This is a genomic window from uncultured Caulobacter sp. (genome assembly GCF_937900395.1).
In the GTDB taxonomy this organism is placed as follows: domain Bacteria; phylum Pseudomonadota; class Alphaproteobacteria; order Caulobacterales; family Caulobacteraceae; genus Caulobacter.
The window spans coordinates 1-47,655 of the sequence record NZ_CALCDX010000195.1 but is presented as its reverse complement, the minus strand read 5'-3'; the positions used below and the strand labels follow the sequence as shown (position 1 = coordinate 47,655).

The 47,655-nt window shown below is 66.2% G+C and carries 44 protein-coding genes and 2 pseudogenes; 22 read left to right on the top strand and 24 right to left on the bottom strand.

What is annotated here, in order from left to right; all coding sequences use genetic code 11:
- The 4 genes and pseudogenes from Q0379_RS17385 to Q0379_RS17370 form a co-directional block, all read left to right on the top strand.
- Nucleotides 1–867, top strand: a pseudogene (locus tag Q0379_RS17385) (phenylalanine--tRNA ligase subunit beta); the annotation flags it as partial.
- Between the two features lie 294 nt (nucleotides 868–1,161).
- Nucleotides 1,162–1,311: a hypothetical protein gene (locus Q0379_RS17380; protein ID WP_299014366.1), complete on the top strand. Its 150-nt coding sequence runs from the start codon at nucleotides 1,162–1,164 to the stop codon at nucleotides 1,309–1,311.
- Between the two features lie 125 nt (nucleotides 1,312–1,436).
- Nucleotides 1,437–1,739, top strand: coding sequence for a hypothetical protein (locus Q0379_RS17375; RefSeq protein WP_099445599.1), 303 nt, complete (start codon nucleotides 1,437–1,439; stop codon nucleotides 1,737–1,739).
- Nucleotides 1,718–1,999: a hypothetical protein gene (locus Q0379_RS17370; RefSeq protein ID WP_299014351.1), complete on the top strand. Its 282-nt coding sequence runs from the start codon at nucleotides 1,718–1,720 to the stop codon at nucleotides 1,997–1,999. The genes Q0379_RS17375 and Q0379_RS17370 overlap by 22 nt, the downstream gene beginning before the upstream one ends.
- On the opposite strand, the gene hmpA is transcribed toward Q0379_RS17370, so the two are convergent.
- Nucleotides 2,000–3,208, bottom strand: a complete 1,209-nt coding sequence (hmpA, locus tag Q0379_RS17365) for an NO-inducible flavohemoprotein (RefSeq protein ID WP_299014348.1) — start codon at nucleotides 3,206–3,208, stop codon at nucleotides 2,000–2,002.
- Nucleotides 3,209–3,345: 137 nt separating this feature from the next.
- Here hmpA and Q0379_RS17360 point away from each other — a divergent pair, with 137 nt between their 5' ends.
- Together Q0379_RS17360 and Q0379_RS17355 are read left to right on the top strand one after the other, a co-directional pair.
- Nucleotides 3,346–3,786 (top strand): Rrf2 family transcriptional regulator, encoded by a 441-nt coding sequence (locus tag Q0379_RS17360; protein ID WP_299014345.1) that lies wholly within the window; start codon nucleotides 3,346–3,348, stop codon nucleotides 3,784–3,786.
- A 61-nt stretch (nucleotides 3,787–3,847) separates the two neighbouring features.
- Nucleotides 3,848–4,375, top strand: a complete 528-nt coding sequence (locus Q0379_RS17355) for a TIGR00645 family protein (protein WP_299014342.1) — start codon at nucleotides 3,848–3,850, stop codon at nucleotides 4,373–4,375.
- Nucleotides 4,376–4,397: 22 nt separating this feature from the next.
- Here the strand turns inward: Q0379_RS17355 and Q0379_RS17350 are convergent, their stop codons facing one another.
- Nucleotides 4,398–5,012 (bottom strand): EipA family protein, encoded by a 615-nt coding sequence (locus tag Q0379_RS17350; RefSeq protein ID WP_299014339.1) that lies wholly within the window; start codon nucleotides 5,010–5,012, stop codon nucleotides 4,398–4,400.
- Nucleotides 5,013–5,164: 152 nt separating this feature from the next.
- Here Q0379_RS17350 and lepA point away from each other — a divergent pair, with 152 nt between their 5' ends.
- Complete coding sequence (lepA, locus tag Q0379_RS17345; RefSeq protein ID WP_299014337.1) at nucleotides 5,165–6,973, top strand: translation elongation factor 4; 1,809 nt, start codon at nucleotides 5,165–5,167, stop codon at nucleotides 6,971–6,973.
- Between the two features lie 106 nt (nucleotides 6,974–7,079).
- Here lepA and Q0379_RS17340 read toward each other — a convergent pair whose 3' ends face one another.
- The 5 genes from Q0379_RS17340 to Q0379_RS17320 are packed head-to-tail and all read right to left on the bottom strand — an operon-like array spanning nucleotide 7,080 to nucleotide 10,753.
- Nucleotides 7,080–7,700 carry a hypothetical protein gene (locus tag Q0379_RS17340; RefSeq protein ID WP_299014334.1) on the bottom strand — a complete coding sequence of 207 codons (621 nt, stop codon included), beginning with the start codon at nucleotides 7,698–7,700 and terminating at the stop codon, nucleotides 7,080–7,082.
- Between the two features lie 14 nt (nucleotides 7,701–7,714).
- The gene (locus tag Q0379_RS17335; protein WP_299014331.1) at nucleotides 7,715–8,290 is read right to left on the bottom strand and encodes a hypothetical protein; all 576 of its coding nucleotides are present in this window, start codon (nucleotides 8,288–8,290) and stop codon (nucleotides 7,715–7,717) included.
- A complete protein-coding gene (locus Q0379_RS17330) occupies nucleotides 8,287–9,219 on the bottom strand; it encodes a CBASS oligonucleotide cyclase (protein WP_299014329.1) in 933 nt (310 codons plus the stop codon). Before Q0379_RS17330 ends, Q0379_RS17335 begins: the two co-directional genes overlap by 4 nt.
- Nucleotides 9,220–9,221: 2 nt before the next feature.
- The gene (locus tag Q0379_RS17325) at nucleotides 9,222–10,154 is read right to left on the bottom strand and encodes a hypothetical protein (protein WP_299014327.1); all 933 of its coding nucleotides are present in this window, start codon (nucleotides 10,152–10,154) and stop codon (nucleotides 9,222–9,224) included.
- A 41-nt stretch (nucleotides 10,155–10,195) separates the two neighbouring features.
- Nucleotides 10,196–10,753 carry a 7-cyano-7-deazaguanine synthase gene (locus Q0379_RS17320; protein ID WP_299014324.1) on the bottom strand — a complete coding sequence of 186 codons (558 nt, stop codon included), beginning with the start codon at nucleotides 10,751–10,753 and terminating at the stop codon, nucleotides 10,196–10,198.
- Between the two features lie 510 nt (nucleotides 10,754–11,263).
- On the opposite strand from Q0379_RS17320, the gene Q0379_RS17315 reads away from it, so the two are divergent.
- Entirely contained in the window at nucleotides 11,264–12,226 is a 963-nt protein-coding gene (locus tag Q0379_RS17315; protein WP_299014321.1) for a hypothetical protein, read from the top strand.
- Here the strand turns inward: Q0379_RS17315 and Q0379_RS17310 are convergent.
- The 3 genes from Q0379_RS17310 to Q0379_RS17300 form a co-directional block, all read right to left on the bottom strand.
- A complete protein-coding gene (locus Q0379_RS17310) occupies nucleotides 12,223–13,116 on the bottom strand; it encodes a hypothetical protein (protein WP_299014318.1) in 894 nt (297 codons plus the stop codon). The genes Q0379_RS17315 and Q0379_RS17310 overlap by 4 nt on opposite strands.
- A gap of 146 nt (nucleotides 13,117–13,262) precedes the next feature.
- The gene (locus Q0379_RS17305) at nucleotides 13,263–14,057 is read right to left on the bottom strand and encodes a hypothetical protein (protein WP_299014315.1); all 795 of its coding nucleotides are present in this window, start codon (nucleotides 14,055–14,057) and stop codon (nucleotides 13,263–13,265) included.
- 48 nt (nucleotides 14,058–14,105) lie between these two features.
- Nucleotides 14,106–14,660, bottom strand: a complete 555-nt coding sequence (locus Q0379_RS17300; protein ID WP_299014312.1) for a hypothetical protein — start codon at nucleotides 14,658–14,660, stop codon at nucleotides 14,106–14,108.
- 63 nt (nucleotides 14,661–14,723) lie between these two features.
- Between Q0379_RS17300 and Q0379_RS17295 the strand changes: the two genes are divergently transcribed.
- Nucleotides 14,724–14,903, top strand: coding sequence for a hypothetical protein (locus Q0379_RS17295; RefSeq protein WP_099537565.1), 180 nt, complete (start codon nucleotides 14,724–14,726; stop codon nucleotides 14,901–14,903).
- The gene (locus Q0379_RS17290) at nucleotides 14,900–15,520 is read left to right on the top strand and encodes a glutathione S-transferase (protein WP_299014308.1); all 621 of its coding nucleotides are present in this window, start codon (nucleotides 14,900–14,902) and stop codon (nucleotides 15,518–15,520) included. The genes Q0379_RS17295 and Q0379_RS17290 overlap by 4 nt, the downstream gene beginning before the upstream one ends.
- Here Q0379_RS17290 and Q0379_RS17285 read toward each other — a convergent pair.
- Nucleotides 15,450–16,502 carry a D-alanyl-D-alanine carboxypeptidase family protein gene (locus Q0379_RS17285; protein ID WP_299014305.1) on the bottom strand — a complete coding sequence of 351 codons (1,053 nt, stop codon included), beginning with the start codon at nucleotides 16,500–16,502 and terminating at the stop codon, nucleotides 15,450–15,452. The two genes, Q0379_RS17290 and Q0379_RS17285, sit on opposite strands and share 71 nt — an antisense overlap.
- Nucleotides 16,503–16,579: 77 nt before the next feature.
- On the opposite strand from Q0379_RS17285, the gene Q0379_RS17280 reads away from it, so the two are divergent.
- The 7 genes from Q0379_RS17280 (at nucleotide 16,580) to Q0379_RS17250 (ending at nucleotide 21,805) form a co-directional block, all read left to right on the top strand.
- Nucleotides 16,580–17,659: a murein L,D-transpeptidase gene (locus Q0379_RS17280; protein WP_299014302.1), complete on the top strand. Its 1,080-nt coding sequence runs from the start codon at nucleotides 16,580–16,582 to the stop codon at nucleotides 17,657–17,659.
- Nucleotides 17,660–17,747: 88 nt separating this feature from the next.
- Complete coding sequence (locus tag Q0379_RS17275; protein WP_299014299.1) at nucleotides 17,748–18,335, top strand: beta/gamma crystallin-related protein; 588 nt, start codon at nucleotides 17,748–17,750, stop codon at nucleotides 18,333–18,335.
- A 91-nt stretch (nucleotides 18,336–18,426) separates the two neighbouring features.
- Nucleotides 18,427–18,564: an entericidin A/B family lipoprotein gene (locus tag Q0379_RS17270; protein ID WP_066680434.1), complete on the top strand. Its 138-nt coding sequence runs from the start codon at nucleotides 18,427–18,429 to the stop codon at nucleotides 18,562–18,564.
- A gap of 286 nt (nucleotides 18,565–18,850) precedes the next feature.
- Entirely contained in the window at nucleotides 18,851–19,243 is a 393-nt protein-coding gene (locus Q0379_RS17265) for a DUF983 domain-containing protein (protein ID WP_299014290.1), read from the top strand.
- Nucleotides 19,244–19,339: 96 nt separating this feature from the next.
- A complete protein-coding gene (locus tag Q0379_RS17260) occupies nucleotides 19,340–19,495 on the top strand; it encodes a DUF3309 family protein (protein WP_099536351.1) in 156 nt (51 codons plus the stop codon).
- A 61-nt stretch (nucleotides 19,496–19,556) separates the two neighbouring features.
- Nucleotides 19,557–20,996 (top strand): MFS transporter, encoded by a 1,440-nt coding sequence (locus Q0379_RS17255; RefSeq protein WP_299014285.1) that lies wholly within the window; start codon nucleotides 19,557–19,559, stop codon nucleotides 20,994–20,996.
- A 56-nt stretch (nucleotides 20,997–21,052) separates the two neighbouring features.
- Nucleotides 21,053–21,805 carry a DUF599 family protein gene (locus Q0379_RS17250; RefSeq protein ID WP_299014282.1) on the top strand — a complete coding sequence of 251 codons (753 nt, stop codon included), beginning with the start codon at nucleotides 21,053–21,055 and terminating at the stop codon, nucleotides 21,803–21,805.
- 636 nt (nucleotides 21,806–22,441) lie between these two features.
- On the opposite strand, the gene Q0379_RS17245 is transcribed toward Q0379_RS17250, so the two are convergent.
- Nucleotides 22,442–23,977 (bottom strand): class I SAM-dependent methyltransferase, encoded by a 1,536-nt coding sequence (locus tag Q0379_RS17245; protein ID WP_299014278.1) that lies wholly within the window; start codon nucleotides 23,975–23,977, stop codon nucleotides 22,442–22,444.
- A gap of 164 nt (nucleotides 23,978–24,141) precedes the next feature.
- Here Q0379_RS17245 and Q0379_RS17240 point away from each other — a divergent pair, with 164 nt between their 5' ends.
- Nucleotides 24,142–25,431 (top strand): glycosyltransferase, encoded by a 1,290-nt coding sequence (locus tag Q0379_RS17240; RefSeq protein WP_299014275.1) that lies wholly within the window; start codon nucleotides 24,142–24,144, stop codon nucleotides 25,429–25,431.
- A 16-nt stretch (nucleotides 25,432–25,447) separates the two neighbouring features.
- Here the strand turns inward: Q0379_RS17240 and Q0379_RS17235 are convergent, their stop codons facing one another.
- From Q0379_RS17235 to Q0379_RS17200, 8 genes are all read right to left on the bottom strand, one after another.
- Nucleotides 25,448–27,055, bottom strand: a complete 1,608-nt coding sequence (locus Q0379_RS17235) for a TolC family outer membrane protein (RefSeq protein ID WP_299014376.1) — start codon at nucleotides 27,053–27,055, stop codon at nucleotides 25,448–25,450.
- Nucleotides 27,056–27,112: 57 nt separating this feature from the next.
- Nucleotides 27,113–28,150, bottom strand: coding sequence for a glycosyltransferase family 4 protein (locus Q0379_RS17230; protein ID WP_299014272.1), 1,038 nt, complete (start codon nucleotides 28,148–28,150; stop codon nucleotides 27,113–27,115).
- A gap of 10 nt (nucleotides 28,151–28,160) precedes the next feature.
- A complete protein-coding gene (locus Q0379_RS17225) occupies nucleotides 28,161–29,198 on the bottom strand; it encodes a glycosyltransferase family 4 protein (protein ID WP_299014269.1) in 1,038 nt (345 codons plus the stop codon).
- Between the two features lie 3 nt (nucleotides 29,199–29,201).
- A complete protein-coding gene (locus Q0379_RS17220) occupies nucleotides 29,202–30,329 on the bottom strand; it encodes a DegT/DnrJ/EryC1/StrS family aminotransferase (RefSeq protein ID WP_299014266.1) in 1,128 nt (375 codons plus the stop codon).
- The gene (locus tag Q0379_RS17215) at nucleotides 30,326–30,958 is read right to left on the bottom strand and encodes a NeuD/PglB/VioB family sugar acetyltransferase (protein WP_299014262.1); all 633 of its coding nucleotides are present in this window, start codon (nucleotides 30,956–30,958) and stop codon (nucleotides 30,326–30,328) included. Before Q0379_RS17215 ends, Q0379_RS17220 begins: the two co-directional genes overlap by 4 nt.
- A gap of 225 nt (nucleotides 30,959–31,183) precedes the next feature.
- A complete protein-coding gene (locus tag Q0379_RS17210; RefSeq protein ID WP_299014259.1) occupies nucleotides 31,184–32,491 on the bottom strand; it encodes an HlyD family type I secretion periplasmic adaptor subunit in 1,308 nt (435 codons plus the stop codon).
- Nucleotides 32,492–32,560: 69 nt separating this feature from the next.
- Nucleotides 32,561–34,291: a type I secretion system permease/ATPase gene (locus tag Q0379_RS17205; protein ID WP_299014372.1), complete on the bottom strand. Its 1,731-nt coding sequence runs from the start codon at nucleotides 34,289–34,291 to the stop codon at nucleotides 32,561–32,563.
- A gap of 258 nt (nucleotides 34,292–34,549) precedes the next feature.
- Nucleotides 34,550–37,471: a hypothetical protein gene (locus Q0379_RS17200; RefSeq protein WP_299014256.1), complete on the bottom strand. Its 2,922-nt coding sequence runs from the start codon at nucleotides 37,469–37,471 to the stop codon at nucleotides 34,550–34,552.
- A gap of 256 nt (nucleotides 37,472–37,727) precedes the next feature.
- On the opposite strand from Q0379_RS17200, the gene Q0379_RS17195 reads away from it, so the two are divergent.
- From Q0379_RS17195 to Q0379_RS17180, 4 genes are all read left to right on the top strand, one after another.
- Nucleotides 37,728–38,027, top strand: coding sequence for a helix-turn-helix transcriptional regulator (locus Q0379_RS17195; RefSeq protein ID WP_299014253.1), 300 nt, complete (start codon nucleotides 37,728–37,730; stop codon nucleotides 38,025–38,027).
- Between the two features lie 68 nt (nucleotides 38,028–38,095).
- A complete protein-coding gene (locus Q0379_RS17190; RefSeq protein WP_299014250.1) occupies nucleotides 38,096–39,631 on the top strand; it encodes a hypothetical protein in 1,536 nt (511 codons plus the stop codon).
- A 76-nt stretch (nucleotides 39,632–39,707) separates the two neighbouring features.
- Nucleotides 39,708–40,910: an FkbM family methyltransferase gene (locus tag Q0379_RS17185; protein WP_299014247.1), complete on the top strand. Its 1,203-nt coding sequence runs from the start codon at nucleotides 39,708–39,710 to the stop codon at nucleotides 40,908–40,910.
- A 9-nt stretch (nucleotides 40,911–40,919) separates the two neighbouring features.
- Nucleotides 40,920–42,224, top strand: coding sequence for a glycosyltransferase family 4 protein (locus Q0379_RS17180; RefSeq protein WP_299014244.1), 1,305 nt, complete (start codon nucleotides 40,920–40,922; stop codon nucleotides 42,222–42,224).
- A 2-nt stretch (nucleotides 42,225–42,226) separates the two neighbouring features.
- Here the strand turns inward: Q0379_RS17180 and Q0379_RS17175 are convergent, their stop codons facing one another.
- The 4 genes and pseudogenes from Q0379_RS17175 to Q0379_RS17160 all read right to left on the bottom strand — a co-directional run.
- A complete protein-coding gene (locus Q0379_RS17175; RefSeq protein ID WP_299014241.1) occupies nucleotides 42,227–43,726 on the bottom strand; it encodes a tryptophan halogenase family protein in 1,500 nt (499 codons plus the stop codon).
- Between the two features lie 19 nt (nucleotides 43,727–43,745).
- Nucleotides 43,746–44,852 carry a cupin-like domain-containing protein gene (locus Q0379_RS17170; protein ID WP_299014369.1) on the bottom strand — a complete coding sequence of 369 codons (1,107 nt, stop codon included), beginning with the start codon at nucleotides 44,850–44,852 and terminating at the stop codon, nucleotides 43,746–43,748.
- Complete coding sequence (locus tag Q0379_RS17165) at nucleotides 44,777–45,499, bottom strand: SapC family protein (RefSeq protein WP_066680465.1); 723 nt, start codon at nucleotides 45,497–45,499, stop codon at nucleotides 44,777–44,779. Before Q0379_RS17165 ends, Q0379_RS17170 begins: the two co-directional genes overlap by 76 nt.
- A gap of 99 nt (nucleotides 45,500–45,598) precedes the next feature.
- Nucleotides 45,599–47,551: pseudogene (locus Q0379_RS17160) on the bottom strand (TonB-dependent receptor); the annotation flags it as partial.
- Nucleotides 47,552–47,655 lie beyond the last annotated feature (104 nt).

Sequence of the window (47,655 nt, the reverse complement as noted above, 5' to 3'; positions counted from 1 at the left end):
GAGGCCGTGACCTACAGCTTCACCAGCCGCAAGACCGCCGAGCTGTTCGGCGGCGGCGCAGCCGAACTGGTCCTCGCCAACCCGATCGCCTCGGAGCTGGACTGCATGCGCCCGTCGCTGCTGCCCAACCTGATCGAGGCCGCCGGCCGCAACGCTCGCCAGGGCTTCCCCGACGCGGCCCTGTTCGAGATCGGTCCGACCTTCCACGGCGACAAGCCGGCCGACCAACGCACCGTCGTCTCGGCGATCCTGGTTCCGAAGGCTCCGCGCGGCTGGGACAAGGCCCCGCAAGGCGACGTCTTCACGGTCAAGGCCGACCTGCTGGCCCTGCTGGAGGAGCTGGGCGCGCCCGTCGCTTCGCTGCAGACGGCGCAAGGCTCGGCCTCGTCCTGGTGGCACCCGGGTCGCTCGGCGCGCCTGCAACTGGGCCCCAAGGCGGTGATGGCCGAGTTCGGCGAGATCCACCCGGCGGTCCTCAAGGCCCTGGACGTGGCCGGCCCGGTCTACGGGTTCGAGATCACCCTGGAGGCGATCCCCGAGCCGAAGAAGAAGTCGGTCAAGACCCGCCCGGCCTTCTCGCCCTCGGCCCTGATGCCGCTGACCCGCGACTTCGCCTTCCTGGTCGAGAAGACCAAGGCCGCCGGCGATCTCGTGAAAGCCGTCGCCGGCGCCGATAAGGCGTTGATCACCGCCGCGCGCGTGTTCGACGTCTACGAGGGCCCTGGCGTGCCGGAGGGGTTCAAGTCGGTCGCGATCGAGATCGTGGTCCAGCCCCGCGAAGCCACCCTGACCGACGCCGAGATCGAGGCCCTGTCGGCCAAGGTCGTGGCGGCGGCCGAGAAGGCGGGCGGGAAGCTGCGCAGCTAGTTCCTTCTCCCGTTGCGGGAGAAGGTGGCAGCCGCCAGGCTGACGGATGAGGGGTCGCGCAGGCGGCCCCTTTTTCGTTGGATAGGGTGATCAACCCCTCATCCGGCGCTGCGCGCCACCTTCTCCCGCAAGGGGAGAAGGATTTCGATCTGCCGACTTTCCAGGCGCCAAGCCTCGCCACAGGCAAAACCCGCCCTCGCCCGCGACCGAACGTCCCTGTTCCGGGCAAGCCCTTGCGCGGTGGCGGATGTCACGCTACCTGTAAGAAGCGCTAATTGGACTCATCGCTTCCACATGCAATCGACGCTCGCCTTCGCCGCCTTCGTGACCACCGGCCTCGCCGCCGTGGCTGCGATGTCGTGCGCGGTGTCGATGTGGAACATGATTAACCAGATTAAAACCGTGCGAGTTCGAACGGGGCAAAATCGGCGCAAGCAGCGGTAGGAAACCTACCAAAACCAAAGCCGAAGGATCGCAAGATCTCCAAAAAGCCCCGCTCACCCGAGCGGGGCTTTTTTGTTGCGCGGTTCCTCGGTCCTCCAAGTCTCTCAGATCCAAGGACCAACACGATGAGCTACCTGCCCTCTCCACCCGCTTTCCACAGCGACGCCGACGGCGTCACCGTGCACCAGTTGCTGCTGGCCGCGCAGGATGCGCCCAGCGCGCTCGACGCCGTTCGCCAAGGCCTGGCCGACAGCGGCGCCGAACTGTGCGGCCTGACCCTGAAGCCCGTCGGCCAGATCGTCGAAGCCTCGCTACGCGTGCGCCATCTGGGCGACCAAGCGGCTCGACTGCTGGCCCGCGACCTCGCCGCCTGGCCAGGCGTAAACTCGGCCTCGGTCGAGCACCAGTGGGTGCGCCCGTGCGCGTAGAAGGCCCCAAACTCGAAGAAGACAAACGTCGTCTCTTCCTCGTCACCGCCGAGGACACGCCCGACGCCCTGATGCGCGTTCTGGGCGTGGCCTCGGTCCAGCAGGCGCGGCTGCGCGCCCTGTCCGCCGCTCCCGAGGGCCAGCACATGGCCATTAGGCTCGAGATCGACGACCAGGGCGACGCCCGCGCCGAAGCCCTGGCGTCGCGCCTAGCCGCCTGTCCGGCCGTGCGCGGCGTCGGCTTCGGCTGGCGGCAGTAACTAGGCCGCCAGGAGTTCGTCGGCGGGGCCGAAGAATTCGTACTTGATGCGGTCAGGCGAGACGCCGGCCGCGGCCAGCCCCATCACCAAAGCCCGCATGAACGGCCGAGGGCCGCACAGATAGAAGTCGGCCGTGTCGAAGGGCGTGTTGGCCTTCAACCAGTCGATATCCACCATGCCGTCCACGTCGTGGGTCACGCCCACCGCGTCGCTGGGCAGAGGCTCGCTATAGAACGTCGCCACCCGCGTGTGGCCGTGCGCGGCCGCAAGGCCGCGAACATGGTGCGCCATCGCATGGACGCGGCTGTTGATCGCCCCATGGACGAAATGGGTCTCAAGCTCGGGGTGATCCTTGGCGATCGCCTCCAGCATGGCGACCATCGGCGTCAGGCCAACACCGCCGCTCAGCAGCACCACCGGCCGATCCGGCGCCGGCGCCAGATGGAAATCCCCCGCGGGCGGGGTCGCCTCGACGATGTCGCCCTCGGCCACGACGTCGTGCAGGAACACCGAGCCGTGGCCCTCGTCCTCGCGCTTGACCGAGATGCGAAAGGTCTCGCCGTTCGGCGCGGCCGAGATCGTGTAGTTGCGCTTCAGGCCCTTTTCCGAGGGCGTGTCGAAACGGAAGGTCAGGTACTGGCCCGGCCGATGGGCGAGCACCGGCCCTCCGTCGCGCGGGCGTAGGACAAACGAGGTGATGACCTTGCTCTCGCGGATCTTCTTTTCGACCACGAACGCGCGCCAGCCGACCCAGCCCCCTGTCGCCGCGGCCGCCGCGTCGCGGATCGCCGCTTCCCGCCCCTTCAGGATGTCGGCCAGGAACCAATAGGCCTCGCCCCAGGCCGTCAGGATGTCCTCGTTCGCCGCCTCGCCCAGCACGTCGACCAGCGCGCCCAGCAGAGCGGTCGCCACCGCCGCGTAATGCTCGGGTAGGATGTTGTAGCCCACGTGCTTTTGCGCCATGCGCTCGACCGCGCCGCCTAGAACACCCAGATTGTCGATGTTCTGCGCATAGGCGAGCACGGCGCCCGCCAAAGCCTTTGGCTGCGCGCCCGACGTCTGGTTGGCGTGGTTGAACAGCGAGGCGATGGCCTCGTCCTGGAACAGGCGCGCGTACATCGCCTTGGTGATCGCCTCGCCATGGACGGCGAGGACCGGAGCCGTCGCCTTCACCACCGCGATCGTCTTTTCGCTAAGCTGCGTAGCCATTTCAAAACCCCTCAAAGATGCATTTTCGGCGCATCTATCTCGGAGATCGTCGTTATGCAATATTAAATGCATTTAATTTGCATCTTTTAGCCCACGCCGCTCGACGGACTGTCGCGGCTGCTGATAAGTCGTATGCAATGCGCCTGACTCGGTACACCGACTACGCTCTGCGCGTACTTCTGCACCTCACCGCTTATGATGAGCGGCTGGTGTCGATCGGTGAGATTTCGCGCGCCTATTCGATCTCGCAGAACCATCTGATGAAGGTGGTGCAGGACCTCAGCCGGACGGGTTTCGTCACGGCGGTTCGAGGCCGGAACGGGGGGCTGCGCCTAGGCCGCCCCCCCGAGGAGATTCGCATCGGCGACGTCGTCCGGCACACCGAGGACGGCTTTCAGCTCGTCGACTGCAGCACCTGCAAGGTCGCGCCGGCGTGCACCCTGCCCCGCGGCCTGAACGAGGCCACCCGCGCCTTCCTGGCGGTTCTCGACGGCTACACCCTGGCGGACATGGCCAGCGCCCGCAGCGACCTTCGCATGCTGCTCGGCTCGCCAAACCCTAGTGACCCAGCAATCTGATCGGTCAGGACGTGACGAACGTCATGTCGCCCGACTAGGCTGGAGCTTGACGGAGGCCTTAATGAAGAAACCGGTTCTGGAATTGTGGCTCGAGCGCGGCCTGTTCGCCTCGCGCTGGCTGATGGCGCCGTTCTATGTCGGCCTCGTCGTGGCCCTGGCGGCGCTGATCGTGGTCTTCTTCCAGGAGCTGGCGCACGAGCTGCCGCACCTGCTGGCGATGAAGCCCGAGGACGCCATCCTGATGGCGCTGTCGCTGATCGACCTGTCGCTGGCCGCCAACCTGCTCGTGATCGTCATCCTGTCGGGCTACGAGAACTTCGTCTCCAAGATCGACACCGCCAGCCACGAGGACCGGCCCGACTGGATGGGCACGGTCGACTTCTCGGGCCTCAAGATGAAGCTGATCGCCTCGATCGTGGCGATTTCGGCGATCGCCCTGCTCAAGGCCTTCCTGAAGCTGACCGAGCCGGGCCAGGCGGTGGATCAGGTCCGCCTGTTCTGGCTGGTGGTCGTCCACCTGTCCTTCGTCGCCTCCGGCGTGCTGCTGGCCGTGATGGACTGGCTGAGCGGCAAGGTGGCGAAGCACTAGCCTCTCCACGCGCCGCGCGAGCCTAGAACGGCAACGTGCGGCGCTTGCGGCTGTAGCCCAGATAGCCGACGTTCGCGCCGAGGCGCAGGCCGACGCCCGCGCGGATCGGCGCCAGGGTGATCTCGTCAGCCTTCTGGTAGTTCACGCCCAGGCCGCCGATCAGATAGGCGCTGCCTTCGACGCCGGGGAAGCGGCGGAAGATCGCGTCGGGATATTGCAGATTATAGCAAAGGGTGAAGACGCGGCTGGCGTTGCCGCCCCAGTCCCAGCCGATCGAGGGGCCCTGCCAGAACACTTCCAGCGTCGGACGGCCCTTCATGTAGAGCAGGCCGCGACCATAGCGCAGACCAACGGCGAAGGCGCCCGAGCCCTCTTCGCCCGCGATATAGCCGGTGGGCTGGCCCTTCTCCTTGAACACTCGCTCGATCGCCGCGCCGGCGCTCTCGGCCGTCACGCCCAGGAAGTCGGAGGTGGCGCGGACCATCTCGTCGCGCGAATAGGTCGAGGCGCCGCCCGTCTGATAGGTCGGACCGCTGGATCCCGCCGGCGGGGGATTCTCCTGCAGCGCCAGCGCATCGGTCGCCACGGCGCTCAAGCTCGCGGCGGCGCCGGAGAGGATCAGCTTGCGACGGTCCATGGGTGGGCCTCCAGGTCGGTTACTTTGCAACACTGTTGCAAGCCATTGAGACCGGTTTGCGGCCCCAAACTTAACGCGCGGTTAAGCATGTCCGCCCGCTAGCCCGCACCCGCCCCCTCGCGAACCGGGCCAAATGTGCTAGAGGCTCGCTCATGACTTCGACGCCTCTCGACAAGATCCGTAACTTTTCAATCGTGGCGCACATCGACCACGGCAAATCGACGCTGTCCGATCGGCTGATCCAGACCACCGGCGGCCTCACCGCGCGTGAGATGAGCGCCCAGGTCCTGGACAACATGGACATCGAGAAGGAGCGCGGGATCACCATCAAGGCGCAGACCGTGCGCCTGACCTACAAGGCCAATGACGGCGAGACCTACATCCTCAACCTGATGGACACCCCCGGGCACGTCGACTTCGCCTACGAGGTCAGCCGCAGCCTGGCCGCCTGCGAAGGCTCGATCCTGGTCGTCGACGCCAGCCAGGGCGTGGAAGCCCAGACCCTGGCCAACGTCTACCAGGCCATCGACAACAATCACGAGATCGTCCCGGTCCTCAACAAGGTCGACCTGCCCGCCGCCGACGTCGACCGCGTCAAGGCCCAGATCGAGGACGTCATCGGCCTGGACGCCTCCGACGCCGTCGAGTGCTCGGCCAAGACGGGCCTGGGCATCCCCGATGTGCTGGAAGCCATCGTCACCCGCCTGCCCGCCCCCAAGGGCGACCCCAACGCCCCGCTCAAGGCCCTGCTGGTCGACGCCTGGTACGACGCCTATCTGGGCGTCGTCGTCCTGGTCCGCATCTTCGACGGCACGCTGAAGGCCGGCCAGCAGGTCCGCATGATGCAGACCGGCGCCACCCACCGCATCGACAAGGTCGGCGTCTTCACGCCCAAGGCCACCGACGTCGAATATCTGGGCCCCGGCGAGGTCGGCTTCTTCACCGCCAGCATCAAGGAAGTGGCCGACGCCGCCGTCGGCGACACCATCACCGACGAGAAGAAGCCCACCGCCGAACCGCTGAAGGGCTTCAAGGAAGTGGTCCCGGTCGTGTTCTGCGGCCTCTTCCCGGTCGACGCCGCCGACTTCGAGGACCTGCGCGCCGCCGTCGGCAAGCTGCGCCTCAACGACGCCAGCTTCACCTACGAGATGGAGAGCAGCGCCGCCCTCGGCTTCGGCTTCCGCTGCGGCTTCCTGGGCCTCCTGCACCTGGAGATCATCCAGGAACGCCTGTCCCGCGAATTCGACCTCGACCTGATCGCGACCGCCCCATCGGTGGTCTACAAGATCCGCTTACGCAACGGCGACGAGATCGAGCTGCACAACCCGGCCGACCTGCCGGACGTCATGCAGATCGAGGAGATCCAGGAGCCCTGGATCAAGGCCACCATCTTCACACCCGACGAGTACCTGGGCGGCGTCATCAAGCTGTGCCAGGACCGCCGCGGCATGCAGCGCGAGCTCAGCTATGTCGGCAGCCGCGCCATGGTCGTCTACGACCTGCCGCTGAACGAGGTGGTGTTCGACTTCTACGACCGCCTGAAGTCGATCTCGAAGGGCTACGCCAGCTTCGACTACCAGCTGGAGGACTACCGCGCCGGCGACCTGGTCAAGATGTCGATCCTGGTCAACAGCGAGCCCGTCGACGCCCTGTCGATGCTGGTCCACCGCACCCGCGCCGAAAGCCGCGGCCGGGGCATGTGCGAGAAGATGAAGGAGCTCATCCCCCAGCACATGTTCGTCATCCCGATCCAGGCCGCCATCGGCGGCCGCATCATCGCCCGCGAAACCGTCCGCGCCCTGCGCAAGGACGTGACCGCCAAGTGCTACGGCGGCGACGCCAGCCGCAAACGCAAGCTTCTGGACAAGCAGAAGGAAGGCAAGAAGCGGATGCGCCAGTTCGGCAAGGTCGAGATCCCGCAGGAAGCCTTCATCGCCGCCCTGAAGATGGACGAGGATTGATCGGGGCGGTTAGCGCCGGATTGCTGAGTTTAGAGCGCCCCCGCCGGGAGACTGGCGGGGGCGTTTTGAAGTCGGTTCGAGCCATTCCCCCGAGCCAAAGCGTGGATTACGCGGCTAATGCGCGCTTTGACTCCACTGCATGACGCCAAAGTACAAGATCCACTACTCCAACTGGGTCGCCAGTAGCGAGCGCTATGCGATCACATAGTGCTTGGACCGAACCGCACCCCCAAGTGTTCGCAGTTCTAACTAGGTGGCGGTCAGCCTTGGCGACGCCATATCCAAGATTCTTGGCGAGATGGGACGCGGTGATTGGCCCGATGAAGGGCAGCGCTCTGAGGCGCTCAAGCGGCTGCTCTGCAATGCGGTTCCGCAGCGCGGGCCAATCGGAATCCACTTTCATTGCAATGTCGATGATCGCGTCGATCTTTCCTGCGTGGGCAAACACCGTGAGCGCAGCGGCTCGGCATCCAACAGCGCTCCGGGCGATCTCAGCGGCCTCCCAGTCACAAAAACAGAGCGTGATCGCGGGAAAGAGGCGCCGAGCAACGGCTTCTCGAAAGCCGGAATTGATGATTACCCATGCCGCTTCCGACAGGAATTCTTCGGGAGTGATTTGATCAGGGCAGCGGCTCGCCTGCCACTCGATCTCTTTTTCAAAGCCTGCCGATATTACCGCCAATTTGGCTGATCGGTAGAATTGCACCGGATCGTCGAACCGCTGCATCGTCTTTCTCCCCACTACCAGAGCGGGTTGTCGCGCAGGATAAACTTCAACTTGGTTAACAGAATTAAAGCGCCGGGGTGATCATCGAGATGCTTGCTAACCGCGACCTTCAATTTGTGGTGACGCTTAGTCCATAGGAAGTCAGCGTCGGGCACGGGGAGCGCGGCATTGGCTGTCATAGCTTGCTGCGCCCGCACCCTTGCATATTCGGCCTCTGACACAGACTGCGGCTCTCTTGCGATCAATATGCCTACTTCCCGCTTAAGGTCAGCGTGAAGGCTCATAGAGCGTGCATGAGCGTCGCTGCGCGCCTTCCAGTCAACGCGAAGCTGAACTATCCCAAGAAAGAATTGCACGATGCCAATGAAGCCAATCCAGATAATCGGACTTATCGGTACCGGCGTGAGCTTGCGAGAAATTGCAGGATCAACAAACGCAAGCGAAACGAGATAGACCCCTAATCCCAGCGCAATGAGATCCAGCGCCACCGCGCGGCGAGCGAACATGTCTCGTAATCGCGCATGTTGTGAGCACGTTTGGTCCGTGACCCGAAAGAGCCTGCGAAGCTGGTCGGCTTCCTCTTCGGTCATAGGTCGGCACCCAGAATAGCTTTCCACTGGTCGAGGGATTGGGCCGTGGTGGCATTCCTCATGCGCCGAGCAATACGTTCTAGAACGTGGCCGCGCGCCACCCGATCAGCACTTTGAGCAGGACCAAGATACTCGTCTACATGGACGGATTGGCCGGTGCTATCTCTTATGGGGGCGAGGACAAGCCGCGCGGCTTTTTCGAAATAGGCTGGAAGCATCTCGGCAGCTACGCGCGAGCCTGAGTAGTTTCGGAACGCCGCAATACCCAGACTCTCCATGTGATAGCCGCTCAGCCGAAGGGGTTCTGGTAGCGTAGCGTTCACCGCCTTGGCGAGCTTGATGACGGGAACAAGTTTTCCTCCGCAATCTGCGTTGGCTGTCGAAAGCGCTTTCTGGAAGCCCTCCGGGTTTATGTGCGACCACCCGCTCGTGCGAGAGGACGGAACTCTCAGCCCGGTATCGGTACGAATCGCCGGAAGGAGTTGGACCTCCATTCCATCTGCGTATTCAACCGTGACTGCCATTCGCCCCCTACTTACGCGAACGACATCCTCAAGGCGCCCCGAAAGGATACCCACCATTCTATCAAGCGCATCCGACGGCGACTTACCTGCTAGAGAAGTATCATTAATTATCAGAAGGGAGTCGATGTCGCTCAGACCATCAACATAGGTCTTTTTCGCTACCGAGCCGCCGAAAAGCTGGTCGAAAGACCCTTCGAGGACGTCACTCAAGCGCGCTTTAACTTCATCTAGCCGCTCTCGCACGAGCGCTGTGTCGCGAGCGTTATAGGCTACGAGTTCATCGCCAATAAACGCTGACAGAGCAGACTGAAATCCTTCCGAGACGAGCTTATCTTGCGAAGCTCGCACTTCTCGCGCGATCTCCTCGGGGGATCTGCTAAATCGGCCTCCGCCGCCGCCAGCCATTTTTAGCTCCTAAGCCTGCTGTGGAGGTTCTCATGCGCTTTTTCTATCAGGTCGGCGTGATGCCTGAATGCAGAGAAGTCTCCGGTGTTCGCAAATCTCTGCATCTCAAGCTCCATGTCTCGAAGATATGAATGGTTCTTGAACCAGCAATGCGCATCTATAAGCGGCGTTTTCGTATTTATGGGTAGGTGTAGGTTTCCGTAATTTTGCTTGTATATCGTATATCCATCAACGTAAGCATACCTTAGCCACGTCAATCCATCGAATATATCGGCACCAGAAACAAAATATAGCAATGTAGAAATGGTATCTAGACTTCCAAACACATGTATAGGGGTGCTCATGCCCACAGAATCAAGCGCCTGCCTGATTTTGGCGATATTGACCATTCTATCTAATGTGGAAGTTCCTAGCTCCTTCTCCGTTAATCCGATAACGGAGAAGGGGCGCAGATCATTTATAGAGGCGATGACCGAGGCGATCTGAACAAGAGTCTGATCTTTCGTTTCTGGCTTCAATAGAACTTCATGAATTAGTTCAGGACGCAACGCCACGCCCTCTAGGGCTAGCCTTATCTGCTCTTTGACTGAATGTCGTTCACGCGGATGATCGTAACTAATGACGACTGTTGGGGAGGACGGTAGCGCAGGCCACGCCTTTACTACTTCCTCGTAAAAACCTCGCTCCCACTTTCTGGGAACGTATTCCTTATCACCGACGTCCGATAACTCGTGTTCCTTGCTGGCCTCATAGCCGCCGCTATCCAAAAAGCTTACGGACGGAAAGGTGAATGGCGGCTCTATATATTCGTAATGTACATCGTAGGCGCTAAACAGCGCAGGTCCATCGACGACCCCACTAGTGAACTCCACTATGTTTTTGACGTCTGGAAACCCCTTACTTGAGAACGAAGGAACAAGCATCGGAGTCTGCAAGTCTAGATCCGCAGGGCCAATGCGGCGACGTTGAGCCAGCCTCATAGGAAGTCCCTATCTCGACAAGAAGCGCATTCACCGCAGGGCGGAACGGTTCCAGCCTCGCAGCTATAGGTCATGGCAACGGGGACCTGTGCTGACTTAGCGAAGGAGGCCACATCTGCTTTTGTCCAATCGGAAAAGGGAGAGAATAGCCTCGCCTCGCCGCCTGACTGCTCCTCCATCAACTGCGCGATGGATGTGAGGAAAGCCTTTGAGCAGTCGTAGTAGGAAGTACCGGCGTGAATGCCTGTAACCACGACCTTTCGTCGAGGCCCCACAAAACAACTAGCCGCCAGAATCAAGAAGGCATTGCGTCCCACGAGTTCACCAGTCGCGACAGATGCCGAGTGACGAACTGACAGAACTTCGTATGGAGCGTCATAGTGCCTAGCGATGGCAGCAGAAGCTTTTCGCTCCTGCGCGGCAGCGGGCTGGCCATAGTCAAAAAAAACAGCGCGCGCATCCGCACCGTTGGCCTTCAAAAACGCAAGCGCAGCGGCGCTATCCAAGCCGCCGCTGAGCAGGACTACGTGATCAAGCCCTTCCTCGCGATCCAAGGCGCCCCCGCTCCCCCTATATCATCGACAAGGTATAACAACGTTCGCCGTATGCGCTAGTCTCGCCACGCTTCTACCGTTGCACACAGCAGATATTCCGAAGCGGGCGCCAGCTTCACGACGAGGGTGTCGATGATTTCGAGCTCTCGGACGAGATGCGCGCTGAAATTCGTCGAGATGTCCTCGGCGTCGTTTCGCCGGCCGAGAGGACGCCGTAGTCGCATTCCTGCTGGCTGATTAGCCTTAGGGGCGGTTACCCCGCCACGCGACGCCGCGCTCTACCAACTGCGCACAACTGCCACCGAAGCCGCTCGCGGCAACCTCGACGACGTTGCGGTGATATTCGCCTTAACGTCCAGCTTCTGGATGAATGCCAACGCAGCAACTGGCGCAACTTCGCCCAACTTTCCCCCACCTCTTCCCACACCTAACCCCCTGAAATCCCTCACCCCGACCCCGCTCTACGCCCCGCTGCGTCCTCGGTGTCCGGAGCGGCCGTATTCTAGGGGCATGAGCAAATCACATCCCGACGCCCGCCCCACCTGGTTCCGCCTCTCGGAGGACTCGTGGGCCCAGATCGCCGACGCGTACAAGAACGGCGCGACCGCCGGCGAGTTGTCGGCCAAGTGGAAGGTCTCGGCCCGCACGATCTATCGCTACGCCAGCCTGTACGGCTGGACCAAGAAGGCGCACGGCGACGCGGTGGCGCGCGAGCACGCCGCGGCCGTCGAGGCCGAGGCCGAGGCTTCGCGGCGGGCGGCGCTGGGCGGCGCGGGGGCGCTGCCCGGCGAGCTGTGGCTGACCGGCGACGAGGACGACGACGAAGAAGCCTTCGTCGCCGGGTCGGGCGCCACGCCTCTCCCGCCCCTCTCGACCGATCCCTCCGACCTGAAGGCCGCGACCCTGGCGCGCCTGGCGGCGGCCATCCGTGAGGGGCGGGACCAGGAGGCCCTGCGGCTGACCACCCTGGCCGACAAGCTCGGCAAGCTGAGCGAGTCCGGCGAGACGGGGCGGCAGGCGTTCGGCGAGGACTACGACCCCGAGCGGGCGCGGCTGATGCTGACCGGCTTCGTCGACTGGCGGCCGACGCGGGCCCATGTCGAGCACGAGACCGAATGCATGTTCCGCTCGGTCTTCCTGATCGCCCTGGCCATGCTGGTGAAGCCCGAGGCCGTGCCGGGCCTCTTCAAGCGGCGGGTCTACCGCTTCCGCCGCGACTACCTCGGCGAGGACGATCCCGAGGCCCTGGAAGGGGCGGAGCGGATCACCGACCATATGCTGCGCGAACACGATCAGCTGTTCATGGACTTCACCGAGGACGAGCCGCGTCCGGCCCGCAAGCTGCCGTGCCGGACCTGGCCGCCGCCGCGTCCGCCCTATCCCTCGCGCAAGGACCTGGCCAAGGAGGCCACGCCCCTGCCGCCGGCCGAGCCCCGGCCCGGGGCGGTGCGGTATGGGCGGCGGGGGCGCTAGGGGCGGCCGCCCTCGGCCAGGTACTGCGCCTCCCACCAGCCCAGCAGGCGCTGTTCGCGCATGACGGCGAAGAAGCGCATCAGGATCTGGGCGTGGCGTTCGGAGAAGGCGCGCCAGCGGGGCTCCTCCATCAGCTGGGGCGGGATCAGGTAGCCGCGGCCGACCTTCTGGCACAGGCCGTTGTCGGTGATGCGCAGGGCGTTGCGGCGAACGCTCTCGAACGGCAGGCCCAGGGACCGGGCGATGGCCGAGGCCGAGACGGACTTGCCGTCGCCGGCGGCCAGGCTGCCGTCGAGGATGGCGAACAGCATGACGACGCTGAACGGGTCGCCGACCATCGGCATCAGGGCCTCGATCAGGCGCAGGAAGTGATCGACCCAAAGCCGCATCATCTGGCGCACCGGCGGCGGCTGGTCCGGCGTCGCGGCGGGGACGGCCGACAGGCATTCGGCGCGGCGCAGGTTGGCATAGAGCTGGGTGAAGGTGTTCCAGGTCTCCATCGCCATCTCCACCGCGTGCGGCGAGTAGGTGAAGGCCTGGGGCAGGATGACGCCGTCGTCGCTCATCGCCAGGATGCCGGCCTCGGCCAGGGCGACCACGCGGCGGCGCGCGGTCTCCTGCGGCACGCCCAGCGAGGTGGCGATGGCGCGGACGCGGGCGGGCCGCCGCATGTCGTCGGGCGGCGAAGCCTCGAGGCCCGCATAGGTCTTCTGGAACTCCGGGTCGCGGGCCAGGGGCGCGAGATTGGCCTGGGCGATGGCCAGCATCAGCAGGGTGTCGAGCGCCGAGCGGTGCCCCTGCTTGCGAAAGCCGTTCGGGATCAACTGAGCCGAGAACGCCAGGCACAGGCCTTCGCAAGTCCTGTCCAACGTCGCGGTCGATGCAGTCATGATATCGAAACCCTGGGAAGGGCTCCGGGACCTGCCCCTATGCTTGGTCCTTTCGCCCGCCCTTAATCTGCGCCCTTGGCTGGTCTAGTGCGCGGCGCGGGCGGGCGCAATTCACATCCTGACCGGTATGGTTTTGCGGGCGGACGTCAGGCGAACGGCGGGCTCAACCGGAAGAAGCGGGCGTCGCCCAAGAGGTCGTAGACCCGCCGGACGCGGAAGATCTCGGGGCGGGCGCGGGCGAGGTCCAGCTCGGCGGGCGTCAGGCCGAAGGGCGCGACGTCGGCGCCCAGGGTCGTCTTGACCGCCAGCAGGCGCGGCGCGGCCTCGAGGTCGAAGCTGATGACGTCGCAGCCTTTGGGGTCGCCGGCGCGGGCCAGGCGGACCTGGCCGGCGAGGTCCGGGCGGCCGTGGTCGGTCAGGCGGCGGGCCTCGTGGGCGACGATGCTGGCCGCGCCCAGGCCGGGCAGGAAGCGATCCTCGGCCGCTCGCGTCGCCAGGTCGAAGCGCTGGATGATCCGGGCCAGGGTCTCGTCCGGCGGCAGGGGCTGGGGCGGCGCGGCCTCGATCAGCGGGACGGCCGGCGGGGCGGCGAACAGGGCGTCGGGCCGGACGGCGGCGGCCAGCAGGGCGGGCTTGGCCGCCAGGGCGTCCTCGACGGCGGTCAGCAGCGGGACGTCATAGGTCCAGCGCGGCGGCGGGTCCTTCAGCACCGGCAGGCCGATCAGCGACAGGACGGCCGTGATCTCGCCCTGCTTGGCCATGACCGGCATGCCGGACTTGCCGGTGACGAAGCGGACGGTGCGGTCGTGGGTGGCGCGGTCGACGGGCTTGCCGGCCAGGGTCTTCTCCAGCTGGGCCAGGTAGTCGCCGACCACGACGGCGAGCTCCGCGCCCGTCCACTCGCGCCCGATGGCCTCCCGTTCCGCCGAATCCCCCGTCATCGGACGATCCTGCGCCAGCGGCGGCGCGCGCGCCAGAAGCTTGAGCGGCTAGCCGCCGGCGGGCGAGGCCCGAGGCGCCTCCTGCACCGGCGTCTGGTCGGCTCGCAGTCCCGCCAGCTCCATGGCCCGGCGCAGGGTGGTGACGGGGTCGGCGTTCTCGACCTTGAAGGTCAGGCTGGCGGTCTGCGCCGGGTTCTCGCCGAGATTGGAAAAGCCCCCGGGCCGCTGGGCGTTGAAGGTCACACCATAGGTGCGGCCGGCCAGCACCCGGCAGATCAGGACGAAGGTCTTCTGGTCCGACAACAGCCGCGGGGTCTTCACGCAGTCCAGCGGCTCGGCGCCGGGCGCGGGCGCGTAGTTCCAGGCGGTCGGCGACATCTGCTGGTCGAAGGCGGCCTTCAGGATCAGGATCCCCGGCTCCACCGTCTGGTCCTGGGCCGGATAGGTCGAGACCAGCTTGGGCGGCAGGGTCGGCGGCAGGATCAGCACCGGCGAGACGGCGTTGGGCGCCTCGGCCGCCGGCTTCGGCGTCTGGGCATGCGCGCTGGTCGCGGCCAGGACGGCGCAGAGGACGGCGGCGGGAACCAGACGGCGAGGCGGCATCTTTCCAGAGTGGCCGGCAAGCGCGGCCTTCTCAAGGCGCCAAACGAGGCCTACATCGCGTTCATGACCGACAAGACCGACGCTCCCGCGCCCGAGGGCGAAACGCCGATGCAGCGCGCCCTGCGCCTGAAGAAGGCCGCCCAGGGCCGCCATGGCCACGGCCCCAAGGCCTCCAGCGGCAAGGTGGAGCGCGCCAGCGCCGCCGCCCCGACCGGCAAGTCCAAGCCCTGGATGACCCGGTGACGATCCCCAAGGTCCTCGGCCGGACCTCGTCCATCAACGTCCGCAAGGTCCTCTGGACCCTGGACGAGCTGGACCTGGCCTATGAGCGCGAGGACTGGGGCGCGGGCTTCGCCTCGACCAAGGACCCGACCTTCCTGGCGCTGAACCCCAACGCCCTCGTGCCCGTGCTGATCGACGAGCATGGGGCGCTGTGGGAGAGCAACGCCATCTGCCGCTATCTGGCGACGGGAACGCCGTTGCTGCCGCAGGACCGGCGCCCGCGGGCGATCGTCGAGCAGTGGATGGACTGGCAGGCGACCGAGCTCAACACCGCCTGGCGCTACGCCTTCGCGGGGCTGGTGCGCAAGACGCCGGGCTTCGACGATCCCAAGCAGATCGCCGCCAGCGTCGAGGCCTGGAACACAACCATGGGCCTGCTGGACGCGCGGCTGGTCGACACCGGGGCCTATGTCGCCGGCGACGACTTCACCCTGGCCGATATCGTGCTGGGCCTCTCGCTGCACCGCTGGCTGCGCAGCCCGATCGAGCGCGCCGAGTGGCCCGCCCTCACCGCCTATTACGCGCGACTGAAGCAGCGGCCGGCGTTCGCGGCGTGGAGCCTTCCGCAGGTTCCGTGACGGGTTCCGCGCCGTCCTGCGGCAGGCTGGCGATCGGCGTTCCGGGCAGCATCGCCTCGCCTGTCCACTCCCAGTGCCAAGGCTCGTAGACGTAGTTGACGAAGCCGAAGCGCCCGGCGTTCGACACCATCCAGCGATAGAGCGGCGAGCGCGCCATCGCCAAGCGGTTAGCGTCGACCGAGGAGTCCGGTCCAAAGCCCGGCGCGGCGTCGATGAACAGGTCGACCGCCAAGCCGGTGCGATGGGCCGAACAGATCGTCCGCACCCGACCCTGGCAGTTCTGATCGCGGGCGCAGCGCTGGGCGTCGGCGTCCGGCGCGCGAAATCCGGAATAGATCTTCAGAGCCTCGGGCCGCCCCAGCACGCCCGCCGCGCGCGCCTCGGCCGCCATCCGGCGATAGGCCTCCAGCGCGGCGGGCCGCAACTGAATGGTCTTGCCGCCATAGCTTTCGTCGGGACGCGCGGTCGCCAGGCTGGCCTCCGTCGGCGCCCCTGGGCACACGCCGTCGCGGTTCACGCGAACGAACGGCCGCGCCAGGTGCCAGCGCGGCAGCATGACCGCGAAGGTCGCCGCGTCCATCATCCCCGTTCTCGCCAGCTTGTTCTGCGCCTGCCACCGCGCCAGGGCGGCGGCGAAACCATCGGAGCCCGGGGCGCAGCTCGTGCCGATCTCCGCGGCGATGCGCGGCGCGTAGATTTCCCACCCCGTCTCGGGCTTGCCGAACGGCGACCAGGCCAGGGCGGACAGCGAAGCGGCGTTCGCCGCCGCGGCGCCGGGCGGCCCCGGCTCGCTCCCCACGCAGAGCGCCGGCGCGGCCACCAGTGGCGGAGGAATTTCGGCGGAGACACCAACCTGGGATCCGGGCGAGCGCGCATCCTGTCGCGCCGGCGCGCCCGGCGGCCAGATCACCCACAGCCAGAACGCCCCGACGGCCAACGCCAGCACGCCCAGCCCCCACAGCAAACCACGCAGCGCCCTCAAATCCGGCCTCACAAGCGGTGGAACTTCGCCATGGCTCAAGCCTTCAAGCGGTGAAGTCGTTCCCGCCTGGAGTTTTCATGACCGGTCTGGTTTCCCGTTTCGCCCTCGTCGCCGTCCTCGCCCTCAGCGCCTGCGACGACAAACCACCGGCCAAGCCCGCGCCCGCCAACACCGTGCAGAAGGCGCCCGTTCCGACCATCGCGGCGCCGCCCGCCTCGGCGGCTGCCTCGCCGATGGCGCAGGCGATCAACGCCGCCGCCTTCGATCCCGCCGCCACCGATCCGCAGGCGCGGCGCGACGTCCTGATCCGAGTCCAGACCCTGCTCGACCGCGCCCATTTTTCGCCCGGCGTGATCGACGGCCGCGACGGCGGCAACCTGAAGCTGGCGATCCAGGCCTTCCAGAAGGCCCATGGCCTGACGGTCGACGGAGAGGTCAGTCAAGCGCTGCTGGACGCCCTGGTCGCGGCCGACAACGGCCCCGTGCTGGTCAACTACACGATCACCCAGACCGACGTCGCCGGCCCGTTCACGCCCCAGCTTCCCAAGGAGGACTACGAGGCGATGGCTCAGCAGCCGGCCATGAACTATCACGACGTCGTCGAGATGCTGGCCGAGCGCTTCCACATGGACGAAGCCCTGCTGCGCGAACTCAACCCCGCCGCCAATTTCAGCCAGGCCGGCGCCGCGATCGTCGTCACCGCGGCGGGAGCCGACACCCTTCCAGCCAAGGTCGCCCGGATCGAGATCGACAAGACCCTGGGCCAGGTGCGCGCGTTCGACGAGGCTGGCGCGCAACTGGCGGTCTATCCGGCCACGGTGGGCAGCACCGAACGTCCCGCTCCGTCCGGGGAATGGGCCGTGCGGACCCTGGCGCCGCGCCCGACCTACACCTATGACCCGACACGGCTCACCTTCGGCAAGCCCAAAGCCAAGCTGACCATCCAGGCGGGGCCGAACAATCCGGTCGGCTCGACCTGGATCGACCTGACCAAGGACACCTACGGCATCCATGGCACGCCGGATCCCAAGCTGGTCAACAAGCGCGCCTCTCACGGCTGCGTGCGCCTGACCAACTGGGACGCGGCCGAGCTGGGGTCTGCAGTGACGAAGGGCGCGAAGGTGACCTTCATGGGCGTGGAGGCCCGCGCCAGCTAAATGGCCGCAAGCTGAGCCGTTCAGGCTGCGTTCAGTCGGCGACCCGTCATAGTGTGTTCAAGACACGCGCTCGAACGGGGAACACCGAATGTCCAAGACGCTTAGCCTGACGGCCCTCTCCGCCGCCGCCCTGCTCGCCGGCTGGGCCGGCGCCGCCAGCGCCCAGGCGCCGGGCTGGGACGGGCGCTACGACGAGCCGCCGCGCGGCTCCTACACCCGCTCGTGCCGCGAGATCACCGCCTTCGACGGCCGCGTGTGGGCGCGTTGCCAGAACGGCCGCGGCGGCTGGGAATGGAGCAGCGCCCGGGCGCGTGACTGCGGTGGCCAGGGCTTGGAGAACCGCGACGGACGCCTGCAGTGCGCGGGCTTCGTGGGTCCTGGCCCCGGCCCCTTCCCCGGCCCTGGCCGTCCGCCGGGCGGCGGCTGGCGCGCCGACGCGGTTCTGTTCGAACACGCCGGCTACGACGGCCGCGTCTACGAGGTGCGCGGCGACATGCCTGACCTTGATCAGGCCGACTTCAACGACAAGACCTCGTCGATCAAGATCCTGCGCGGAGCGTGGGAGGTCTGCGAAGACGCCTACTACCGGGGCCGCTGCACCGTGATCGACCGCGACCAGGGCGTCCTGCCGCGTGACTGGAACGACCGGATCAGCTCGATCCGCCGCGTCCGATAAGGGCCGACCACGACCATGGGTCGCGCCCTCTTGATGGCCGGCGCGGCCCACGGTTAAGGTCCCGCGCCCTCGAGAACAGTGGAGTTAAACCATGCGTAAGATCGTTGTCCTGGCCGCCGCCGCGGCCGCCCTGCTGGTCTCGGCCTGCAACACGATCGAAGGCGCCGGGCGCGACATTTCCGCCGCCGGCCGGGCTGTCAGCAACACCGCGAAGGACGCCAAGAACTGATTGAACCGGCCTCGCGACGCCCAGGCTGCAAGCTTTGCCTCGCGAGGCCGGATCGCGGAATCTTCATGATGCGGAATACAACAGCCGAAATCATCGGCGAAAAATAAACGACGCGAATATTCTTCCCGTAAACCTCGTTCCAAAATTCCGCCTATCCGCGTTCTACGACCCCGGCCTTTTCCGACGCATCCGCCGCGAATATGTGCGGAATACTTCGTCAAGGCCGGGACATATCGTCGCCGTGCGACCCCGCGTCGCCCTTTTCTTGCCAGGCCAGGAAGCGCATATGGACGCCATGTCCGAGACCACCACCGCTCCTTCGCTGCTCACCGGCCTCAAGCGCGGCCTCCTCCATCGTTGCCCGAACTGCGGCGATGGACGCCTCTACATGCGCTATCTGAAGGTCGACCCCGAGTGCGAGGCGTGCGGGCACGAACTGGGCGGCTACCCGGCCGACGACGGCCCCGCCTATTTCACGATCCTGCTGATCGGCCACCTGTTCGTGGCCCCGCTGCTGTTCTTCCCCTGGATCTGGACGGCGCCGCCGATGCTGGTCGCGCCGCTGACCCTGATCCCGCTGGCGGTCCTCACCCTTCTGCTCCTCCCGCGCATCAAGGGCGGCGTCATCGGCGCCCTTTGGGCGATCCGCCTGCGCAAGGCCGAAGACACGCCGAGCTAGGCTCTCCGGAACCGACCTGGGCCGTCGGGTATTCCCAAGACGTGATCCCAGCGTCGCCGTGGTGGCGGACGCGGGAGCGGAGGGAAACCACGGACCATGCTCGGCACGATCCTCATCATCATCCTGATCCTGGCCCTGATCGGCGCGCTGCCCACCTGGGGCCACAGCCGCTCTTGGGGCTACTATCCCTCCGGCGGCCTCGGCCTGATCCTGGTGATCATCATCATCCTGGTCTTGATGGGCCGGATCTAGCGACCTTGCTCTAGATCGGCGTTCGCCTAATCTCCCCCTCAAGCAAGAGGGGGAGATGACCATGACGGCGAACGCCGACGCGCCCGCGGCGCGACTTTCGCCGACGGCCCGCGCCCGGGCCATTCTCGGCGGATCGGCCGGCAACCTCGTCGAATGGTACGACTGGTTCGCCTACGCCGCCTTCACCCTCTATTTCGCGCCCGCGTTCTTTCCGAAGGGCGACCAGACCGTTCAGCTGCTGCAGGCGGCGGCGGTCTTTTTTCTGGGTTTCGTGGCGCGCCCGATCGGCGCCTGGCTGATGGGCCTCTACGCGGACCACTCCGGGCGGCGCGCCGCGCTGTCGGCCTCGGTGGCTCTGATGTGCGCCGGGGCGCTGATCATCGCCGTCACGCCGGGCTACGCGCGGATCGGCCTATGGGCGCCCGCCATCCTGCTGTTCGCGCGGGTGCTGCAAGGCCTGTCGGTCGGCGGCGAGTACGGCGCCAGCGCCACCTATATGAGCGAGATGGCCGGCAAGGCGCGGCGCGGCTTCTGGTCCAGCTTCCACTATGTGACCCTGATCGCCGGCCAGCTGCTGGCCCTGGGCGTCCTGATCGTGCTGCAGCGACTGTTGCCGGAGGATGCGCTGAAGGCCTGGGGCTGGCGGGTTCCGTTCGTGATCGGCGCCCTGTTGGCCGTCGTCGTCTTCTGGATCCGGCGCGGCCTGGACGAGAGCATCTCGTTCAAGCAGGCCGGCCCACGCGAGAATCTGTCGCGCCGCCAGGTGACCATCGCCGCCGCGCTGCTGGCCCTGACCGTGATCGCCGGCGTGATCGGCGTGACGACCGGTCCGCTGGCGCGCCCCGGCCAGATCCTGGGCGCTGCGTTCCTGGTGCTGTTCTTCGTGTCGCTGATCGTGCCGCTGGTGCGCCTTCACCCGCGCGAAAGCCTGCTGATCATGGGGCTGACGGCGGGCGGGTCGCTGACCTTCTACGTCTACACGACCTACATGCAGAAGTTCCTGGTCAACACGGCGGGCTTCTCGAAAGGGCAGGCGTCCGAGATCAGCGCCATCAGCCTCGTCGGCTTCCTGCTGGCCCAGCCCCTCGCCGGATGGCTGTCGGACAAGGTGGGACGCAAGCCGATGCTGATCGCGGCCTTCGGCGGCGGCGCCCTGTCCATCTGGCCGATCATGACCGGGATCTCCCAAGCGACCACGGTGACGGGCGCCCTGGCCCTGATCCTGGCCGGCGTGGCGATCCAGTCCTGCTACACCTCGATCAGCGCGGTGGTGAAAGCCGAGCTCTTTCCCGCCCACGTGCGGGCGCTGGGCGTCGCCCTGCCCTACGCCCTGGCCAATGTGCTGTTCGGCGGCACGGCCGAGATGGTCGCTCTGGCGTTCAAGCACGAGGGTATGGAAAGCACGTTCTACGTCTATGTCGCGGGGGTCATGACCCTGGGCCTGATCTGTTCGATCATCCTCAAGGACACCGGCCGGCACAGCCTTATCCACGAAGATTGATAACGGTAACGCCGACCCCCGTTTTCCGACTCTCCGCGCCCGTCTAGATTGCCGCCATGCCGTTGCTCGACATCTTCGTCCTCACCGTCTTCACGCTCTGCTGGCTGCTGTACGAGCCCATGCTGCGCCGCCTGGGCGAGGCCGGCGGCGTGATCAACACCGACATGACGGTGATCCGCCGCCGGTGGATGCAGGAGATGGCCGTGCGCGAGGTCGCGCTGCTGGACGGCCAGTTGCTGGGTCATGCGATCAACTCAGCCAGCTTCTTCGCCTCGTCGAACCTGATCCTGATCGCCGCGGCGGCCGGGGTGCTGTTCGGCGGCGACAGCGCCTGGAAGAGCGTCGAGGGCCTGGCGGTGCTGGCCAAGACCACGCCGATGATGTTCCAGATCAAGCTGGGCTTGGTGCTGATCGCCCTGGCCCGCGGCCTCCTGGACTTCATCTGGTCGATCCGCCAGATGAACTACTGCCTGGCCGCGATCGGCGCCGCGCCGATGTGGGCGCCGCCCAAGGTGCTGGAGGAGTACGCCGAGGCCGCCGGGGGCATTCTCAATCCCGCCCTGTCGGCCTTCAACGCCGGCGTCCGCGCCTACTATTTCGCCCTGGCCGCGGCGTGCTGGCTGCTCGGCCCCCTGCCCTTCATGACCGCGACCCTGGGCGCCATGACGCTGCTGCTCTGGCGCCAGCGCCGCAGCCGCGCCTCGATCGCGGTTCACAAGGTTCGCGAGATCCTGGAGCGCCAGCCGGTCGTGCACGGCCCCCATCTCGACAAGCTGAAGAAGCGGCCGCCGCCCAAGGACCGCGCTTAGAGCCCCTTAGCTTCGGACGGAGTCGTCGAAGGCGTTCAAAGGGGGTCTCAAGGTTTGACGATCGAGCCTGTTCGCCGCTCTAACTCGGCCTTGGGAACACCCCGCTCGACGAGGCGTTCGACACCCGAACAGGACGCCACATACAACAAGCCCCGCCGGCGACTCGGTCTCCGGCGGGGCTGATGGGAAGTCTTGTGGGTAGACACCCTCTTCATATCTTAACTGGTGTCGCTTCGCAACCACTCAGCGGCGAGATTCCGACATTTTAGCCTGATTTCGCGTTGCAACTTCCGCTATCGCGCCGGCGACGTCTGATTCTTGCCGTCGCCGTCAAAATATCGAACTCGCCACAAGCGCTACCAGGCAAGAGCCATTAAGATCATCGCCCCGTTGTGATCTCGCGAATGTATCAACGAGCGAATTTTTATCTCCAATATTCTAATTCTCACCGCTACACCCGACAAAACACAGTGATTTTCGGGAAGAACTGCACTTCCGCCCTGCGCCGCTCAGCGCAGGACATCACGAGGCGCGAACACCACTAGAAATTAACGCGCCGCAACCGCCGCGCCTCGACCGCCAGCGCCCCATGGGATGGCGACGCTCTCGTCAGACGCGTAGCGCGACGGCCGATCATCAGACGCCGAGGGCGCTCAAGACCGGCAGCGTTCCTTGCCCCCACTCCCGCGCCTGCCGCTTGAGCTCGTTGAGATTGTCGTCGCCCTGGAGCGTCGCCCCGTCCCGGACCAAGGCCTGCCCTTGCGCCTGTAGAACCGACCAGGCGAACTGAGCCCAGTCGTCCGGACCCTTGCCGCCGTTCTGCTTGCTCAGCCAGAACATCTGCTGGAAGCGGTTGACGCCGACGCCGCCGCCGATCACCGGCGACGCCAGATGACCGATGTCCGCAGTCGAAAGCGCGCGACGCGCGATGATCTTGTTGAGCGCCAGCGTGCGGGTCTTGGCCTTGCTGAGGTCCTGACCGGGCGCGACCTGCTGGACCACGCCAAGGCCCAGAAGAATGGTCAAGGCCGACATCAGCTGCGCGAAAAGGATGTTCTTACCGGCGACACCAGCTTCCAGCTCGGCGATCGTATGAGGCTTGTAGTCCAGCAAGAGCTCATAGATCGGCTGGTAGATCGTCTCGATCAGCTGAGCCTCCGTCAGAACGCCCCGCACCTTGGAGGGAAGGCTCTCCTTGGCGAAGGCGAGGATGACCTTCTCCTCGCGAAGAGCGGCGACTTGCTCCTGCCCCGTCAAGTCGCGAACGCCGCGGATCCAATAGTCGCGACGGAATTGCTGGTTCACGCAGTAGTCACGGATCGTTTCGCGCAGCGAGACATCGGGAATGGCCTTCATGAACTCCGCCTGCTGCGGCGTCACGTTCAGCTCGCTCAAGGCGTCGAGCGTATGGGCGGAGCTGGCGAACCCAACCTTCGCGTCGCTCAGCCAGCGCTCCATGTCGGCGAAGTACATGGGGTGCCAGTCGCGGTTCATGTACTCGTGGGCCAGATACTTGCGATCCTGTCCGCGCACCTGCTTGAGCCGCTCCACGGCGCCGGGATTGGCCTTGGCGTAGAGCGGGGCCAGCCCCAGGAACTGGTCGATGAAGCCTAGGGCCGCGTCGGTCTGACCGATAATGCCCTGGCCCGGCGCGCCCATCACGTCGGCATGACGCTTCATCAGGTGCCGGATGGGCGCGGACGCCGACCAGCCTGGAAGGGTGTTGTACGAGATGTAGAGCACCCCGCCCGGGCGCAGCTTCCGCCGGATGAAATCGACCAGCACGCCGCGATTGTCGTCCGAGATCCAGGTCCAGATCCCATGCAGGCCGATGAAGTCGAAATCGGGCAGGTCGCTGCGATGGCAGAACTCGGCGAAGGCCTCGTCGTAGAGCTTGGCGTCCGCGCCAGACAGACGGACCATTTCGGATGCGAAGGCCGCCTGCGACGGGTTGAAGTCCGTGCCGTACCAATCCACGCCCGGCTGGGCGGCGGCGTGGATGGAAACCGAGAGGCCTTGGCCGAAGCCCAGCTCGCAGGCGTTCTCAATGCGCGGCGCGTGACGGCCGGCCAGCAGAAGCGGCAAACGGCAGCGAAGCGGGTTCAGCTCGGCGTAGTAGCCATAGGTGTAATTGACGTCGGTGACGTACCCTGCGGTCCATTCGGTCGACACGCGCTCTCCCTATCTGTCCAGCCTCCCCTTCGGTGATAGCGACACGAATGGTTGTGACTGACAAGTTCGCGCATGTCAGTTGCACGCTTTTTGGCGTGGCCCCGGCGCAAGGCAAATCGCTATAGCTGCTTATCCTTCCGCGAAACCGCCCCGGCCAAGATCTGATGACCTCACCGCTCCTGTCTCTTTGGCGGACCCTCCCCACGCCGATCCGCCGGGCCGCCCATCTGGCGAAGGCCGCGCCGGGGGCGATGTTGTCGGACGCGCGGCGGCGGCTCGATGAGTTCGCCAAGGCCCAAGCCCTTCGCGCGGCCGAGGCCAGAACCCTGCGCCGCACGCGTCGCCGTAACCGCCGCCCTAGCCTTCCGGTCACCGTCGTGGGCTTCCACGGCGCCGTCCACGGCCTGGGAGAGGGCGCTCGAATACTGGCGCGAGGCTTCGCCGACGCCGGCCTTCCCGTCCGCGCCGTGGACCTGTCGACATTCGCCGGCATGCCCGTCGACTTCGAAGCCGCCTATCCGCCGCCGGGCGCGAAAGAACGCGGGGTCGTGATCTCGCACATCAACCCGCCCGAGCTCCTGCGCTGGGCGCGCGAGACGGAAGGCCTGCTTCTCGGGGGACGGCGGCACATCGGCTACTGGGCGTGGGAGCTCGAGGACGCCCCCGCCGCCTGGGCGCCCGCCTTCGACCTCGTGGACGAGGTCTGGACCCCCTCGGCCTTCGCGGCCGATGCGCTGCGCAAGATCGCGCCGCCGAGGGTCAAGGTCACGCCCCTGCCCTATCCGCTCTATCTCAATCCCCGGCCTGTCGCCGATCGCGCCCGCTTTGATCTTCCGGCCGACACCGTGGTCGTGCTGATGGCTTTTGACCTGCGCTCGACCGCCCAGCGCAAGAACCCGTACGCGGCGCTGCGTGCGTTCCAGGCGGCCAGGCGTCAAACCTCTCGCGCTGCGCTGCTCGTCTGCAAGGTGGTCGGGGCGGACCTCTATCCGGAAACCTACGCGGCCCTCGCCGCCGACGTCGCCGCAGACCCGAGCATCCGGCTCATGCGCGAAAGCTTGTCGGCCGAGGACATGGCCCTGCTGACGGCCAGCAGCGACATCATCCTGTCCCTGCACCGCTCCGAAGGCTACGGCCTGCTGCTGGCCGAGGCGATCTGGCTGGGCAAACCCACCCTCGCGACGGGCTGGTCCTCGAACGTCGAGTTCATGGATCCCGCCTCAAGCCAGTTGGTCGATTACGCCCTGATCCCGGTGGAAGGCGACGGGGCGATCTATCAGACCGGACGCTGGGCGGCGGCCGACGAGGACGATGCGGCCCGCAAGCTGGCGCGGATGATCGACGACGAAGCATGGCGCGCGCAACTGGCCGCCGCTGCGTCCCGCAACGGCCATGTGTCGTTCGATCGCGCGGCTTGGCTGGACGCCCTTCGCCGCCTGCTTCCCGTGCGCTAGACCACGTCGCGCTGGGTCACTTCGGCGCGGTGGTCACCGGCGCGTCGCTGTCGCTCAGCGCCGGCAGGTCATTGATCGACGGCGGCGGCGCGACCTTGTCCGCGGCGACCGGCTTAGCCGGCAATTCGGAAGACGGCGGCCGGAGCGGCGTCGTGTCGCCGGCCTTGGGCTTCTTCGGCTCCAGCGGCAGCGCGATCTTGTCCAGGGTCTGGACGATCAGGTCGGTCGGCAGCACGCCCTTGTAGCGGACCTTCTTGAAATGGCGGGTCGGGTCGTAGGGCGCGACGCCCGGCGCCAGATTGCCAACCTCCAGCGTGCCGACCTGCGCCAGCAGCTGAACGCGGCCGACATACTCGTTGGCCCGGCCACGAACGAAACCGATCTGGGCGTTCTGGAGTTCGGCCTGGGCGTTCAGAACCTCGATGGTGCTGCGCAGAGCGAAGCGCTCTTCCTCCCGCACGCCGTAGAAGGCGACCGTGTTCGCCTTCATTTCCTCTTCCTGGCTGACCAGCGACTTCCGCGCGGCCACCAACTGGTCCCAGTATTGCGAGACGCTCAGCACCATGTTGCGGCGCGCGTCGTCGATCAGCAGCTTGTCGCGGTTGTTCTCCTCGATCGACTGGCGGACCTGGGAATTCAACTGGCCCGCCGAGAACAGGGGCTGGGTCAGGGTGATGCCGGCGTTGATCGTGTCGGTGCGGTTCTGGTGCTTAGCGCTGTAAGGCTGGTAAGGACCGTTGCGGTAGTCGGCGCGCGCTGAAACAGAGAATAGACGCTGAGCGCGCGCTTCGGCGACGCCTAGGCGGGAGGCCTTCTCGGTGAAGAGGGCCGCATTCAGGCTCGGGTTGGACTCTTCGGCTTGATTGAAAGCCTCGTCCAGCGTGGCGGGCAGGCCGTCGATGTCGGGCTCGGGCTCAAGGTTGTCTGGCAGATGGCCGACCAGCGACGCGTAGTTGGCGATGGTCACATTGAGCTGCGCCTGCGCGTTGGCCAACTGCGTCTGGGCCGAGGCCAGGCGCGCCTTGGCCTGCTGCACGTCGGTCAGGGTGACCTGACGAACGCTGTAACGGTCCTCGGTGTCCTGCAGCTGCTTGCGAAGGAAGGCCTCGCCGCCCTGGGCGATCCGAAGCACCTCGCGATCGCGACGCACCGATACGTAGGCGTTGGTCACACGGACCAGAAGATCCATCTCGATGCGACGAAGGTTCTCACGCGCGGCGTGGATTTGGGCTTCGACGCCCTTAAGACGAGCCGCGTAACGGCCGTTCGTGTAGAGCGCCTGACTGATCGAGAGATCGCTGGAAGGACCAATAGCGTCCTCATAGGGCGTGCTGGTCTGCCCGAACTGCGTCCGCGTCTGAGGCCCTTTGGCATAGCCATAGCCTTCCGAAAACTGAGCGCTCGCCTGCAGTCCGTATGCCGCGCGGGCCTGGGTGTAGTTCTCGTCCAGGGCGCGCATCGCGGCGCGCTGAGCCTGGATGTTGGGATTGCTCTGGTAAGCGGCGGTGATTGCGTCAGCCAGGGTTTCGGCGTGAGCGCGTTCGGCGCCGCCGGCCACGACCATGGCGACGGCCACGGCGATCACCGACGTTCGAACGGACAGGACTTTCGACAGCACTCGCATTTTCCAGACTTTCACGGCCCCCGCCGGAATGCGGCGGTTCAAGCCAATATTTGTGGCTTAATCAAGAAGACGACGCACTGTCGCCTCCCATGTGACATTCTTGTTGCGCCAGAGATCGCGCGCGGTCTCGCCGCGCGAGATGGCGCGTCCCCTGTCGGATGTTAGGCGATCCAGCGCCTCGGCCAAGGCCGCTGGCGTGGGATCAGCGACCGCGCCAGTGTCCTCGCTGACGATCTCCAGCAAGCCGCCGGAGTCCGTCACCGTCAGGACCGGCTTGCCCGCCGCGAAGGCCTCCATGGTCACATAGCCCACGCTGTCCTCATCGAACGGCAGATAGGCGCAGGCCAGGGCGTCGTTGGCCCAGCGGGCGATGTCCTCGCGCGGATGGAAGCCAAAGCGCAGATCGACCCGGTCCTTCAGGCCCAGATCCTCGACCAGACGGCGCAGACGGTCGGCATAGGCCTCGTTCTCCGGAGGACCAGCGATGATCAGGCTCGGCCCGTTCGGCAGCAGCGCCAGGGCCTCGATCAGCAGGTGCTGGCGCTTGCCCGCCGCCACCCGGCCGCCGGCGAAAACGTAGTCGCCATAGTCGCCGCCCGTGAACAGCTCGCCGTCGTTCAGCGGCGGATAGAGCACCTCGGAGGCGACGCCGTTGAATTTCATCAGCCGGTTCTGGGTGACCGGAGAGTTGCAGTAGATCCTGCGGCAATCGGCGAAGCAGGTGTTGTCCGCCGCGCGGATCGCCGCCTTCACCGATCGGCCCGTCTCGTCGAAATCCAGGTGGCTTTGGCCGGCTTCCGAGAGGTCATAGGCCTGGCGGAACTGGTGCAGCAGCCACAGCACCTTGTCATGGTGCGGGATCAGATAGGCGGGGAACTTCAGGCCGATGACGCGATCGACGTTGGGCAGGCGCAGCCCCCGGGCGATCAGCATCTCCTCGATCAGCCGCTCGGCGGGCTCCCAGGTGAACGGAACGCGCACCAGTTCGGACTGGACGCCGGGCGTGGCGTTCAGGCGGCGAACCAGATGGTCGGCCAGCTCCTCGGCGCCGCCGCGCTGGAACGGCGCGGCGTTGTTGACGACCAGAACCTTCATGCCGGCTTTCTCATGAGGTTAGGCGCTCCACGACCGTGCCCCAGTCGATCTTCATCTCGGTCAGGCGGTCCAGAGACGCCTGCCCCATCGTCGCGACGGCCTGACGGTCGGCGTGCAGGCGATCGAACTGCTGGGCCAGATCGCGCGGGTCCGGCTCGCTGATCAGGCCGTTGCGGCCGTGTTCGACCAGCTCCAGCACCCCGCCCGAGTCCGTGGTCGTGATGATCGCCTTGCGGGCGTGCGCGCCCTCCAGCGAGGGATAGCCGTAGCTATCCTCGTCCTTGGGCAGATAGGCGACGGCCAGGGCCGTCTTCAGCATGTCAGCCTTCTCGTCCTCGCTGATCCAGCGATCCTCAAGGATGACGCGATCCTGGAGCCCCAGGTCGCGGGTCATCTTGATCAGCTGCCGGCCGTATTCGGGGCTCGACGCCGTGCCCGCCAAGCGCAGTTTCACCGGCGTCTTCACGTATTGCATGGCCTCGATCATCAGGGCTTGGCGCTTGTGCGGCTCCAGGCGCGAGATCGCGACGATCTCGTCGCCGTAGCCCTCGTGCGTGAAGCGCTCGGGCTGATAGATCGGCGGATAGAGCGGCGTGGCGTCGAGACCATTGAACGCCTTCAAGCGGTCGGCCACGACCTGCGAGTTGGTGAACACCGCCCGGCTCTCGGCGATCGCGCGGGTGTCGAGGGCCCGCAGGTTGTCGCGGATGGCGCGATGCTCCGCATCGTCCGGCATGCCGCGATAGGGGGTGTCCCAAAGGTCGTAGAAGGTGCGGATATGGTGGATGAACCACAGCACCTTGTTCGGATGATCCACCACATAGGCCGGCGGCCGGAAGCAAATCACCCGATCGCACCACTGCGTCAGGTCCATCAGCCGCCAGGCGGCGATCTGGTGAAGGATCTCGTTCGGGTCGTCGGTGAACGGCAGGTAGAAGCGCTCGACCTGATGCCCCGCCTCGACGAGCTTTTCCTCCAGCCACTCGACGATGAAGCGCGCGCCGCCGTTGATGAACGGCACGATCGAGGACAAGAGGACAATGCGCATCGGCTAGACCAGCACCTGGTCGAGGGCCGCGACCACGCGATCGATGTCGGCTTCGGTGAGGCCGGCATGCGTGGGCAAATTCAGGCCGTCGGCGCCGCAGGCCTCGGCCTGCTTCAGATCATCCGTGGCCAGATGCGCGTAAGGCGGCATCACGTGCATCGGATAGAACACCGGACGGCTCTCGATCCCCAGGGCGTCGAGATCCTTGATCACCTGATCACGCGAGGTCGATAGCCCCTCGCCCAGGCGCACGGTGTACATCCAGAACACGTGGCGGCCCGTCGGCGCGACATAGGGCTTGATAACCCGGTTGCCGAGCCGCGAGAGCTTTTCGTCGTACCAGGCCACCACGCGTTGGCGGGCCGCGAGGTGCTCGTCGACGCGCTCCAGCTGGGCCAGGCCGATCGCGGCCTCGATATTGGTCATGCGGTAGTTGAAGCCGACGACCGGGAACCAGTAGCGGCGCGAAAGGTCCATGCCCTGCCCGCGCAGCAGCCGCATCCGGGCGGCCAGCTCATCGTCGTTCGTGGTGATCATCCCGCCCTCGCCAGTGGTGATGATCTTGTTGCCGAAGAAGCTGAACGTCGCGCAGTCGCCCAGCGAGCCGGACATCTTGCCGTGGTAGGTCCCGCCGACGGCTTCGGCGGCGTCCTCGACAACCTTCAGGCCGTGCTTTCGGGCGACCTCCAGGATCGGCTCCATGTCGCAGATCTGGCCGTACAGGTGTACGGGCATGATCGCCTTGGTGCGGGGCGTGACCAGGGCTTCCAGCTTGGCCGGGTCCAGGTTGAAGGTGCGCGGATCGTTGTCGATCAGCACGGGCGTCGCGCCGCAATAGGTCACGGCGTTGACCGAGGCGATGTAGGTCAGGCTAGGAACGATCACCTCGTCGCCCGGACCAATGCCCAGAGCGACCAGCGCCAGGTGCAGGGCGGTCGTGCCGTTGTTGCAGGCGATCGCGTGCTTGACGCCGCAATAGGCCGCGAAGCCCTTCTCGAACTCCGAGATGAAGCGGCCGACCGACGAGATCCACGTCGTATCCATGCACTCCAGAACGTATTCGCGCTCGCGTCCGTCCAGGCGCGGCGCGGCGACGGAGATGCGGGGCAAGCTGTTGGCCGGGCTGGTCATGACCGGTCTCCTTTGATCTTGGCGGGCGCGCCGATCGCCAGAACCGCATCCGGAAGATTCCGGACAACGACTCCGCCAGCGCCCACGACCGTGTCGGCGCCGATCGTCACGCCAGGGATAACGCGGACGCCCACGCCCAGGAACGCTCGGTCGCCGACATTCACTCCGCCGGCCAACGCAGAGGCCGGCGCCACATGGCAAGCGACGCCGAGCCGGCAATCATGGTCCACGACCGCGCCGGTGTTGATGATGGCCAAGTCGCCGACTTGGCTCTCGGCGTTCACGACGGCGCCGGCCATCACGGCCACGCCTTCGCCCAGCCGCGCGCTGGCTGAAATCACCGCCGAGGGGTGGATCGCATTGACCAAGCCAAAGCCCAGCTCCCGCGCCTTGCGTCCCAGCGTCTGCCGCAAGCGATTGTCCCCAACGGCCACGAAAAGCTTGGAGAAGCCTTGGGCGCGGAGCCCTTGGAGGGCGAGATCATCGCCCACCACCGGAACGCCCAACACCTCGCGCGGGGTCGGATCGGCGTCGACGATCACGGCGACGGTCTCGCCCGCCGCTCGGAGGCTCTCGATGACCACCTTGGCGTGGCCGCCGCCGCCGATGATGACGACACCCGCGGCCATCAGGACCCGACGCCTCGCGCGCCCGCCACCCGCCCCCTGGAGAGGCGACCGATGAGGCCGATGATCGATGCCGTCTTGGCCATGAGGGCTGCGCCGACTCCAGTAAGTACGAAAGTGTCTGACTACACCATTGGAGGCGGTTGGAAAGCGGCGCCGTCGAGAATTGCGCTCGAGACGCCGCCTTGCCGAAAAGCCTGGGAATTCAGGTGATTGGAATCCCCGCCCCTACTCCTCGCGCATGGTGGTGCGCAGCGTGTCGCGCAGCGGCGAGATCAGGTAGTCGAGCACGGTGCGGTTACGCGTCGGCACGATGACCTGGGCAGGCATGCCCGCGGTGACCTTGGCGCGCAGCGGCTTGGGCAGCTGCTTGATGTCCACGGTCACGATGCCGAGGAAGTAGGAGGTCTTGCCCTCGGGGTCCGAGAGGCGGTCGCGGGAGATCGACTCGATCTTGCCGTTCAGGATCGGGATCTCGCGCGAGTGGAACGCCGGCAGGCGCACCTCGGTGACCATGCCCGGATAGACGTTGTCGACATCGGTCGGTTGGAAGTGGGCCTGGATCACGAAAGCCTCGTCATCCGGGGCGATATCGACAAGCGGCTCGCCCGGACGAACAACCGCGCCCTCGGTGAAGAAGCGCAGGTTCTGCGCCACGCCATTAACCGGCGAGACGACCTTCACCCGCTTCAGGGCGTCGGAGGCCACAACCTCCTTCTCGGTCACCTCGGCCAGCTTTACACGCGTCTCGGTGATGCTCTGGCTGACCTGCTCGAAGAACTCCTGCTTGATCTGCCGGGCCTTGAGCTGGCTGTCAGCAATGCCTTGCACCGCCTTGGCGCGGTCGGCGGTGAGACGGCCGATCGAGCCGGACAGCGAAGCCTGCTCGCGCTCCAGGGCCAGCAGACGCGGCCGCGGCACCAGGCCCTTGTCGTAGATCTTGCGCAGATCCGACAGCTCGTCCTGGATGAAGCCCAGCTGGTCCTTCAGCCCCTGGGTCTGGCGGTCGATGCCCTCGATCTCGCTTTGGTACTGCTCACGCTGGCCGTTCACCAGCTCGATCTGGCCCTGGATGGTCTGGCGGCGTTCCTGGAACTGGACTTCCTCGTCGGCGATGGCGCGCGCGACCATCGGATCGGTCCGCTGGCTGGTCAGTTCAACCGGAAAGCTGATCGACGGGCGCTGATCGCGCTCGGCCAGCAGCCGGGCCTCGAGGGCCTTCAGCGCAACATATTGGTTCTTGGTGATGCCGGCGGCGGCGTTCGCCTGGGTCGGGTCCAGCTCGAACAGCACCTGCCCAGCCTTCACCTTCTCGCCCTCGCGAACGAGGATCTTGCGGAGCATGCCGCCTTCCAGGTGCTGGACGGTCTTGCGGTTGCCCTCGGCCGACACGACGCCGTTGGCGATCACCGAGGCGGCGATCGGCATGAAGGCCGCCACGACCAGACCCAGCAGCATCACGCCAATGATCGCGTAGCCCACCCGGGCCACGGTTTTATAGTTGTCCGTCGGACGTTGGATCTTCGGGGGCTTCATGCGGTTTCAGCCTGATAGGCGCACCCTGAGGCGGCCGTGAGAACAGTGTTGGGGTCGAGCGGCGCGGCGTCAGTGCGCGCTTTGGATCGGCGCGGGCTTGGGCGGCTGCGGTTGCGGCGGCGCCGCGCCGGTCAGCTTGGCCAGCATCACGTCCCGCTCACCGAAGTCGGCGATGACCCCCTGATTGATCACCATGATGTAGTCGGCCTGGGCCAGCAGGTTCACCTTGTGCGTGGCGAACACCACCGTGCGCTTGGCGGCCTTCAGCCGGTTCATGGCTTCCATCAGCGCCACCTCGCCGACCTGGTCGAGGCTGGCGTTCGGCTCGTCCAGCACCACCAGGGCGGGCGAGCGGAACACCGAGCGGGCCAGGGCCAGGCGCTGGCGCTGGCCGCCGGAGAGCGACGCGCCGCCCTCGCCGATCGGCGTGTCGTAACCCATCGGCAGAGCCTGGATCATCTCGTGAACGCCGGCCAGCGTGGCCGCGTCGATGACCTCCTGGGCCTCGAACTCGGTGAAGCGGGCGATGTTCTGGGCCACGGTGCCCGAGAACAGTTCGATGTCCTGCGGCAGGTAGCCGATGTGGCGGCCCAGCTTCTCAGGGTCCCACTGCTTGATGTCGTAGCCGTCGAGACGGATCACGCCGGCCGCGCAAGGCCACACCCCGACGATGCCGCGCAGCAGCGAGGACTTGCCCGCCGCGCTGGGCCCCACCAGGGCCACGGCCGTGCCCGCGTCGATGCGGAAGCTGGCCTGGCGCATCGTCGGCTGCTGGGCGCCGGGCGGCAGGATCGAGGCGGCCTCGGCCGACAGCACGCCGCGCGGCTCGGGCAGCGGCATGTGGTCGGAGGTGTCCTTCTCCTGGCGGAGCATGGTCTGGATGCGGTCCCAAGCGCTGCGGGCGCCCAGATAGGTCTTCCATTGGCCGACGGCGCCCTCGATCGGGGCCAGGGCGCGGCCGACCAGGATCGAGCCGGCGATCATCGAGCCGGGCGAGATCTTGCCTTCGATGGCGAGATAGGCCCCGCCGCCCAGGATCAGGGTCTGGACGATCTGGCGGAACACCTTGATGCCCGACATCACCGCGCCGCCGGAGTCGCTGGCCGCCGCCTGCCAGGCGATCTGCTCGTCGCGGCGTCCGCGCCAGCGCTCCTGCAGGCCGCCCCACATGCCCATGGCCTTCATGACCTCGGCGTTGCGCAGGGTCGAGCCGGCGTCGTTCTGCGCGGCGATCGAGGCCATGGTCGCCATCTGCAGCGGGTTCTTGGTCGCCCGGTCGTTCAGCACGGCCAGGCCGAAGATCACGAAGCAGCTGATGATCGCCAGGATCCCGAAATAGGGGTGCAGCATCCAGGAGACGATGATGAACACCGGCGTCCAGGGCGCGTCGCAGAAGGCGATCAGGCCGCCGGTCGCGAATTCGCGCACCTGGTCCATGTCGCGGAAGGCCTGTCCGCCCGGACCGCGTCGCGTCAGCGTCGAATCGAGCACCGATCGGAAGATCGGGTCACGCGCCACGCCGTCGAACTTCAGACCGCCGCGCACCAGAACCTGGGTGCGCAGCGCCTCGAGCAGGCCGTAGATGATGAACAGGAAGACGCACAGCACGGTCAACACCACCAGGGTGGACACGCTGCGGCTGGACAGGACGCGGTCATAGACCTGCAGCATGTACAACGGGCTGACCAGGGCCAGGATGTTGATGAAGAAGCTGAAGACCATGGCGGTGATCACCGCCGGCTTCATGACCTCGACCGCTTTATCGAGGATGGTGGGCTTCTCGCCGGAGCGGTTGAAGATCATCGGGAGCCTTCAGGACGCCGCGACGCAGGACGCGGCCGAACTACAGTAACAACTTAGGGCGCGTCTCGACCACGAAATTGTGGCGGAAAAGCAGCGACTGAGCCTTGCTCGCCTAAGACCATACCCAAGGTTGGGTCGCAAGAGTGATGTCGCCCTTCGACGCAAGCGACAAAGAAAACCGCCCCGGGAAGGTCCCCGGGGCGGCTCCTAGTTCAGGTCTTCATCGCGCTCGCCAAAGCGAGCGCTCCTTGCGGATTAGACGATGAAGAACTTATCCGTAGCGCCGTTCTCGACGAGGTTCGTCACGCCCGTGACGCCCGTGAGCTTCACGACGATGTCAGCGGCAGCGCCGGTTTGCTGGAAGACGTAGCTGTCACCCAGGTACTGGAAGACCACCGTCTCACCCACCGCGTTAGCGGCGTCGTTGGCGATCACCAGAGCGTCGGTCAGCGTACCCGGACCAGCGCCCGTGAACGTCAGAACGCCATTAGCGATGGTGCCGGTGGTCACGCCAGCGTTGGCATCCGCAACGGCGCCGCCCGTGAGGAACAGCGTGTCGGCGTCGGCGATCGCCGCGGCTTTAGCCGTAGCGTCACCAGGAGCGGTGCTGACCGACACGGCCAGGGCCTTCTCGAAGCCTTGAACCGCTTCGATGCCAGCTTGGGTCGAGGTGTTGGTCGCCGTAATGACGTCAACGCCCGTGCCAAGCTTGATCGTGCCAGCGTCCTTCAGGTCAGCCAGCGAAGCGGTCAGACCGCCGGTGGCGCCCGAAGCGTCGATCGTGGCCAGGGTGCTCGAACCGGTGACCGACAGGGTCAGGGCTTGCGTGCCGGTAACGGTCACGGTCGCCAGCTTGTCGGTGCCCGCGCCTTCGGTGATGTTCAGGACGTTGCGGGCGTTCGTGCCGCCCGAGACGACCGTCACAGCCGTAGCCGCTTGGGTGGCGAGAGCGATCGTCGAGACGTTGTCGGTCGCGGCGGCTTCGCCACCCTTCGCACCGGCCGCGGCCAGGTACGAGGTGTCGAACACGGCGTTGATCGAGGTCGCGGCGGTGGCCGAGATCGAGACTTGAGCGACGTCGTCACCAGCGACTTCGGTGGCCTGATCGGCGTCCAGAGTCACGGTCAGAGCGCCAGCGGTCTTTTGCGTCAGGCTCAGGGTGTTGGTCAGGCCCATGTCGCCCGTGGCGCGGAAGCCGACGCCAGTCGCGATGTTAGAAACCGTGACGTTAGCGCCCAGGTCGTCCGAACCCACCAGTTCCGTGACGGTGTTGTTGGTGTTCAGGATGTCCAGGTCCAGCGAGGTGGCCAGGCCCTTCACGTCATAGACGTCGAAGTTCTTGAACGCGCCAACGTTGGCGACGCCGACCAACGACAGCAGCAGGGTGTCGGAACCCGCGCCGGCGTCGATGGTGTCAGCCGAGGTGATGGCGACCGAAGCGGTGAAGGTGTCCGCACCATCGCCGAGGTCGACCTTCAGGGTCGTGCCGCGAGCGGTGACGTTGACCGTGTCGTTGCCAGCGCCGGTGTTGACCGTGGTCAGGCCGGTGCCGCTGGTGTTGACGGTGATCACGTCGTTGCCGGCGCCCGACTCAACCAGAGCGCTGACGGTTTCGTCAGCAGCCGTGGCGGTGTCGTCCTTCACGGTCGCCGTGGCGATCGTCAGGGTGTCCTTGGCGGCGCCGCCGGTGATCGTGCGGACGTCGGCGTCACCCACGAAGGTGATCGCGCCGGTGCTGCCCGACAGGTTGACCGACCGGACCTTGGTGGCCACGGCAGAAGCCGAGTCATCAACGGTCAGGGTGGTGGCGACGCTCGAAGCGACCGTGATCGAGGTGACTTCCTTGCCGACAGCGAAGGTCAGGTTGGTGTCGGCGATCGTGCCGTCGCTGTTCGCGTCAGCCACGGTGCCCGACAGGGTCACGCCAGCGAGAGCGTCCGAAGCGTTGCCGTCAACCACGACAGTGCTGGCTTCGGCGACGTTGCTGAGAGCGACCTTGGCCGAGGCGGCGGTAGCAGCGGTTTCAACAGTCAAGGTCGCAGCGGCGGCGAAGTCACGGAAACCGGCCGTCGTGGCGACGCCCAGGTTGGTGACAGTCGCGGCCTTGCCAACCTGCCAGAGCTGCTGCACGCCTTGATAAACCGAAGCGTTGGCCAGAGCAGCCACGCCGCCGGCGTCGTTGTTGTACAGATTGACGATTTCGACGTTCTTGACGGTCAGGTTGTTCGGCAGAGCGTCGTTCAGGTTGTCCGAGTCGTCGGTGTAGATGTTCAGCGTGTCAACGCCGCCACCGCCATCGATCGTGTCGAACGACGACAGCGTCGTGGCGTTGGCGCCAGCCGCGTCGATCGTCAGAGCGTTGATCGTGTCGTTGGCGTTACCGCCAGCGATCGTATCTTGGCCGGTCTTCAGGGTGTAGGTGGTGCCCACGGCGCCAGCGGCCGGGTAAGCCGTCAGGATGTTCACGCCAGCGGCGGCGTTGGTGCTCAGCGAGCCGTCCGACAGGTCGGAGATCATAGCGTTCGTGGCGGCAGCATAGAGACCGATGCCCGACGTGGTGGCGGCGTTCAGAACAGTGCCGACCAGGGCGGCCTTCACGGCCAGCTCAATGTCAGCAGCGGCGGTCAGGCCGGTGTTGGCCTTCACGAAAGCCGTCAGGTAGTCGATGTTGGCTTGACGGCTCAGGTAGGCAACGGCGGCGGCGACGTCCACGCCAGCGGCGGCGGCGGCGGCGTTACCGATGACCTTGTCATAGGCCGTGGCGACGACCTGAGCGTACGAAACGCCCGCGCCGTACGAGTTGGCGAACGAGGCGGCGCCTTCACCCGAACCGGTAGCCAGGTTGATGGCGAAGTTGATGAAACGGTTCTCTTGCGAGAACTTCGCGTAGGCGGCGTCGTTCAGGTCATTGGTGTTCGTGGTCGAGTTGACCAGGTAAGCCAGGCCTTCAGCCGACGGCGCGCGACCGGTGAAGAACTGATAGCTTTCGATGGCGACGGCGGTCGTCGGATTAACGAGCTTCAGGGTGCTGGCCAGAGCCTGGGCGTCCGTCAGGCTGCCGCCCGGCAGGGTCTGAGTCGCATAGGCGTCGAGCGCCAGGGTGGTGGCGGCGTCGGGCGCCTTGCCGAGGTTAGCGGCGGTGTAAAAATCCACCAGCTGTTGAGTCGTATAAGCCATCTGGCTTGTCTCCCAAAAAAATCCCACACCCCCTGCGACCGAACGGCGCGCATGGGAGCAGCGATGGCTATAGAGCAAACGTCATACGTCGACAATAGCTGAAATCACGCGGTACAGCATTTTTCTAACCGGTACAGCATTTTCATATGTCGCGTTCCTTGTACCTTGGCCGGAGAAGCGCTATATGGATCAAGGATTTTAGCGTCCGAGGTCGGAGCGACAGCGCTCCTCGCTTACGGGCGGAGGCTAGTATATAATGTACGGCAACCCTCAACGTCGCAGCGCCCCGGAGGTTCAAGACCTCCGTCGCGAAGGCGGCCGATGGCTGAAGGAAGCGCGAGAGGCCGCAGGCCTTTCACAGCGCCAGCTCGCGGCCAAGGTCGGCGCCGATTACTACACCTTTATTTCCCAGCTCGAGACGGGTCGCGGCCGCATCCCGCCGGATCGCTATCGCGACTGGGCTCGGGCGCTTAACGTTCCGGAAAGGACGTTCGTGCGGGAACTGATGCGGTTCTACGATCCTATTACGTACGAAATCCTGTTCAACGAAGAGTAGTTCGTCTAGCTTGACCTCGCCGGCGGGAAGCCGGCGCGACTCTTTCCGCGTGGGAACACTCCGCCAGCATGGCCGCGCAAGTCCTCTCGTTCTTCCAGCGCTCGCCGCGATACGCGCCCTCGCGGGTCGCCGACTGGACCCAGCAGGAGCTGGCAGAGTTCTATCGGGTCGAAGCGGCCCTGATCCGCGCGGGCATTCGCGTCGGCACCGATCGGGGCCTGAGCGACGAGAACGAGCCTTGGTTCGTGTTTTATCGCACCGATGATGGCGAAGTGGTCATTCACTTCGCGCGCATCGATGGCGAATATCTGATCGCCGGTCCCGCCTATGAAGAGATCGCGCGCGGCTTCGACTTCTCGTCGCTGGTGCGCAATATGGTCGCACGTCACCCGCTGATCCGTCGCTCGGATCGCGGCGACAATATCGCCGTCCACCCCGCCGCCTTGCTGGTCGCCGTGGTCGGCACCGCCTTCTTCAAGAGCGGCGAGGCCCGCGCGGCTGAGAGCGGCGCGGCCAACCCGCCAACGCACAAGCGCCCGGTGCTGCTGTCTTCCAGCTCCAGCGCGGCGGTTGCCGGCGCGCCCGCCGCCGCGCCGTCTGCGCAGCCGAACTACGACACCGCGCAACTTCCGGCCAACCAAGCTGTCTTGGTGCTGGCGGCCGCGTTGCTGGCGTCAGACTTCAAGCTTGAGAGCCCGAGCACGGACGCCTCGACCCGCTCTGCCTTGACCTCGGCCGCCAGCGCCCTTGACTTCACGGACGCGCCGGTGGCCGCCGCCCCCGCCTTGGGCGCGGCCGAGATCAGCGCCAATCATGCCCAAGCGGTGACCAACACGCCAACCCAGACTGTCTCGTCGGTGCTGTCGCTGGTCGCCTTGCTGTCGACCCTGCCGAGTTCGACCGATCAGTCCGCGACGGCGGATTCCAACTTGGGTGGCGGCGGCGGAAATGATGGAAACGGCGGCGACGGCGGTGGTCGCCACGACGGCGTCGGGTTCGCGCCGGCCGTCAACGACGTATCGAATTGGGCGTTGGAAGTTCGTTTGGGTTCTGGCGCGCTTCCAAATGTCGAGGCCATCCAGTTGGTGCGCGCCGCGATAGGCGACACGGCCGCCGCTCAGAAGATCTCCGTGATCGAGGTCTCCAAGCTGCCCAATATTCTGGCGGAGTTGATCGCCAAGGGCGACCACTTCGCGGTGACGCCGGCTCAGGCCTCGGCGCACGTCGATTCGGTCGCGCCGTCGCCGCACGCGACCGCCCCGGATGTCGCCCCGGGTCAGACCCCGCTCTCCCCGATCGCCGCGACGCCTCCGGCCACGGGAGCGACAACGCCTTCGGACGGCGCAATCACCACGCCTGTGGCTGAACAGCCCCACTTCGCTTCTCCTGACCTCGTCAAGCAGTTCATCGACTTCTTCGTGGCCCATACCAGCGGCACCGAGATCATGCAGAAGGGCCACGAGATCGTGATGTTCGACTCGCGCGTCCTGCATGACGTGGGCTCGATCCAGCTGCTGCACTCGGTGACCTTCCATTTTGACGATGGCGGCGTAATCAGCTTGGTCGGTGACCATAGCGCTTTCCTTGACGTATCTTGGGCCTAGACGGCCCCTTCAACGAGACGTCGTAGATTCGCGTAGAGGACGGGACGTCGCAGGGCGGCCACCGGGAAGGATTCACTTGAGGCCCGCACGTCTGGACTTGGCGATCCGTTCCGCCATGAGCGACTCATCTTCCCCGCCCGTTGCGCCTGAGCCAGAGCCGGCGCCCAGCATCCCGCCGCGCCGGCGGTTCGGCTTCGCGCGTCGGCTGGTCGGGCCCGTGCTGGCGCCGGTCGCCAGCTATGTCCGACGGTACCTGCAGGCCAGCGTGGAGCACGAGCTGCGCGAGACGCGCGGCCATCTGCACGCCGTGTCGGCGGATCTGCAGGCGGTCCAGCACCGCCTGGACCTCAGCCTCCAGCAGAACGAGCGCCTCGCCGGCGCCCTGGCGCGGCTGGAGGCGCGGATGGCGCAGAGCGGCGAGGCTCTGGACGCCCTGCCCGGCCTGTTCGGTCCGCGCTTCGACGAGCTCGAGATCAAGCTGCGGCCGCTGATCCACTATGACGAGGAGTCCGTGGCCATCCGCATGCGCGAAGGCTACGTGCTGGCGCCGCGCGCCCTGCCGACCTTCGTGACCATGCTGGCCAACGCCACCAGCAAGGGCCTGGAGCCCGGCACCGGCGACGTGCTCCGGCGTCTGGTGCTTCCTGGCATGTCCGTGGCCGACGTCGGCGCCAATATCGGCCTGCTGACGCTGGTCATGGCCCGCGCCGCCGGTCCCGAGGGCAAGGTGATCGCCTTCGAACCCGAGGCCACGCCCCGTGCCAACCTCGAAAAGATGAAGCATCTCAACGGCCTGTCCTGGGTCGAGGTGCGCGACCAGGCCGTTGGCGAGAAGGCGGGACGCCTGACCTTCCACGTCAGCGACATCATCGGCCATAGCTCGCTCTACGCCCTGCCCGAGGCCGAAGAGGCGCGCACCGTCGAGGTCGAGGTGGTGCGCCTGGACGACGTGGCGCCGGGCCAGCGCCTGGACGTCGTCAAGATCGACGTCGAGGGCGCGGAGCTGGACGTGCTGGCCGGCATGAAAGGCGTGATCGCCAAGAACCCGGATCTGGCCATTCTCGCTGAGTTCGGTCCCGAGCACCTGAGGCGCGTGGGCCAGACGCCAGCGCAGTGGTTCAAGGCCTTCGCCGACGCGGGCTTCAAGCCCTATCTGATCGACGAGACCACCGGCGCCTGCGCGCCGACCGACGCCAAGGCGGCCGCCAAGCTCGTTTCCGCCAACATCGCCTTCGTGCGGCCCGGCGGCGACGCCGAGCGCCGGCTTTTGCAGCGCTAGGCCCTGGCGATGAAGATCTGCTGGGTCACGCCTTTCGTGCTGCGCTCGTCCATAGGCCGAGTTAGCGCCGCCGTCACCGCCGCCCTCGCCGCGCGGGGCCATGCGGTCGAGATCCTGCGCTGCGAGGATGTCGAGGACCCGTCCGAACCGCTGCATCCCAGCCCCCTGCCCGTCCGTCACTGGCGCACGATCGACCTCACGCGACTTCGGAACGACTTCGACGTCGTCATCGTCAATATCGGCGACAACTATCCCTTCCATGCAGGGGCTCTGGCGATCCTGGACGCCGCACCGTGCCTGGGGATTTTCCACGACTTCTACATCTGCAACCTGTTCTCGGGCTGGCTGCACCACAACGGGCTGGACTATCGCCGGCACGACGCCGAGATCGTCGCCACCTATGGTCCTGAGGCCGAGGCGAACGCCGTCGCGGTGCGCTCTGGCCAGATGCTCGACATGGGCGAGATCGCCGCCAAGCTGCCGATGACCGAGTGGCTGGCCCGACGCTGCGAGGCCGCCCTCGCCCACGCCCGCTTCTACGCCCCGCGCCTGGAGGCCGCCTGCGCCGGCCCGGTGGCGGTGACCCCGCTGTGCTGCCCGGATCGGGAGACGCCGCCGGGACCGCCGAAGGTCAAGGACCACCTGACCATCACCACGGTCGGCGTCATGAACCCCAACAAGCGCGTCGCCGACGTGATCCGCGCCATCGGCGGCTCGGACGCGCTAAGGGCCTGCGTCTACCGCCTGGTTGGCCCGATCTCGGATGACGAGCGCGCCCGGCTCGAGGCGGTCGCGGCGGAAGTCGGCTTCGACAACCTCGTCATCGACGGCGCCGTCGACGACGAGACGCTGGATCAGCGTCTCGACGAGGCCGACATCATCTGCGCCCTTCGCAAACCCGTCCTGGAAGGCGCCTCTGGCTCGGCCTGCGAGGGCATGCTCAGCGGCCGCCCCACCGTCGTGGCGCGCGCCGGCTTCTATGGCGAACTACCAGACGACCTGGTGTTCAAGGTCGATGGTGAAATCGTCGTGGACGAAATCCGCGGGGTGCTGGAGCGCCTGGCCGGCGACGCGGCCCTGCGGCGAAATACCGGCGACGCCGCCCGAGCCTGGGCTCTGGAGGCGCTGAACGCCGAGCGCTACGCCCAGGCCGTTGAAAACCTGGCCCAGGCCCAGATCACCAGCCGACCGCTGCTGGCCATCGGCGAACGGATCGGCCACGAGCTGCGCGGCTTTGGGCTGCCGCCCAGCGATCCTTCGACCGCCCGCATCGGCGCGACGCTTCAGAAGCTGTTCGCGCCGATCGACAGCTGAGTTTACGCGCTCTTGCTGACCGGCGGCGCGCAGTAGGCGTCGAGGAACGCCTGGTGCTGCGGCAGTCGGCTGAGCGTGCCGGCGATGTTGCGCTTCAGATCGTCCAGGGCCTGTCTCAGCTGCTGCGGCGGCATCAGGCGGCCCATGGCGTGGAAGCTCTTCGGCTCGACCCGTTGCCCCAGCAGCACCTGTAGCCAGGAGTCGACCTGGAACAGCTCGCCCGGGGCCTGGTAGACCTGGGCGCTCTCCCGGAACAGCTCGATCCGCTGGCCCAGGCTGTCGGGGATGTCCATCTCGCGCACGCGGTCCCAGAACGGGCTGTCGGTCCGTTCGGTGGCCTTGTAGTGCAGGATGATGAAGTCGCGGATCTTCTCCAGCTCGTCATCGGCCATCCGGTTGTAACGATCGATCACCGATTGGCTGATCCCTCCGAACGGGAACAGCTGCATAAGCCGGGTCACGCCGACCATGATCAGGTGGATCGAGGTCGACTCCAGCGGCTCGACGAAGCCGCTGGAAAGCCCCAGGGCCACGACGTTCTTATCCCAGGTCTTGCGGCGGCGGCCCGTGCGGTAACGGATCAGGCGCGGCGGGATCAGGGTCTCGCCGTCGATCTCGTTCTGCAGCAGGGCCAGGGCCTCGTCGTCGGACATGAATTCGTTGCAGTAGACAAGGCCGTTGCCGACCCGGTGCTGCAGCGGGATCTTCCAGCGCCAGCCGGCGTGGTGGGCGATGGCGCGGGTATAGGGCTTGGCCGGTTCGGTCGAACGCGTTTGCACCGCCAGGGCGCTATTGGTCGGCAGCCAATGGCCCCAGTCCTCGTAGCCCGCCTTCAGGGTCTGCTCGATCAGCAGTCCGCGGAAGCCGGTGCAGTCGATGAAGAGGTCGCCCTCCACGACCTGGCCCGACTCCATGACCAGCGCCTCGACCGAGCCGTCGGTCGCGCTCTGGCGGACGCTGGCGATCTTGCCCTCGACCCGCTTGACCCCATCGGCCTCGGCCATGCGCCGCAGGAACTGGCCGTAAAGGCCGGCGTCCAGATGATAGGCGTAGTTCAGCGGACCATTTTCACCGGTGAAGAACCGCTCGTCCTCGGCCGCCTTCAGCTCCAGGCAGTAGTCGCCGAGGTCGCCCCCGAAGCCCTGAGCCCTGGCCTGCATCCAGAAGTGATGGAAGCCGCCCATCCAGGTGGATTTCCCGACCTGGCCGAACGAGTGAATGTAGCGATCGCCGATCTCGCCCCAGTTCTCGAACGAGATGCCCAGCTTGAAGGTCGACTGGGTCGCCCGCATGAACTCGGCTTCGTCGATGCCCAGCAGGGCGTTGAAGGTGCGGGCCGTGGGGATGGTCGACTCCCCTACCCCGACCGTGCCGATGTCCTCGGACTCGACCAGGGTGATGTCCAGCAGCGGGCCGAGCTGTCGCACGAGCGCCGCGGCGGCGGTCCAACCGGCCGTGCCGCCGCCCGCGATCACCACCTTGCGGATCGTCTGCTGGGTCATGGCGTCACTCCCTTTGGTCTTATCGGTTCAGCCGGTCCAGCAGCTGCGCGCGCAGCCGACGGGCGGTCATGGCGTCCATCGGTCCCAGCGGCCCACGCGCGCCTTCCGGCAAATGCGCGCCGGCCCGCTCGGCGGGACCGAAAATGTAGTAGTCAAACATGGTCTTCCAGGCCTGCTTCTCGAAGTCCGGCCGGTCCCGAAGGCTCAGCAGGCCGTGCAGCAAGGTGTTCATCGGCGTGTCGGCATGGACCGGCGCGGTGTTCCACCAGTAGTTCATCAGGACGTTGAACGGCTCTAGCGCCTCGACCTGGTGCCACCACAGCGCGGGATAGACCAGCACGTCGCCAGGCTCCATCTCGGCCACCTGCGCCGTCTTCAGGGCCTCGCGGAAGCCTGGGTGGACGTCGAAGTCGGGGTTCTCGAAATCGACCATGCTGACCACCTGGCCGCCAGGCGTCGGCTCCAGCGGGCCGGGATAGAGGTTGGCGACCTGGTCGGGCGGGAACAGGGTGAAGCGTCGCCGGCCCGCGGCGCAGACGGCGATGTTGTTGGACATGTCCCAATGGGCGGCGGCGGTCGTGCGGTTGCCGATCCAGATGCCCGCCATGGGCGGCTGGTCGCCGTAGACCTCGGCCCCCAAAGCCAGATCGTTCTCGGCCTTCAGGCTTGGGAAATAGGCGTCGAGGTCGGCTGAACCGACATAGACGGCCGGCGCGTCATTGAGCTCCTCGACCGCTTCGAGCCGGCTCAGGAAGGTCTCGAGCGGCGCGCGCTCGGCCTTGAAGTTCACCGCCGTGCAGGTCTCGTCATAGAAAAACCGACCGCGAACCTCCGGGGCGGCGGAATAGCCGACGACTCGTCCGCCCAGGTCGTGGGCGCGGATGTAGTCGCGGGCCGCTTGGCTGGATTCGAGGCCTTTACGCACTAACGGCCAGTCGCGGACCAAGCCCTTGAACAGCATCGGGGTCTGGCCGGCCAGAATGGCGCCGAACGGGATGTCCGCCGGCGTGGCGACGGCGGCCTCCAGCGTGCGGCGGGCCGTCAGGGCGCTCATGCCAGTCGGGCCTGGCGCCGCGCCTTGCGCGCGATCAGGTCCTCGACATTGCCCATGGAGGCGATGATCCAGTGGGCGGCGCGCAGCAGGCCCGACTGGTGCAGCTTCTCGAGGTTCTCGCCTGTGACCGCCGCCAGCCGATCGGGCGCGATGGTGAAGACGTCGGGCAGGTCGTAGCTGGTCCCGTCGTCCAGCTTGATCTCGACGTCGATCGGCTCGATCAGGCCCAGTTCGTCGTAGAAGGCGAACATCGGCCCGGCGATCTCCAAGCCGTCGTGGATCTGACCCAGGGTGCGGCTGACGCCTTGCAGATAGGGTGAGTTGCCGCCGGCGGGCAGGAACACGCGCTCGCCTTCGTCGCGGCTGACGCGCGGGTGATCGAGGTCGACATGGATCATCGGGCGCGGCGCGTCGCCCAGAGCGTCGCGCTGCAGGGCGATGGAGAACGGGCCGCGCCGCTGCACCGCCGGGACGTAGCGGGCGTTCCAGCCGGTCTCGTCGAGGAAGAGGTTCTCGTCGCGATCCAGCCCCAGCAGGACAACGGCCTGATAACCGCCGGCGTCGTCCTTGCGGATCAGGATCGGATATTCGCGTTGGGCCGCCTCGAACTCGGTGGGCAGAATTAGAGCCTGGTTGATCGCGTCGCCGAAGGCCGCGCCATGGCCGGCGATCACCCGCAGATCGGCGTGATCGACATTGTTCAGAAGCACTCGGTTCATCGGGGCCGCACTCACGCTGTCATACGCGCACTTCAAAGGAAGAAAGGGGCCGCCGCAAGCGCGGCGGCCCCTCCTTAGACTTCTAAGAGACTTCCAGTCTTAGAAGCGGTAGCGAGCGCCGAGCAGGAAGCGGCGGTCCAGCTCTTGAGCGAACCACAGCTGGTTCGGATCGCGAGCGTAGGTGCGCACGTGCTCCTTGGTCAGGTTGATGCCTTCGAACGAGACCGCCAGCTTCGGCGTGATGTCGTAGCTGATGTTGAAGTCGATCTGCGTGAAGGGCGCGACATAGACCGGGTTCCGCGAACCACCGCGGTTGGTGGCTTGCAGGAACTTGTCGCGCCAGTTGTAGGTCAGACGCGCCGAGATGCCGTTCTTGTCGTAGATCAGCGTGGCGTTGGCCGTATCCGACAGACCCAGCAGAGCGAACTGGTCTTGCGACGGGCTCGCGCCGTTGTCGAACTCGACATCGCCGCGCACCATCGTATAGGCGCCCGAGATGCCGATGCCGGTGTCGCCGAAGAAGTGCTGAGCCGCGATTTCGAAACCGTGGATCTTGCCGGTCCGGTTGTTGATCGGCTTGGACACCTGGAAGTTCATCAGCGGATCGGTGCTGTTCGGCGAGATATCCACCGCCGCCAGAATCTGGTCGACGAAGGCCTGGTTCAGGTCGCCGCCAGCGCCGCGGTTGGCCTGGAATTGAGCCTGGGCCGCCGCCGAGGAGCCGGTGGTCTGCAGCAGGGCGGTCATCGTGAACAGGTTGACGTCGGTCTGATCGGCGCCGATGGCCGTCAGCAGCGCCTTGGCCGTACCCGAACGGGTGCCGTCCGCGCCGGAGCTGACGTCACGCAGACCGAACAGGTTCTGGGTGAAGGTGCCGGTGCCGACGAAGTTGTTCACGCGCTTCTCGAAGAAGCCCGCCGAAACGAAGCTGCTGGGCTTGTAGTACCACTCCAGCGAGACGTCGAAGTTGTCCGAGATCAGCGGCTCCAGGTCCGGGTTGCCGCTGGTGCCCAGCGGGATGGCCCCGTTGGAGACCGGACGGTTCGGCGTGCCGACCGTCTGGGCGGCGAACAGGTTGCCGTAGTCCGGACGGGCGATGGTGCGGCTGAACGAGAAGCGGCCGATCAGGTCGTCACGGATGTCGACGCTGAAGTCCAGGGCCGGCAGCAGGTTGTTGTACTTGCCCTTGCCCGACAGCGGCGAATAGGTGCTGGCGGTGTCGAGGCGGAAGTCGTTGTCGGCGGTCCAGACGATGGCGCTGGGGGTCCGGATGAGCGAGGTCGACGTCACGTCGGTGCGCTCGTAACGGACGCCGGTGACCAGGGTCGCGGGACGACCGGCCAGTTCCGACTTCCAGGTGACCTGGGCGTAGCCGGCCAGGATGTCTTCGTCGACCTGGTTGCGGGCTTGGCCGGTGATGCCGACCGCGTTGCCGCGAGCGACGTACGGCGCCGACATGGCGTTGTAGAGGTCGATCGCATTGGCGCGGAACGAGACGAGGCCCGCGCCGCTCTGCTGCAGATCAAAGTCGTTGAACTGGCAGGCCATGCAGAAGGCCTTGACCAGGTTGCCGGCGTACTGCTGGACGTCGCGCGGGTTCGAGATACCCCAGCTGCCCAGGTCCTGCTGGGTCGAGCTGGACGCCTGGACCATCTTCGAGGTGCGGTAGTTGAAACCGGCGTCGAAGCGGCTGCCGTTGTCGTCCAGGTCCCAGGTCAGGTCGCCCCGGATTTCCTTGACTTCGTGCTTCTGGCTGTTGGTCCAGGTGCGCGCCACCTGGCTGCCCAGGTCGCCGACATCCATCACGCCATTGCCGTTGCCGCGCGGGGCCGCGTCGTTGATCGTGATCTTCTGGACCGGAACCGTGCCGCTGTAGTCGACCGAGTGCGACGAGACGATCGGCGCGCCGATCGACACGGTGGTCGAGCTGGTGCCGTTCGGCGAGTCCGGACCGGAGTCGGCCTTCGAGATGTGGCCGTCCAGACGGACGCGGACGCGGTCGGACAGGTCCCACTCGGCGTTCAGGCCGTAGGACTTCAGGGTGTCTTCGTTGACCTTGCCCCCAACCTTGGACCAGGTCGGGCCGGGATTTCTCGCCGGTCTGACCTTGCCCCCAACCTTGGACCAGGTCGGGCCGGGATTTCTCGCCGGTCAGG

Excerpts from the sequence above, each read along its gene's own strand:
- Q0379_RS17380 (WP_299014366.1), top strand. The coding sequence starts at position 1,162 with ATGCAATCGACGCTCGCCTTCGCCGCCTTCGTGACCACCGGCCTCGCC.
- Q0379_RS17375 (WP_099445599.1), top strand. The coding sequence starts at position 1,437 with ATGAGCTACCTGCCCTCTCCACCCGCTTTCCACAGCGACGCCGACGGC.
- hmpA (WP_299014348.1), bottom strand. The coding sequence starts at position 3,208 with ATGGCTACGCAGCTTAGCGAAAAGACGATCGCGGTGGTGAAGGCGACG.
- Q0379_RS17360 (WP_299014345.1), top strand. The coding sequence starts at position 3,346 with ATGCGCCTGACTCGGTACACCGACTACGCTCTGCGCGTACTTCTGCAC.
- Q0379_RS17355 (WP_299014342.1), top strand. The coding sequence starts at position 3,848 with ATGAAGAAACCGGTTCTGGAATTGTGGCTCGAGCGCGGCCTGTTCGCC.
- Q0379_RS17350 (WP_299014339.1), bottom strand. The coding sequence starts at position 5,012 with ATGGACCGTCGCAAGCTGATCCTCTCCGGCGCCGCCGCGAGCTTGAGC.
- lepA (WP_299014337.1), top strand. The coding sequence starts at position 5,165 with ATGACTTCGACGCCTCTCGACAAGATCCGTAACTTTTCAATCGTGGCG.
- Q0379_RS17340 (WP_299014334.1), bottom strand. The coding sequence starts at position 7,700 with ATGCAGCGGTTCGACGATCCGGTGCAATTCTACCGATCAGCCAAATTG.
- Q0379_RS17335 (WP_299014331.1), bottom strand. The coding sequence starts at position 8,290 with ATGACCGAAGAGGAAGCCGACCAGCTTCGCAGGCTCTTTCGGGTCACG.
- Q0379_RS17330 (WP_299014329.1), bottom strand. The coding sequence starts at position 9,219 with ATGGCTGGCGGCGGCGGAGGCCGATTTAGCAGATCCCCCGAGGAGATC.
- Q0379_RS17315 (WP_299014321.1), top strand. The coding sequence starts at position 11,264 with ATGAGCAAATCACATCCCGACGCCCGCCCCACCTGGTTCCGCCTCTCG.
- Q0379_RS17310 (WP_299014318.1), bottom strand. The coding sequence starts at position 13,116 with ATGACTGCATCGACCGCGACGTTGGACAGGACTTGCGAAGGCCTGTGC.
- Q0379_RS17305 (WP_299014315.1), bottom strand. The coding sequence starts at position 14,057 with ATGACGGGGGATTCGGCGGAACGGGAGGCCATCGGGCGCGAGTGGACG.
- Q0379_RS17300 (WP_299014312.1), bottom strand. The coding sequence starts at position 14,660 with ATGCCGCCTCGCCGTCTGGTTCCCGCCGCCGTCCTCTGCGCCGTCCTG.
- Q0379_RS17295 (WP_099537565.1), top strand. The coding sequence starts at position 14,724 with ATGACCGACAAGACCGACGCTCCCGCGCCCGAGGGCGAAACGCCGATG.
- Q0379_RS17280 (WP_299014302.1), top strand. The coding sequence starts at position 16,580 with ATGACCGGTCTGGTTTCCCGTTTCGCCCTCGTCGCCGTCCTCGCCCTC.
- Q0379_RS17275 (WP_299014299.1), top strand. The coding sequence starts at position 17,748 with ATGTCCAAGACGCTTAGCCTGACGGCCCTCTCCGCCGCCGCCCTGCTC.
- Q0379_RS17270 (WP_066680434.1), top strand. The coding sequence starts at position 18,427 with ATGCGTAAGATCGTTGTCCTGGCCGCCGCCGCGGCCGCCCTGCTGGTC.
- Q0379_RS17265 (WP_299014290.1), top strand. The coding sequence starts at position 18,851 with ATGGACGCCATGTCCGAGACCACCACCGCTCCTTCGCTGCTCACCGGC.
- Q0379_RS17260 (WP_099536351.1), top strand. The coding sequence starts at position 19,340 with ATGCTCGGCACGATCCTCATCATCATCCTGATCCTGGCCCTGATCGGC.
- Q0379_RS17255 (WP_299014285.1), top strand. The coding sequence starts at position 19,557 with ATGACGGCGAACGCCGACGCGCCCGCGGCGCGACTTTCGCCGACGGCC.
- Q0379_RS17250 (WP_299014282.1), top strand. The coding sequence starts at position 21,053 with ATGCCGTTGCTCGACATCTTCGTCCTCACCGTCTTCACGCTCTGCTGG.
- Q0379_RS17240 (WP_299014275.1), top strand. The coding sequence starts at position 24,142 with ATGACCTCACCGCTCCTGTCTCTTTGGCGGACCCTCCCCACGCCGATC.
- Q0379_RS17235 (WP_299014376.1), bottom strand. The coding sequence starts at position 27,055 with ATGCGAGTGCTGTCGAAAGTCCTGTCCGTTCGAACGTCGGTGATCGCC.
- Q0379_RS17230 (WP_299014272.1), bottom strand. The coding sequence starts at position 28,150 with ATGAAGGTTCTGGTCGTCAACAACGCCGCGCCGTTCCAGCGCGGCGGC.
- Q0379_RS17225 (WP_299014269.1), bottom strand. The coding sequence starts at position 29,198 with ATGCGCATTGTCCTCTTGTCCTCGATCGTGCCGTTCATCAACGGCGGC.
- Q0379_RS17220 (WP_299014266.1), bottom strand. The coding sequence starts at position 30,329 with ATGACCAGCCCGGCCAACAGCTTGCCCCGCATCTCCGTCGCCGCGCCG.
- Q0379_RS17215 (WP_299014262.1), bottom strand. The coding sequence starts at position 30,958 with ATGGCCGCGGGTGTCGTCATCATCGGCGGCGGCGGCCACGCCAAGGTG.
- Q0379_RS17210 (WP_299014259.1), bottom strand. The coding sequence starts at position 32,491 with ATGAAGCCCCCGAAGATCCAACGTCCGACGGACAACTATAAAACCGTG.
- Q0379_RS17200 (WP_299014256.1), bottom strand. The coding sequence starts at position 37,471 with ATGGCTTATACGACTCAACAGCTGGTGGATTTTTACACCGCCGCTAAC.
- Q0379_RS17195 (WP_299014253.1), top strand. The coding sequence starts at position 37,728 with ATGTACGGCAACCCTCAACGTCGCAGCGCCCCGGAGGTTCAAGACCTC.
- Q0379_RS17190 (WP_299014250.1), top strand. The coding sequence starts at position 38,096 with ATGGCCGCGCAAGTCCTCTCGTTCTTCCAGCGCTCGCCGCGATACGCG.
- Q0379_RS17180 (WP_299014244.1), top strand. The coding sequence starts at position 40,920 with ATGAAGATCTGCTGGGTCACGCCTTTCGTGCTGCGCTCGTCCATAGGC.
- Q0379_RS17175 (WP_299014241.1), bottom strand. The coding sequence starts at position 43,726 with ATGACCCAGCAGACGATCCGCAAGGTGGTGATCGCGGGCGGCGGCACG.
- Q0379_RS17165 (WP_066680465.1), bottom strand. The coding sequence starts at position 45,499 with ATGAACCGAGTGCTTCTGAACAATGTCGATCACGCCGATCTGCGGGTG.